This window comes from Pantoea phyllosphaerae (genome assembly GCF_051025595.1).
Lineage (GTDB): Bacteria > Pseudomonadota > Gammaproteobacteria > Enterobacterales > Enterobacteriaceae > Pantoea.
The window spans coordinates 56353-105420 of record NZ_JBPFDE010000015.1 but is presented as its reverse complement, the minus strand read 5'-3'; the positions used below and the strand labels follow the sequence as shown (position 1 = coordinate 105420).

Genomic DNA, 49068 nt, shown 5'->3' with positions numbered 1-49068 from the left:
AGCGCCGATGGTAGTGTGGGGTCTCCCCATGCGAGAGTAGGGAACTGCCAGGCATCCATTTGCGATAACCCTGACCTTACGGTCAGGGTTTTTTGCGTTTCAGGCCAGGAAAAATACGCTGAAAGATCTCTCCTTCAGCACATCGGATCGGGTTACGCTCTGCCTAACCATTCGACGATAAAGCCGGTAATCTCGTCGGGACGATTGAGATTCAGCAAGGGCACATTTGTATCAAAGCGGCTATCGCTGGCAACAGCAATAACGTGCTCGTCCAGCAGCGGTAAATCCTCGCCTTTTACGCCAGCCCGCCACAAAGCAATTTTCGGCACCGGCTCATCTTTGAATCCTTCTACCAGCACCAGATCCAGCAGCGTTGCATCCATGCGGCTGACCAGATAGCGTAAATCAAGCATGGCATCCGGCGTCTCGCACATCAGCGCCCAGCGCTGCGAACTGGCGACAATAACCTGATCGGCGCCTGCTTTTCGCAGCAGATAACTGTCTTTTCCCGGCGTATCGATCTCCATCTGATGATGAGTATGCTTTATCAGGCCGGGCCTAATGCCTCGCGCTTTCAGCTGCGGAATCACCTGTTGCAAAAGCGTGGTTTTTCCGGTTCCACTCCAGGCGGCGATAGCCAGTAACGGCAGCGTCATAGCGCGTTATCCTCAAGATCGTCAGGCGTGTTCACATTGCGAAACGCGGCGTCATCCTGGCTTATCGTCACTGCATGGCCCCCCTGTTCGCGTAAAAATTGCATCAGGCGCCGCTCTCCGCGCTGCAGATAATCAGCCAGCGGCTTCGCCAGGCTGCGATGTAACAGCGCCAGGGCGGGATGATCGCGTTCGGCCGAGCGCGCCCATACGGCAGGCGCCTCTGCTTTACGTCGTTGTAGCTGCTTTACGTAATCAACGGGCACGAAGGGTGTGTCGCAGGAACAGAAGGCCACCCATTCCGTTTGTGCGGTTTGCAAACCGCTCAGCATGCCCGCCAGCGGTCCCGGATAGTCAGGCAAGGTATCTGAGATCACCCTACAGCCGCTCGACTGATAACGATCAAGGTTACGGTTGGCGCTTATCATGACAATGTCGACTTGCGGCCTGAGCCGTTGAAGAACATGCTGATAAAGCGGGATGCCGCGAAACAGCACCAGCCCTTTATCCTGACCGCCCATGCGACGCCCCTGACCGCCGGCCAGAATAACGCCGGTTAATGCTGTCATGCCGATACTCCTGTTTGAAGGCTTATAACAACGCTGTTATGAGGACAAATAGATGAAATACCATCGCCTGAATGAATTGCTTGAGCTGCTGCGTCCTGCGTGGCAACAGGAGCCCGATCTTAACCTGACGCAGTTTTTACAAAAACTGGCGCAGGAATCGGGGTTCAGTGGCCCATTAAGTGAATTAACCGATGACGTATTGATTTACCATCTGAAAATGCGCAACGCCGATAAGTATGCGGAAATTCCCGGTCGACAAAAAGATTATGAAACCGATTTTAAAACTGCGCTGCTGCGCGCGCGTGGTGTGATTAAGGATGATAACTAATGCTATGCTTGGCGGCTTCGAGTAGAGACTGTAACGGATAATCCTATGGATGCCGCTTTTAATTTCGAGACGCTTGATCCTGACGCCATCCTTGATGCGCTATGGGAAACCGGACTTCGGGTTGAGTCTGGGTTAACCGCGCTTAACAGCTATGAAAACCGCGTCTATCAGTTCAGTGATGAAGACCGGCATCGCTACGTGGTGAAGTTTTATCGCCCGCAGCGCTGGAGCGCGGCGCAGATTGAAGAAGAGCATCGCTTCACGCGCGATCTGCAGGCAGATGAGGTGCCGGTTGCCGCGCCTTTGATGCTGCAGGGAAAAACGCTGCATACCCATGCTGGCTTTATGTTTACCGTGTTTCCTAGCCTTGGCGGTCGGCAGTATGAAACCGACAATGATGAGCATCTGGAGTGGGTCGGCCGCTTTCTGGGCCGCATACACCAGACCGGGCGCAAGCAGCGCTTTGAACACCGTCCCTCAATGGACCTGGAGGAGTATCTGCATCAGCCGCGCGCCGAACTGGCGAGCAATGTCCTGGTGCCGGCTTCCCTGAAGGCAGCGCTGTTGCAGGCTGTAGATAAGCTTGGTGTCGCCTTGCAGCAGCGCTGGCATCACAGCTGGCAGCCGCTGCGTCTTCATGGCGATTGTCATCCTGGCAATATTCTGTGGCGAGACGGGCCATTCTTCGTCGATCTTGACGATGCGCGTAACGGGCCAGCGGTTCAGGATCTCTGGATGCTGATCAACGGCGATCGGCAGGAGCAGCGCGTTCAGTGGGATATCCTGCTTGAGGCTTATACTGAGTTCAGCGATTTTGATATTAATGAATTGTCACTGATTGAGCCTTTACGCGCTATGCGCATGGTTTATTATCTGGCCTGGGTTGCGCGCCGCTGGCAGGATCCGGCCTTTCCCCGTGCGTTTACATGGATGACGGATGAGGATTTCTGGCGCAGACAGATTTCGCAATTTACCGAGCAGGAGAAGCTGTTGCAGGAACCACCGCTGCAGCTGACCCCGCAATTTTAAATAGAGAAGTCAGGAGAATTTTTCACAATGAAGAAAATTTGGTTTGCACTGGTTGGTTTAGTGCTGGCGTTCAGCGCCTCTGCTGCCCAGTTTACCGACGGTCAGCAATACGTCAGCCTGCCGAAACCCGTCGCTGGCGAACCGCAGGTGCTGGAGTTCTTCTCCTTCTTTTGCCCGCACTGCTATCAGTTTGAGCGTGTTTACCACGTCGGTGAGGCCGTAAGAAAGAATCTGCCCGCAGACACCAAAGTGGTTAAATATCACGTCGACTTTTTGGGCGGCGATTTTGGCCCGGTTGTGACGCATGCCTGGGCGGTAGCAATGGCGCTAGGCGTTGAGGATAAAGTTACGGCGCCCATCTTCGACGGTATTCAAAAAACCCAGACGATTACCGATCCTGACAGCCTGAAAGCAGCCTTTATTAAAGCGGCAGGCATCTCATCACAGGAATATGATGCTGCCTGGAACAGCTTTGCCGTAAAAGCGCTGGTTGCTCAACAGCAAAAAGCCGCTTCTGACGTCGATCTGCGCGGCGTGCCAGCGATGTTCGTCAACGGCAAATATATGGTCAATAACGGCGGTCTCGACACCAGTTCCATGGATAACTTTGTCGCGGAATATGCCAACGTGGTGAAATTCCTGGTCAGCCAGAAATAATAAGCGCGCATCACGTCTGAAAACGCCGGCTTTGTCGGCGTTTTTTTATGATTGAAATTATTTAGCTAAATAGTCCATCTGCCTCCTTTCCGATTAATATCCACATAAGCTACTGCCTGTGCAGAAAGGTATACCCTGTCACAGCAATAACATAATTTATTGATTTTTATGTTTTTTATAAATTAATGCGCCGTTTTATACCATTAGCCGTAATGCGTTATGATTTTTGCGCACAAAGTTATCCACAGAAAGATCCTTGCGATCCGCACCGTAAAGGCGCGAAAAAATCGCAGCATGGGCGGCCTGCGTTCAACATTCTGCTCAAGCTGTGGCATCCTTATAGTCCAACCCATGGCAACGAAGATTACACAGACTTATGGCGCAAATTGCAGAAAATCCCCTGATTCTGGTTGATGGCTCATCCTACCTTTACCGCGCTTATCATGCGTTTCCGCCGCTCACCAATAGCGCAGGCGAGCCTACCGGCGCGATGTATGGCGTGCTCAACATGTTGAAGAGTCTGCTGGCGCAATACAATCCAAGCCACGTTGCCGTGGTATTTGACGCCAAGGGCAAAACCTTCAGGGATGAGTTGTTCGAGCACTACAAGTCGCATCGCCCGCCGATGCCGGACGATCTGCGCGCACAAACCGCGCCGTTGCACGAGATGGTGAAGGCGATGGGCCTGCCGCTGCTGGCGGTAAGCGGCGTCGAAGCGGACGACGTGATCGGTACGCTGGCGCTGCAGGCGGAAAAAGAGGGCCGTCCTGTGCTGATTAGCACCGGCGATAAAGATATGGCGCAGCTGGTGACGCCCAATATCACCCTGATCAACACCATGACCAATACCATCCTCGGCCCTGAAGAGGTCGAGCAAAAGTATGGCGTGCCGCCGGGGCTGATCATCGACTTTCTGGCGATGATGGGCGACAGCTCGGATAACATCCCAGGCGTGCCGGGCGTTGGCGAAAAAACCGCGCAGGCGCTGCTGCAGGGATTAGGCGGCATGCGGTCGATTTATGACAATCTGGATAAGGTCGCGGAGCTCTCCTTCCGCGGCGCGAAAACCATGGCGGCCAAGCTGGAGCAGAACCGCGAGGTCGCCTTTCTCTCTTATCAGCTGGCCACTATCAAAACCGACGTCGAGCTTGAGCTCAGCTGTAGTGAGCTGACGGTCGCCGAGCCGGACGTCGCCGCTCTGCAGGCGTTGTTCAGTCGTTACGAATTCAAACGCTGGCTGGCCGATCTGCAGGACGGCAAATGGCTGCAGGGCAAAAAGAGCAACCTGAAAGCGCAGCAGGCACTGCCGGATGAAGCGCCGGTTAAGCCAGAAGCGACCAGCGTGCTCGCCTCCGACGGTTACGTCACCATTCTCGATCAGGCGACGCTCGACGCATGGCTGGAGAAGCTGAAACAGAGCGATCTGTTTGCATTTGATCTCGAAACTGATTCGCTTGATACGCTTAGCGCTAACATCGTCGGTATCGCGCTGGCCGTTGCGCCGGGCGAGGCCGCCTATCTGCCGGTAGGCCACGACTATCTTGATGCGCCGGATCAGCTCGATCGCCGCGAGGTGCTGGCGCAGCTTAAGCCGATTCTTGAAGATGGCAACGCGCTGAAGGTGGGTCAGAACCTGAAGTACGATCGCGGCGTCCTGAAAAACTACGATATTGAACTGGGCGGCATTAAGTTCGATACCATGCTGGAGTCCTATATCCTTAACAGCGTCGTGGGCAAACACGACATGGACAGCCTGTCAGCGCGCTGGCTGAACCATAAAACCGTGACTTTCGAAGAGATCGCCGGCAAAGGAAAAAATCAGCTGACGTTCAACCAAATCGCGCTAGAGCAGGCCGCGCACTACGCGGCGGAAGATGCCGACGTCACGCTCCAGCTGCACCTGAAAATGTGGGCGGAGCTGGAAAAAGAGGCGGGCCCGAAGCACGTCTTCGAAGAGATCGAAATGCCGCTGGTCACGGTGATCTCGCGCGTCGAGCGTAACGGCGTGCTGATCGACCAGGGCATTCTGGCGCAGCATTCTAAAGAGCTGACGCTCAGGCTGGCGGAGCTGGAGCAGAAGGCGCACGAGCTGGCGGGCGAGCCGTTTAACCTGTCGTCTACCAAGCAGCTGCAGACCATCCTGTTTGAAAAACAGGGCATTAAACCGACTAAGAAAACGCCGGGCGGGGCGCCTTCCACCAGTGAAGAGGTGCTGGCGGAGCTGGCGCTCGATTATCCGCTGCCGAAAGTTATTCTGGAACATCGCGGCCTGTCGAAGCTCAAGTCTACCTACACCGACAAGCTACCGCAGATGATCAATCCGCTCACTGGCCGCGTCCATACCTCCTATCACCAGGCGGTAACGGCGACAGGGCGTCTCTCCTCTACCGATCCTAACCTGCAGAACATCCCGGTACGCAATGACGAGGGCCGTCGCATCCGTCAGGCATTTATCGCCGGGAAAGGCAACCGCATCGTCGCGGCGGACTACTCGCAAATTGAGCTGCGCATCATGGCGCACCTCTCGCAGGATAAAGGTCTGCTGGACGCCTTCGCGCACGGTGAGGATATTCACCGCGCCACCGCGGCAGAGGTCTTCGGCGTTGCGCTGGATAAAGTGAGCGGCGAACAGCGCCGCAGCGCGAAGGCGATTAACTTCGGCCTGATTTACGGCATGAGCGCGTTTGGCCTGTCGCGTCAGCTCAATATCGGCGCGGGCGAAGCGAAGCGCTATATGGATCTCTACTTCGAACGCTATCCCGGCGTGCTGCGCTACATGGAAAATACGCGCCAGCTGGCGGCCAGCAAAGGCTACGTCGAAACCCTGGATGGACGTCGCCTGTGGCTGCCGGACATCAACTCCAGCAACGCTATTCGCCGTAAAGCGGCTGAACGAGCGGCTATCAACGCGCCGATGCAGGGCACGGCAGCCGATATCATTAAGCGAGCAATGATTGCGGTGGATGACTGGCTGCAGCAGCGCAACGACGGCGCGATCAGGATGATCATGCAGGTTCACGATGAACTGGTGTTCGAAGTGCAGGGCGATGAAGTTGAGTCCGCCAGCCAGCAGATCCGCGCACTCATGGAAGGCAGTATGAAGCTGGACGTGCCGCTGCAGGTTGAAGTCGGCGTCGGCGAAAACTGGGACGAGGCACACTGATTGAGATCGCTCAGGCTGGCGACGACGCTTCGTTGCCTGTCGCTTCAGGCATAAGAAAAAAGTCGGTTTAACCGATTCAGCCACAGCCAAAAGTACGCAGGTTCTAACTGCTTATCGGTTAAGCATTTTTCTGGTAATTAAACTACAGGCAGAGGCGAATTTTGTGACGAACACATGAAAAATCATGTCGTTTGATGAAAGCTAACTACAAAAAACCCTTTGTGCGTCAGAAAAAATCAGGTAAAGTTCGAGGCGTAGGGTACAGAGGTAAGATGTTCTATCTTTCAGACCTTTTACTTCACGTAATCGGATTTGGCTGAATATTAGCCGCCCCAGTCATTTATGACTGGGGCGTTTTTTATTGGGCTTTTGGTCAGCTTCGCAAGGCCATTACGCCTCGGCGGAGTCCTCCTGCGCGGGCGCCAGTTCGTTAAACCAGACGTCCAGTTTTTGACGCAGCTTGTCGACGCCCATCTTTTTCAGGGAAGAGAACATTTCCACCTGCACATCGCCCATAAAGGCCAGCGCCGCTTCGCGTACCATGTTGAGCTGCGCTTTGCGCGCGCCGGAAGCGAGTTTATCCGCCTTAGTCAGCAACACCATCACCGGGATGCCGCTCTCTACCGCCCACTGAATCATCTGCTGGTCGAGATCTTTTAACGGATGACGAATATCCATCAATACCACCAGGCCTTTCAGCGCTTCGCGCTTTTGCAGATATTCACCCAGTGCACGCTGCCATTTGCGCTTCATCTCTTCCGGGACTTCCGCATAGCCGTAGCCGGGCAAATCCACCAGACGTTTGCCCTCAGTAACTTCAAACAGGTTGATTAGCTGCGTGCGTCCGGGTGTTTTACTGGTGCGCGCCAGGCTTTTTTGATTGGTAAGCGTGTTCAGCGCGCTCGATTTCCCCGCGTTGGAACGTCCGGCGAAGGCGACCTCAATACCGGTGTCGGCTGGCAGGTGACGAATATCCGGGGCGCTGAGAATGAAATGGGTTACGTGATAATTCAGTGCAGACAAAGTTTAACTCCAGAGACGAATGCGGGCATTGGCGCTGATTATACGCGTTATGGCGCAAAAGTGCCCGAGCGCATCGATCGGTGGGCTTTTGTAAGATATCAGCTATAAAAGCTGCCAGCGATGACTGTTTTTACTAAAAATTTTAAAAATTAAAAACCTTTTTAATCATGAGGTTGGGAGTAATAAGACCTTTAAATGCACAAAAAAGCCTGATGTCAGGTTGTGGGTTCCGCAGGTTGGTCTACATTATTGGGCAGTGCGGGGCTGCACCCATCAGGATGATGTGCTCAGGAGCGTCAGGACGACCGCGAGCAATGGAAAGGAGACGGTCAGGGATAACAGGCCGGATAAGGACAGGGATTCGCTCAGGAGTTGAGCAGGCGCGGGATTGACCGGGACGTTGCGAGCCAAAAGGGAATAAAAATATGATTCCTTCTGCGGAAGGTGCGAAATAAGGCGACAGCATTAGGCTGTCGCCTTTTTTCTTTGTCCGCTTTCTGCTAGATTTCGCCGCAATTCTGTCCCCCTCTGTTGTCAGACGAGCTTGAGAAGCGGATACGTACGTTAAGGTGCGCATCGCCGACAAAAAAGCAGCGTCAGGAGTGAGAGGGTTATACTGATACTGATTAAAAACAGTGAGACCTGACATCATGAAGCAACCTGTACGCGGCGCACACGCTAAACCGGCAAGTAAAACAAAACGCAAATCGCGCGAAGAACTTAACGAGGCCGCACGCGATCGTAAGCGTGACAAAAAGCATCGCGGCAACGCCTCCGGCAGCCGTACCAATCCTGTTACCAGCGCGGGAAAATCTGCTCAGGGAAACAAAGCCAAAGATCCGCGCATCGGCAGCAAAAAGCCGATCCCGCTGGTGGCGGATGGTGCAGTTGCGAGCGCGCCGGTAAAAAAAGCGGCGAAGCCCGTGGCGAAAAAAGTGCGTCTCACCCCGGAAGAGGAGCTGGCGCAGCTGGAAAACAGCGAGCGTCTTGATGCGCTGCTGGATCGCATGGAAAACGGCGACACGCTGTCGGCGGAAGAGCAGGCCTGGCTGGATGAAACTCTGGACCGCATCGATGAACTGATGGAACAGCTCGGCATCGATATGGATGACGAAGCGGAAGATGAGCAGGCTGAAGAAGACATGTATCGTCTGCTGAAAGGCAACTGAGTTTTTGATCGGCATGCGCGCAGGCGCATGCCGCGCCAGACAGGTAAATCGTTATGTTTTGGCCTGGATCAATTTTAGCGCTGCTGCTGTCATGTTATCTCATCTGGTTATTGGCTAAACTACGCCGCCTGTCGCGTCTGAAGTCACGTTTACGTCGGGTTCCGTCCCGCCCACCTTTCCTCTCTTCTGCATCGCGACCCTCTCACAGACGTCACCGGAAGGAGTAAGCATGTCTTTGCAACCTGTCTCCTGGGACCAGCGGCTTATTGAAAAATACAATTACGCCGGTCCGCGCTATACCTCATACCCGACTGCGCTTGAATTCAGCGACAGCTACGGCGAGGCGGATTTTCTGCGTGCCGTGGCGCGCTATCCGGCGCGCCCGCTGTCGCTCTACGTTCATATCCCGTTCTGCCATAAGCTCTGCTATTTCTGCGGCTGCAATAAGGTCGTCACGCGGCAGCTGCATAAAGCTGACCGCTATCTTGACGCGCTGGCACAGGAGATTCGCCAGCGCGCGCCGCTGTTCCGCGACCGACGCGTCACGCAGCTGCACTGGGGCGGCGGCACGCCGACCTTTCTTAATCATGACCAGCTTTCACGGCTGGTGGCATTATTGAGGGATCACTTTAGCCTGGCGGACGATCTGGAGATGTCGATCGAGGTCGATCCGCGCGAAATCGATCCCGATACCATTTCGCACCTGCGCCAGCTCGGTTTTAACCGGCTGAGCATGGGCGTGCAGGATTTCAATAAAGCGGTGCAGGAGCGCGTAAATCGCGTTCAGGATGAAGAGGCGATCTTTGCCCTGATGGCGCGGGCACGCGAGCAGGGCTTTCACTCTACCAGCATCGATCTTATCTACGGCTTGCCGCTGCAAACGCCGGAGAGCTTCGCCTATACCCTACAGCGCGTGATTGCGCTTAATCCGGACCGCATGAGCGTGTTCAACTATGCGCATCTGCCGACGCTGTTTGCGGCGCAGCGTAAAATCAAAGAGCAGGAGTTGCCGTCGGCGCAGCAGAAGCTGCAAATCCTGCAGCAGACCATCGCGACGCTGACGCAACAGGGCTATGACTTTATCGGCATGGATCACTTTGCGAAACCGCAGGACGAGCTGGCGCAGGCGCAGCGCGCTGGCTTGCTGCATCGCAACTTCCAGGGCTATACCACTCAGGGCGACAGCGATCTGCTGGGGCTAGGCGTGTCCGCCATCAGCATGACTGGCGACAGTTACGCACAGAACGAGAAAGAGCTGAATCGCTGGTACGACGCGGTGGCGTCGCGCGGCGAGGCGCTGTGGCGCGGCGTAGCGCTAAGCGCGGACGATTGCCTGCGACGCGACGTCATCAAGCAGCTAATTTGCAACTTCTCGCTCGATTTTGGCGCCGTTGAAGCGCAGCATGCGATTCGCTTCTGCGACTATTTCGCCGAGGATTTAGCGCTGTTGCAGCCACTGATTGACGATGGTCTGGTGGCACGGCGCACGGATGGTTTGCAGGTCACCGGCGCAGGCCGTTTACTGATCCGCAACATCTGCATGTGCTTTGACGTGTATCTGCGCCAGAAGGCGCGCCAGCAGCAGTTTTCGCGCGTGATTTAAGGCAAAACGCGCTGGCGCGGAGTTTAGTTAAACAGATTGACCATGATGGCGCACAGCACGGTCGCGAAGGCAGCCTGCGGCGAGTGGCCGAGGGCACTGCCGATAACAGCGACATTGTGCGAAATCATGTGAAGAAAGGAATCTAACATCGTTCATCTCCCGATAGCCGCCCGTATGATACTGAACGGCATCGGCGTGTAAAGCGGGACAAGGCGAGGTTTTGTGTAAAAAGTCGCCTTGCCCTTCGCTCGTTACTCCATACCCAGCTCTTTCAGCTTGCGCGTGAGGGTATTACGTCCCCAGCCCAGCAGCCTTGCCGCTTCCTGCTTGTGTCCCTGCGTATGACGCAAAGCCGTGGTCAGCAGAGTGCGCTCCATCTCCGGCTGCGCCTCGGAGAGCAGGTTTTGATGACCGGAACGCAGCGCGCGGTCGGCCCACTGCGCCAGCAGAGTTGCCCAGCTGTCCGGCAGCGACTGCACCGGATTGTCCGGCGTGCTGGACTCAAACAGCTCAGGAGGCAGATCCTGAATCAGCACCTCCTGGCCGGCCGCCATCACCGTCAGCCAGCGGCAGGTGTTCTCCAGCTGACGCACGTTGCCGGACCAGTGCAGACGCGTCAGCGCCGCTTCGGTTTCCGGATGGAGGATTTTCGCTTCGACGCCCAGTTCGCGGGCCGCCACCTGCAGGAAATAGCGAGCCAGGCGAGGAATATCCTCACGGCGCTCGCGCAGCGGCGGCAGATGCACGCGGATCACGTTCAGGCGGTGGAACAGATCCTCGCGGAATTTGCCCTCCTGCACCCGCAGCTCGAGATTCTGGTGCGTGGCCGCAATAATGCGCACGTCAACTTTAACCGGCGCATAGCCGCCGACGCGATAAAACTGCCCGTCGGCCAGCACGCGCAGCAGACGCGTCTGCACGTCGAGCGGCATATCGCCGATCTCATCCAGAAACAGCGTGCCGCCATCCGCCTGCTCGAAACGGCCCTGACGAATCTGATTCGCGCCGGTAAACGCCCCTTTTTCATGACCGAACAGCTCTGACTCGATCAAATCCTTCGGGATGGCGGCCATATTAAGAGCGATAAAAGGGGCCTTGGCACGCGGGCTGTGACGATGCAGCGCATGCGCGACCAGCTCTTTCCCGGTTCCCGATTCGCCGTTGATCAGCACGCTGATCGACGAGCGCGACAAACGGCCGATAATGCGGAAGACATCCTGCATCGCCGGCGCTTCGCCGATGATATCGGTGGTGGGGCCGCTGACCGGCTGATTGCGCGGCTGCTGCTGCTCCTGATAATGACTAATGGCACGCTCCACCAGCGCTACCGCCTCATCAATATCGAAGGGTTTCGGCAGATAGTCGAAGGCCCCTTGCTGATAAGCGCTGACGGCCGCGTCGAGATCGGAGTGCGCCGTCATAATGATGACCGGCAGCATCGGATGACGCTGTTTAATCTGTTTCAGCAGCGCCAGTCCATCCATGCCCGGCATGCGAATATCTGACAGTAAAACGTCTGGGGTTTTGCTCGAGAGCGCGTCCAGCACCTCATTGCCGCTGTCGAAAGTGGCGCAGCTTAACCCGGCTCCAGTAAGCGCGCGTTCGAGCACCCAGCGGATGGAGCTATCGTCATCGACGATCCAGACTATCCCTCGTTGCATAGAAACCTCACTGGCGAATAGGCAGATAAACCGAAAATTCGGTGTGTCCAGGCCAACTGTTAAACTCAATTTTTCCTGAATGCTGATCAATCAGGCTACGGGCGATAGAGAGACCCAGGCCGGTGCCGCCTTCGCGTCCGCTCACCATCGGATAGAACAGGGTATCCTGCAGCTGAGCCGGAATGCCCGGGCCATTATCCTCAACGTCAATGCGTGCCACCAGACGATAGCGCGTACCGTGCAGGGTAAGCTGGAAGGCGGTGCGGGTGCGTAAAATAATGGTGCCGCCCTCGTTGCCCAGCGCCTGCAGCGCGTTACGCACCACGTTGAGCAACACCTGCTCAATCTGATCGGGATCGTGCGGCAGCTCCGGCAGGCTGGGATCGTAATCGCGCACCAGCGAGACATTCTCCGGCAGCTCCATCGACACCAGATTCACTACCCGCTCCGCCACCTGGTGAATGCTCTGCGTGATATGCATGCCAGGCTGCTGCGGACCGAGCAGACGATCCACCAGATTACGCAGGCGGTCCGCCTGCTCGATAATGACTTTGGTATATTCGTTCAGCGACGGGTCGGGCAGCGCGCGCGACAGCAGTTGCGCCGCGCCGCGAAGTCCGCCCAGCGGATTTTTAATTTCGTGTGCGAGTCCTCGCACCAGATCGCGCGCCGCCACCTGCTGCGCATGCTGAAGCTGCTCCTGGCTGAGACGGCGTTGATTATCCATCGGCGCCATCTCCAGCAGAATAAAACCGTCCGGCAGCCGTTGCGCCGTCAGCGCCATCACGTGCGCGCGGCCGTCGACCACCAGCGTCACTTCGCTGTCGGTAAAGCCCTGGCCAGCCTCCAGACTCTCGCGCATCACTTCAATATTCAGTGAAAAATAGCCGGTCAGATCGGGCAGCGGCGTGCCGAACAGTTTGCGTGAGCTTTGCGCCAGTAACTGCTGCGCCGCCGGATTGGCGTAGTGGATGACCAGATCGTCGTCCACCAGCAGAATACTGTTTATCAGGGAGTTGAGAATTTGCCCCGCGTCGGGCAGGGAGCCAGTTGCCATACAGCGTTCCTCTGCACTGATTTAGTGCATTATACTCTTCCGCGCCTGTTTTCAGACGGCTGAACGATGATTTCGCGGCGAAAAAAGCCCATCCGGAGATGGGCTAAAGTTTCCACGGCAACAAAAATCTTCTGCGCCCTGCGCGTCGCCGCTGCGTTAGCAGCCCCGGGGACTATCCTGTTGCCGCCTGAGGCGGCAACGCGACCGGTGCAGAATAAAGATTAAACGCTGTAGTAAAGTTCGAACTCAACCGGGTGCGGCGTCATGCGGATACGGTCATTTTCGACTTTACGCAGTTCGATGTAGGCATCGATGGCGTCGTCGGTGAACACGCCGCCGCGGGTCAGGAACTCGCGATCTTCGTTCAGTGCGTTCAGCGCTTCTTCCAGCGAACCCGCTACTTTTGGAATCTCCGCTTCTTCTTCCGGCGGCAGATCGTACAGGTTCTTGTCCATTGCATCGCCCGGGTGGATCTTATTGATCACGCCGTCCAGGCCAGCCATCAGCAGCGCGGTGAACGCCAGGTACGGGTTAGCGGCCGGATCCGGGAAGCGCGCTTCGATACGGCGGGCTTTCGGGCTGGCGACAACCGGAATACGGATAGAGGCGGAGCGGTTACGGGCAGAGTAAGCCAGCATAACCGGCGCTTCGTAGCCAGGCACCAGACGCTTGTAGGAGTTAGTGGTCGGGTTCGCCAGAGCATTGATCGCTTTCGCGTGCTTGATGATACCGCCGATGTAGAACAGCGCGGTTTCAGACAGGCCGCCGTACTTATCGCCAGCGAACAGGTTCACGCCGCCTTTAGAGAGCGACATATGGCAGTGCATACCTGAACCGTTGTCGCCAAACATTGGCTTCGGCATAAAGGTCGCGGTTTTGCCGTAGGCGTGCGCAACGTTGTGCACCACATATTTATAAATCTGAATTTCGTCCGCTTTCTTGGTCATGGTGTTGAAGCGGGTCGCCACTTCGTTCTGACCAGCCGTTGCCACTTCATGGTGATGTGCTTCAACCACCAGGCCCATCTGCTCCATGGTGAGACACATGGCGGAGCGGATATCCTGCGCGGAGTCAACCGGCGGAACCGGGAAATAGCCGCCTTTCAGGCCCGGACGGTGGCCTTTGTTGCCGCCTTCGTACTCTTTGCCGGTGTTCCAGGCCGCTTCGATATCGTCGATAGCGACGTGCGAGCCGGAAGTTGAAGAGCCGAAGCGAATGTCGTCGAACAGGAAGAATTCCGGCTCCGGTCCAAACAGCACGGTGTCGGCGATGCCTGATGAGCGCAGATACTCTTCAGCGCGTTTAGCGATAGAGCGCGGGTCGCGATCGTAGCCCTGCATGGTGCCTGGCTCGAGGATGTCACAACGGATGATCAGCGTCGGGTCTTCGAAGAACGGATCCAGAACGGCGGTGGTCGCGTCCGGCATCAGCACCATGTCTGATTCGTTAATGCCTTTCCAGCCGCCGATAGAGGAGCCATCAAACATTTTGCCTTCTTCGAAGAAGTCAGCGTTAACCTGGTGAGCAGGGATAGTAACGTGCTGTTCTTTACCTTTGGTATCGGTAAAACGCAGGTCAACAAACTTAACTTCGTGCTCGTTCATCATCGAGAGAACGTGTTCAGCGGACATACTCAACTCTCCTGGAAATGGTCATTGTCATCGTGGTGAGTGGCTGCGTCGTCTGAAACCTGAAGTGTCCGACCGCCATCCCCAACCAACCGATCTCGGCAAGCTCTGCAACCGTTGTGCAACTGCTGTTTTCGCTTATAAGAGATAAAGCGAATTCTGTGCCAACTTTCTTTTTTGCGGCTAAACCCTGCCTGTGCGCACCCTTTTGTTGCCAGCGCGCTGCACCAGCGTGGCAAATTTGCACCAAAGTTGTGCTTGCCCGCCTTTTAGTGGCACTAAAATGGTGCAAACCTCCAACTTAGTGCATTAAGTGCACCGCATCCAGCGCAAATTTCCGTCAGTGCAATAAACTTCAGGTGAAAAGTGTGATCGTGTTCAGTATCCCGCTTAATCCGTGTACAATAGCGCGCTATTTCTAATGCCTGAGGCAAAGTTGTGATCGAAAATTTGCGTAACATCGCCATCATCGCGCACGTCGACCATGGTAAGACCACCCTGGTTGATAAGCTGCTGCAACAGTCCGGTACCTTTGACGCGCGTACCGAAGCGACTGAGCGCGTGATGGACTCCAACGATTTGGAGAAAGAGCGTGGAATTACCATCCTCGCTAAAAACACCGCTATCAAATGGAATGACTACCGTATCAACATCGTTGATACCCCAGGACACGCCGACTTTGGCGGTGAGGTAGAGCGCGTCATGTCTATGGTTGATTCGGTGCTGCTGGTTGTCGATGCGATGGATGGCCCTATGCCGCAAACTCGCTTCGTGACCAAAAAAGCCTTTGCCCATGGTTTGAAGCCGATCGTCGTTATCAACAAGATTGACCGTCCGGGCGCGCGTCCTGACTGGGTTGTTGACCAGGTATTCGACCTGTTCGTCAATCTGGACGCTACCGACGAGCAGCTTGATTTCCCGATCATTTACGCATCTGCGCTGCAGGGCATCGCCGGTCTGGATCACACCGACATGGCTGAAGATATGACCCCGCTGTACCAGGCGATCGTTGAGCATGTTTCTCCGCCGAAGGTGGAAGTTGACGCGCCGCTGCAGATGCAGATCTCGCAGCTGGACTACAACAACTACCTGGGCGTGATCGGCATCGGCCGCATCAAGCGCGGTAAAATCAAGCCGAACCAGCAGGTTACCGTTATCGACAGCGAAGGCAAAACGCGCAACGGTAAAGTCGGTAAAGTGCTGGGCCACCTGGGCCTGGAGCGTATCGATACTGACCTGGCGGAAGCGGGCGACATCGTTGCAATCACCGGTCTGGGCGAGCTGAACATCTCCGATACCATTTGCGATCCGCAGAATGTAGAGGCGCTGCCGGCGCTGAGCGTCGACGAACCGACGGTGACCATGTTCTTCAACGTCAACACCTCGCCGTTCTGCGGTCAGGAAGGCAAGTATGTGACGTCGCGTCAGATCCTTGAGCGCCTGAACAAAGAGCTGGTGCACAACGTTGCGCTGCGCGTAGAAGAAACAGAAGATGCGGACGCGTTCCGCGTATCGGGCCGTGGCGAACTGCACCTGTCGGTGCTGATCGAAAACATGCGTCGCGAAGGCTTCGAACTGGCGGTTTCCCGTCCGAAAGTTATCTTCCGTGAAATCGACGGCCGTAAACAAGAGCCGTTCGAGAACGTCACGCTGGATATCGAAGAGAACAATCAGGGCGCGGTGATGCAAGCCATGGGCGAGCGTAAAGGCGATCTGAAAAATATGGATCCGGATGGCAAAGGCCGCGTGCGTCTTGACTACGTGATCCCGAGCCGTGGACTGATCGGTTTCCGTAACGAATTCATGACCATGACGTCAGGTACCGGTCTGCTCTATTCCACCTTCAGCCACTACGACGACATTCGTCCGGGCGAAGTGGGCCAGCGTCAGAACGGCGTGCTGATCTCTAACGGCCAGGGCAAAGCGGTTGCCTTCGCCCTGTTCGGTCTGCAGGACCGCGGCAAGCTGTTCCTGGGCCACGGCGCGGAAGTCTATGAAGGCCAGATCATCGGTATTCACAGCCGCTCCAACGACCTGACCGTTAACTGCCTGACCGGTAAGAAGCTGACCAACATGCGTGCTTCCGGTACGGATGAAGCAACCACGCTGGTGCCGCCGGTGAAGATGACCCTTGAGCAGGCCATCGAATTCATCGATGACGACGAGCTGGTTGAAGTTACCCCGCAGTCGGTGCGTATCCGTAAACGTCACCTGACCGAAAACGACCGCAAACGCGCGTCGCGCGGTCCGAAAGAGTAAGACGTTTCGCTCTGATAAAAAGCCCCGCTTAGCGGGGCTTTTTTTATTCCTGTCCTCTGTCTGATGCGCGTTATCCCGCTGCGACGGCGCCGTCCGTCAACCATGCGCCTGAAGCTGGCCTGCGCTAGCTTCAATAACGGATTTTCTCCTGCCTGTTACCTGTTCAGCCCCTAATTTTGCCGCTAGAGTGAATGATCCAGGGAATCAGAGGAGTAACGGCATGTTGTACATTTTTGATTTAGGCAATGTGATTGTTGATATCGACTTCAATCGCGTGCTGGGCGTCTGGAGTGACCTCGGCCGCGTTCCGCTGGCGCTGCTGCAAAGCCGCTTCCAGATGGATGAGGCGTTTGAGCAGCACGAGCGCGGCGAGATCAGCGACGAACATTTCGCCGCAGAGCTGTGCGAGCGGCTCGACATTGCGCTGAGCTATGAGCAGTTCGTGGCGGGCTGGCAGGCGGTATTTATGGGCGCGCGTGCCGATACGCTGGCGCTGATGAATCAGCTCCGCGCCGACGGGCATCGCGTGGTGATCCTCTCCAATACCAACAAGCTGCACACCGAATTCTGGCCGACACAGTATCCGGACGTGCGCGCCGCGGCGGACGCCATCTATCTGTCGCAGGAGCTGGGCATGCGTAAGCCTGAGGCACGTATCTTTGAGCACGTGCTGCAGCAGGAGGGTTATCGCGCCGATCAGGCGATCTTCTTTGATGATAACGCGGATAACATCGCAGGCGCGGAGGCGCTCGGCATCAGAAGCGTACTGGTCACCGACAGCAAAACCGTGCCGACCTGGCTGGCAAGCCATCGCTGAATGATGACGTCGCGCCCTTTTATTTCGACCTGCCACGCGCTCTGGCTGTGGCTCAGGCTGCTGTGGAAACGCATCGACCAGGACAACATGACGACGCAGGCCGGCAATCTGGCCTTTGTCTCGCTGCTGGCGCTGGTGCCGCTGATCGCCGTGGTCTTCGCGCTGTTCTCCGCGTTTCCGGTCTTTTCGGAAGTCAGCGTTCAGCTGAAAAATTTCATCTTTGCCAACTTTGTGCCAGCGACCGGCAACGTGGTGGAGCGCTATCTGGATCAGTTCGTGGCCAACGTGCACCGTATGACGGCGCTGGGCGCGATAGGATTGATTGTCACCGCGCTGCTGCTGATGCATTCGGTCGATACCGCGCTCAACACCATCTGGCGCAGCCATAAAAAGCGCCCGCTGGTTTACTCTTTCGCTGTCTACTGGATGATCCTGACGCTGGGGCCGCTGCTGGCCGGCGCCAGTCTGGCGATCAGCTCTTATCTGCTCTCGCTGCGCTGGATAAGCGCCAGCGGCGTCTACGGCGTGATCGATCAGGTGCTGAGAGTCTTCCCCTTGCTGCTCTCCTGGCTCACGTTCTGGCTGCTTTACAGCATCGTGCCGACGCGTAACGTGCCGTCGCGCGACGCCTTGATCGGCGCGCTGGTGGCGGGCGCGCTGTTCGAGCTGGGTAAAAAGGGCTTTGCCCTCTATGTTACGATGTTTCCTTCATACCAGCTGATTTATGGCGTGCTGGCAGTTATTCCAATCCTGTTTCTCTGGGTCTACTGGACCTGGTGTATTGTGTTGTTAGGCGCGGAAATTACCGCAACGCTGGACGATTATCGCCAGCTAAAACACCAGGAAGGCGAAAAAGAACGAGAGGTTGCATGATTGCGTTGATTCAACGAGTACTGAGCGCCAGCGTTAGCGTGGATCGCACGGTGGTAGGCGAAATCGGGCCTGGCCTGCTGGTGCTGTTAGGCGTAGAAAAAGAGGACGATGAGAAGCGCGCCGAACGGCTCGCTGAAAAAGTGCTGGGCTATCGCATTTTCAGCGACGAGCAGGGAAAAATGAACCTGAGCGTCCAGCAGGCGGGCGGCAGTGTGCTGGTGGTGTCGCAGTTTACGCTGGCGGCGGATACGCAAAAAGGCATGCGTCCCTCTTTTTCCGGCGGCGCGGCGCCCGCTGAAGCAAACCGCCTGTATGACTATTTCAGCGACTGCTGTCGTCGCCAGGGTGTAACCACCGCCAACGGCCGCTTCGCCGCCGATATGCAGGTCGCGCTGGTCAACGATGGCCCCGTTACCTTCTGGTTGCAGGTGTGAGTCTGGCAGCTGAGCGGCACGGGACTGGCCACGCAAGCTCTGAACGAGAGAACCACTTTATGTATCATCTTCGGGTACCGCAAACGGCGGAAGAGCTGGATATGTACTACCAGTTCCGCTGGGAAATGTTACGCAAGCCGCTGCGCCAGCCGCAGGGCTCCGAGCGGGACGGCTGGGACGCGCTGGCGCATCATCAGATGGTGGTGGACGAGCACGGTCAGCCGGTGGCCGCCGGACGTCTCTATATCAATGCCGACAACGAAGCCTCGATTCGCTTCCTTGCCGTGCATCCGTCGGTGCAGGGGAAAGGGCTGGGCACGCTGGTGGCGATGACGCTGGAATCGGTGGCGCGGCAGGAAGGCGTGAAGCGCGTAACCTGCGCCGCGCGCGAAGACGCGGTCGAGTTTTTCGCCAAGCTGGGCTACCTCAATCAGGGAGAGATCACCGCGCCGCAGACCACGCCGGTGCGCCACTTCCTGATGATTAAGCCGGTGGTAACGCTGGACGATATTCTGCATCGCGCTGACTGGTGCGGTCAGCTGCAGCAGGCCTGGTATGACAATATTCCGCTCAGCGAGAAGATGGGCGTGCGCATTTTGCAGTTCACCGGGCAAAAATTTATTACCACCATGCCGGAAACCGGCAACCAGAACCCGCACCACACCCTGTTTGCCGGCAGCCTCTTCTCGCTGGCGACCCTGACCGGCTGGGGGTTAATCTGGCTGCTGCTGCGCGAGCGCCATCTTGGCGGCACTATCATCCTGGCGGACGCCCATATTCGCTACAGTAAGCCGATCGCCGGCCGTCCCGGTGCGATTGCCGATATCGGTTCGATGAGCGGCGATCTGGATCGCCTGGCGCGCGGACGCAAAGCGCGCGTGCGCCTTGAAGTCGAGCTGTATGGCAATGAGGAGCCGGGCGCGGTATTTGAAGGGGTCTATATCGTGCTGCCCGCCGATCCCGACGAGCCGCTGGAAGAGGGCGGGTCCGGCGCGCGCATCAACTAAATCACCAGGGCTGATATGCGGCCCTGGTGCACTCTTTATCTGACTTCGCCCGCCTGCATCTGCTGCTCAACCTGCTGCGTGTCGGTACGCAGCGAGAGCGAGCCGCTCGCCGAGGATTTCAACGGCGCGTTCGCCTTGAGCGAGGCGTTGAGCTGAAGCTGAAAATTGCTCGGGCCGCCCGCGGGCAGCGCAGGCCAGCCCCAGTTTTGTAGTATCCCTGCGGGCACCGCCTGGCCTTTCAGCGTCAGCGCCACCGGCCGATCTGGCTGCTGGCCGACGCTGGCCGATCCTTCCAGCAGTCCATTACCGCTAAAAGCGCTCATCTCTGTCACCTGGATCTGCCGATCGTCGGCGATAAGAGTGAGCGACGGATGGCGCAAGTCGACGCGGTTAAATGTCGCCTCGGCGGCGTTAAGACTCAGCTTGCCTGACCAGATCCCCCACTGATGCTGACGCGCCAGCAGCAGATTTTCGCCGCTGCCCTCCAGCGAGGTCATCTGAAACGGAAACGCCGGATTGATATCGATGATCAGGTTGCGATTAGAGGTGAAGCGTCGCACCTCCAGCGAATCGAGCCAGGTCGGCAGCGCCGCCTGCCAGCGATCGCGCCACGTTTCCGGCAGCGTATATTCCAGTCCGGCGACCGCCAGATTATTCAGCGTCAGGCGCTTGTCGCTGCGGCTCCAGCGGCCGTCGGCGCGGATCACGCCATTGGCCCAGCGCGAGCTAAACTGGGTCAACGCGATACCCTGCGGCGACAGGTCGAGATTGAGGATCGGATCGTTAAGCTCAAAGCGTCCGTTGATAAAGTTGCTGGCGTTCAGCGCGATCGAACCGTCGTCGCTGCGCCAGTCATCGCCTTGCCAGGTCAGGTTTTTCAGCGTCAGATCGAGATCGGTAACCGCCCAGTCCGGACCCTGCAGGCGCGCATCGGTCATATCCAGACGATTAATGGTAACGGAAGGCAGCGCCTGAATTGGCCGCAGGAAGTCCGTCAGGCTCTGGGCGGTTTGCAGGCGAATATCGTTGAGGCGAAGCTGGTGGATCAGCCAGTTGCCCTGCGCGTCGCGCTCGGCGCTGCCGGTCATCGAACCGCGCGCCAGATCGGCGCCGACGTTGCTGAAGAGCATGCGACCCTGCGCTACGCTGCCCTGAATCAGGACGTTAGCGCCCGACACCTTGTTCAGCGTCAGGCCGCCAGCGCTCATCTGAAACTGCGCGTCGCTGCCCAGCATGCTCTTCGTCGTGGGTTTCCATGGCATAACGCCGCCGTTTACCCGCTGAGCCGTAAGCGGAAGCGGCGAGTCTGGACTGTCTATGCGCATATTATTCAGCTGCAGGCGTCCTGCCTGGAAAGGCAGCGCGTCGCCAGGCGTCAGGTTTGCCAGATTCACCGCGCCGTCGCGCAGCTCGATGCTGCCGAAGTGCAGCGGATCGCTGAACTGCAGCAGCGCGAATCCGAGATCGACGCGCTTCGCCACCACGGCGGCTGGCTGGCCGTCATGACCAAAGGTAACGTTGTCGAGAATGATGTGCGAAGGCGAGGAAAAGTTGTGCTCTATCTTACTGATGGAGAGATGCCAGGCCGTTTTATCGCTCACGTAGCGGCTGAACCAGCCTGCGCCCCACTGCGTCTGCAGCAGAACGTAGATCACCACCAGGGTCAGCACCAGCAGCAATAGTACCGTAAGAAAAAATTTTCCAAGAAATTTCATTGTATCCATCCCGCCATCTTTCCGGTCAGTGCTTGTTATGCCTGAATTACCGTTGTAGCTCAACAGCCTGGATGTAAATACGAATAAATAGCAGAGGCGGGCCGCCGCCCGCCGGAGAGGTTACTTTTCCTGCGGAAAGATCAGGTTCAGCACGATGGCGGTGATGCCGCCTGCGGCGATGCCGGAAGAGAGCAGGGTCTTCAGCCAGTCTGGCGCGAACTGCAGGATCAGCGGCTGCTGTGATACGCCCAGCCCGACCGCAAGCGACAGCGCGATAATCATAATCGCACGGCGGTTCAGCGGCTCGCGCGACACGATGCGTACGCCGGAGGCGGCGATGGTGCCGAACATGACGATGGTCGCGCCACCCAGCACCGGTTCCGGAATATGCTGCACAAAACCGCTCACCGCTGGAAACAGACCCAGCACGATCAGCATTAGCGCGACCACAAAGCCGACGTAGCGGCTGGCGACGCCGGTCAGCTGGATAACGCCGTTGTTCTGGCCAAAACAGGAGTTGGGAAAGGTATTAAACAGCGCGGAGACAAATGAGTTCAGCCCGTTCGCCAGCACACCGCCTTTCAGACGCTGCATATAGAGCGGACCGCTCACCGGCTGCTCTGAAACATCCGAGGTCGCGGTAATATCGCCGATCGTCTCCAGTGAGGTGACCATAAACACCAGCATCAGCGGCACCAGCAGGTTCCAGTCGAAGCCCAGCCCATAATAGAGGGGCGTCGGCACTGCGACCAGCGGCTGGCTGGTCGGCGCGGCGGTTGGCGGCAGCATATCCATCAGCCAGGCGGCGAGATAGCCGATCGCCATGGCGATAACCAGCGACGCGACGCGCAGATAAGGATTGCGCTGACGGTTGAGCAGGATGATCACCGCCAGCACCACGCCCGCCAGCAGCAGGTTTTTCGGCGCGCCGAAGCTGTGATCGTTCATCGCGGCGAAGCCGCCGCCAATAGAGGTCAGGCCGACCTGAATCAGCGACAGGCCGATAATCATCACTACAATGCCGGAGACCAGCGGAGTGATAATGCGGCGCGCCAGGTGCAGAACGCGCGACAGCACCATTTCAGTACAGGAGGCCACCATCAGCGTGCCGAACAGCGCCGCCATCATGGTCGGCACGTCGGCGCCGCCGTTTTTCAGCGCCATGCCGCCCATAATCAGGGGCGTGACAAAGTTGAAGCTGGTGCCCTGAATCGACAGCAGGCCCGAGCCAACCGGGCCCCAGGTTTTAATCTGCAGTAGCGAGGCGACGCCGGAGGCGAACAGCGACATGCTGATAATGTGCTGCGTATCCTGCGCAGGCAGGCCCAGCGCCTGACAAATCAGCAGCGCGGGCGTGATGACCGCCACAAACATCGCCAGCAGATGCTGACCGGCGGCAAACAGCGTTTGCGGCAGCGGCGGACGATCCTCAAGACGGTAAATCAGTTCGCTCTGGCGCGGCGGCGTCGATGTAGGGTGTGTGACGTCTGGTTGATTAACGGACATAAAGTGGCTTCCCGGTCTGTGAAGAGGGGGATTTTAAACCGCTGATGGCTGAAAGCAATCGTTTGCCAGCCTTTATCTTATGCGCGTCCAGGCGCAAGCGCAGTCAGATCAGAGAGGAGAGGGAATCAGACGTTGGTATAGCGTGCAGTTTCCGGCAGCCAGCGCTCGATCAGCGCCTTCGCCTGTTCAGGATAGTGCTGGTGGATATGGCGCGCCACGCGCTGTACATCCGGCACCATCGCCTGATCGCGCAGCAGATCCGCTACCTTAAACTCGGCGTTGCCGGTCTGGCGCGTGCCCAGCAGCTCGCCCGGACCGCGAATCTCCAGATCGTGCTGGGCGATGACGAAGCCGTCGTTGCTGTCGCGCAGCACCTGCAAACGACGCTGCGCGGTTTTGCTCAGCGGCGCTTTGTAGAGCAATACGCAGTGCGACGCCACTGCGCCGCGCCCGACGCGTCCGCGCAGCTGATGCAGCTGCGCCAGCCCCAGGCGTTCCGGGTTTTCGATAATCATCAGGCTGGCGTTAGGCACGTCGACCCCGACTTCAATCACCGTGGTCGCCACCAGCAGCTGCATCTCATTGGCCTTGAAGGCTGCCATGACCGCCTGCTTCTCTGCGGGCTTCATGCGGCCGTGTACCAGACCAATATTCAGGTCGGGCAGCGCGACTTTCAGGGCTTCCCAGCTCGCTTCCGCTGCCTGTGCCTCCAGCAGATCGGACTCTTCGATCAGCGTGCAGACCCAGTAAGCCTGGCGGCCATCCTGGCAGGCGTGCCGCACGCGGGCGATGATGTCATCGCGGCGGCTGTCGGGGATAGCGACGGTGGTGACCGGCGTACGGCCCGGCGGCAGCTCGTCAATGGTCGAGGTATCGAGATCGGCGTAGGCGGTCATCGCCAGGGTGCGCGGAATCGGCGTCGCGGTCATAATCAGCTGATGCGGATGGAAGCCCTGCTCTTCGCCTTTCTCCCACAGCGCCAGCCGCTGATGCACGCCGAAACGATGCTGCTCGTCGATAATCACCAGCGCCAGGCCGTTGAACTGCACCTGCTCCTGAAACAGCGCATGCGTGCCGACCACCATCGCCACCTGTCCGCTGGCGATCGCCTCCTGCTGCGCCTGTCGCGCTTTGCCTTTCTGTTTGCCAGCCAGCCAGCCGACTTCGATGCCCAGCGGCGCAAACCAGCTGCGGAAGTTACTGGCGTGCTGCTCTGCCAGCAGCTCGGTGGGCGCCATCAGTGCCACCTGTTTACCGTGGGCGATGACGTCGAGCGCCGCCAGCGCCGCGACCAGGGTTTTACCGGATCCCACGTCGCCCTGCACCAGGCGCATCATTGGGAAATCGTTGGTCAGATCGCGCTCAATCTCCTGCACCACGCGTTTTTGCGCGTTGGTCGGTGAGAAGGGCAATGCAGCCAGCAGTTTGTCGCTCAGCGTATGGCGCGGCGCCATCGGCAGCGCGTAATAGCGCTGCGCGCCGGCGCGTACCGCCAGCATGCTGAGGTTGTGCGCCAGCAGCTCTTCCAGGATCAGACGACGCTGCGCCGGATGGCGGCCATGCTCCAGCTCGCTCAGGCGCAGGTCCGGCGGCGGACGATGCAGCGTGCGCAGCGCCTCCGGCAGGCTAATCAATCCCTGCGCCAGCTCCTGCGGCAGCAGTTCGGCGATCGGCACGCTCTCCAGCAGCGTCAGCGCCTGATCGGTAAGGCTGCGCAGCGTGGCCTGACGGATACCTTCGGTGGTGGGATAGACCGGCGTCAGGGTCTCTTCCAGCGTAACCGGACTCTGCTCGCCCTGAACGCGATACTCGGGGTGAATGATTTCCGCGCCGCGCTGGCCGCGCTTGATCTCGCCATAGGCGGTTACGCGACGACCCGGCGCCAGGCTGTTCTTCATCCCGGCATTGAAGTTGAAGAAACGCATAGTGAGCACGCCGCTGCCATCGCTGATCTGACATACCAGCATGCGGCGTCGGCCAAAGGAGATGTCCGACTGCAAAACCTCGCCCTCTACCGTGGCCCAGATGCCGGGCAGCAGATCGTTAATGGCATAGAGTTGGGTGCGGTCTTCGTAGCGTAGCGGGAGATGGAGCAGCAGATCCTGAATGGTATGCAGGCCGAGCTTAGCCAGCTTCGCCGCCTGACTGGCGCCGACGCCGGTCAGGGTACTGAGCGGTATGGCATCCAGCAGGCGGCCTTTCATTTCTTTTTCCCCGTGGCCTGCATGCTGGCCCACCAGTCGGCGTCAGCTTCCACTTCACCCTGAGCGTTGATATGCGGATAGGGCAGACCTTTCTGCTTCGCCACGCGCGCCAGCACCGGATAGCCGCCTTCGAACAGCAGGCGCTGCTGCTCCTCTTCGTCCAGCAGGCTGTGCTGGCGCTGATAGAGTCCGGCGTTCTGCCGCTGGCGCTGCGCTTCGTAAAGGATCAGCGCAGAGGCCACGGAGACGTTCAGCGACTGCACCATGCCGACCATAGGAATAATGATGTCGCGATCGGCCAGCGCCAGCGCTTCGGCGGTGATGCCTGTTTTTTCCTGACCCATCAGAATGCAGGTCGGGCGGGTGTAATCTATGTCGCGAAAATCGACCGCTCTGGCCGACAGGTTGGTCGCCAGCACCTGCATGCCGCGATCTTTCAGGTGGGTAACTGCCTGGGCGATAGTGCGGTGAGTTTTAACTTTCACCCAGCTGTTGCTGCCGGCGGAAGCGGAAACCATGGTGCGCATCCGCTCGCTGGGCCAGACGGCGTGCACTTCGTGAATGCCCACCGCATCCGCCGTGCGGATCACCGCCGATACGTTGTGCGGTTTATGCACCTGTTCCATACAGACGGTGAGGTCGTGCTGGCGAAGCGCCAGCATCTCCTGAATACGAGCGAAGCGTTGGGCGTTCATGCGCTAGTTACGGTTTCGGTGGACTTTGATCACGTCCGGCATCACGCGAATTTTACGCATAATGTTCGCCAGATGGACGCGATCGTGCGCGGTCAGGCGGATAAACGCGCTGTAAACGCGGCCGTCGCGCTCTTCGGTATTAAGGCTCTGGATGTTCGAGCCTGCGGTATTGATCGCCGCTGTCAGGTTCGCCAGCGCGCCCTGATGGTTGAACATGTCGACTTTAATCTCCGCCACGAACTCCTGATCGGTGACCTTATCCCACTCTACCGGCATGAATTTTTCCGGCTCTTTCTGGTAGCCGCGAATATTTCGACAGGATTCGTGATGCACCACCAGTCCCTTGCCGGGGCTGACGTGGGCCACGATGGGATCGCCGGGAATCGGACGGCAGCACTTGGCGAAGGTGATCAGGACGCCGTCTGCGCCTTTGATCGGCAGCTTGCCGCGTTTGCTGCTGCTCGGCGGCGTCGCATTGCTCGACTGCAGCAGGTTCTTCGCCACCACCACGCTCATGGCATTACCGAGGCCGATCTCCGCCAGCAGATCGTCCAGCGACGTCAGCTTCATGCGATCCAGCTCTTGCTTAATGTTCGCGGGCGAAATCTCCGCCAGCTTGCGGCTGCCACCAAGCGCGTGGCTCAGCAGGCGACGGCCAAGATTGACGGAGTCTTCGCGCTTGAGGTTTTTCAGCAGCTGGCGAATTTTGGCGCGCGCTTTGGAACTGACGACGAAGTTGAGCCAGGCGGCGTTGGGACGTGCGCCCGGCGCCGTAATGATCTCTACCGTCTGGCCGCTGGTCAGCGGCTGTGAGAGCGGATAGGGCTGGCGATCGACGCGCGCACCGACGCAGGCATGGCCGATATCGGTATGCACCGCATAGGCGAAATCGACCGGCGTCGCACCGGCCGGCAGCTCGACGATGCGGCCTTCCGGCGTAAAGACGTAAATCTCGTCAGGGAAGAGATCGGATTTCACGCTCTCGATAAATTCAAATGAGCTGCCCGCGCTCTGCTGCAGCTCCAGCAGGCTTTGCAGCCAGCGCTGGGCGCGGATCTGCGCGGTCGTGCCGCTTTCGCCCGCCTGTTTATAAGCCCAGTGCGCGGCGACCCCCATCTCTGCCATCTGATCCATATCTTCGGTGCGGATCTGCACCTCGACCGGCACGCCGTGCGGACCGATCATTGAGGTATGCAGCGACTGATAGCCGTTGGCTTTGGGGATGGCGATGTAATCTTTCATCCGGCCTGGACGCGGTTTGTACAGGCTGTGCATCTGACCGAGCACGCGGTAGCAGGTGTCCACGTCCTTCACGATCACGCGGAAGGCGTAGATATCCATGATGGAGTGAAAACGCTGCTCTTTCAGCGTCATTTTGCGGTAGATCGAGTAGAGATGTTTTTCACGGCCGCTGACGCGGCAGGGAATGCCCGCTTCCTGCAGGCGTCCGTCGATTTCCGACAGGATCTTCTGGATCATCTCTTTGCGGTTGCCGCGCGCCGCTTTGACGACCTCTTTAATCACGCGATAGCGATTAGGGTAGAGCGCCTCAAAACCCAGCTCTTCCAGCTCGATTTTCAGGTGGTGGATACCCAGGCGATGCGCCAGCGGAGAGTAGATCTCCAGGGTTTCCAGCGCGATGCGACGACGCTTGTCTGGACGCAGCGAACCCAGCGTACGCATATTGTGCGTGCGGTCGGCCAGCTTGATGAGAATGACGCGGATATCCTGCACCATCGCCATGATCATCTTGCGGAAGTTCTCGGCCTGCGCCTCTTTCTTGTCGCGGAAGGTCAGCTTATCCAGCTTGGATACGCCTTCCACCAGCTCCGCCACGCTTTTGCCGAACAGCTGCTCCATATCCTGGTAGGTTGCTGGCGTGTCTTCAATCACATCATGCAGCAGCGCGGCCATGAGCGTTTCATGGTCGAGCTTCATCTCCGCCAGAATGCAGGCAACGGCAACAGGATGGGTAATGTAGGGCTCGCCGCTGGAGCGTGTCTGTCCCTCGTGAGCATCACGTGCGACAAGATACGCTTGCTGGAGGCGCTTGATTTGCTCCTCCGGCAGGTATTTTTCAATCAGCTGATTGAGGCTTTCAAACAGATACAAGGTTGGCCTGCAGGTTGCTGTTAACGACGACCTTCAGCGATAGCGGTAACGGCTTGCAATTCAGCGGCTTCCTGCTCTTGCTGCTCCTGACGATCGCGCACGTCGAGGATCTGGTTAGTGATCAGGCCTTCTTCGATTTCGCGCAGGGCGATAACGGTGGCTTTATCGTTCTCTTCCGGAACCAGCGGATCTTTGCCGCCTACCTGCATCTGACGTGCACGGCGTGCAGCGACCAACACCAGGTCAAAACGGTTACCAATTTTTTCTACTGCGTCCTGAACGGTTACGCGTGCCATAGGTGTGCTACTCCACAGATGAAGAAATGACTGGGCATAATACTGAAACTGTCTTCAGACTGCCAATAGTTTGCTGATTAAAGCATCATGACGCGCCTTCTGGCGCCCCATGCGCAGGCGTTCAGCGCGGATGATGGTCTTCAGATCCGACAGCGCCAGATCGAAATCATCATTGATAATTAAATAGTCGTATTCGGCGTAGTGGCTCATCTCGGAGACCGCCTGCGCCATGCGGCGGGCAATCACCTCTTCGCTGTCCTGACCGCGGCCGCGCAGACGGCGGTCCAGCTCGTCCTGCGAAGGCGGCAGCACGAAGATGCTGCGCGCGGCGGGCATTTTCGCACGGATCTGCTGCGCGCCCTGCCAGTCGATATCAAGAAACACATCGACGCCAGTGGAGAGCACCTGCTCGATCGCTTTACGCGACGTGCCGTAATAGTTGTCGAAGACTTTAGCATGCTCGAGGAAGGCGTCTTCCGCGATCATCGCTTCAAACTCATCTTTTGAGACGAAGTAATAGTGTTCGCCATGGGCTTCGCCGGGACGCATGCCGCGGGTGGTATGAGAGACAGACACCTGCGTATCGTACAGCGGTTGTGTCTTTAATAACGCCTGAATCAGGCTGGATTTACCCGCGCCGCTGGGGGCGGAAACAATAAAAAGCGTGCCTTGAGCCATGGTCTTCTTGAATTGAGTAAAGAGCGGAGTCGATTTCCTGCAAAGTATACACGGCTTAAGGCGGTCACGCAGCGTTTGCGCATGGCGCTGCGCTAAATCTTTTGCGGCCCGGCGCGTAAAACCGCGATTTCCAGCCTGCAAACGCCTCTGTTTTCTGCCTGTTCCCTTCCATTTCGCTGTTTTGGCCGTCGCTCCGCCGATTTCGCGCCGCTTCAATAGGCGAAACGTCGAGGAGGCGCATTATGAAAGAGAGATTATACCTGTTGCTGCTGGCTGCTGGCTCAGCGCAGGCGCTTTGTCCGGCATGGACGCCTGCGCGCGCCGGCGAGGAGATCGCCCGTCTGCAGCGGCAGCTGGAGCGCTGGGACCAGGCCTACTACCGCGATGGCCAAAGCCTGGTCCGCGATACGGACTATGACACGCTGCTGCAGCGGCTAAAAAGCTGGCAGCGCTGCTTCACACCCACCCACCCGACCTATGACTCGCAACTGCCTGCCAGCGGCAGGGTCGCGCATCCAGTGGCGCACACCGGCGTAAAAAAGCTGCGCGATAAGCTGGCGCTGGCGTACTGGATGCAGGATCGGCGCGACTTATGGGTGCAGCCGAAAATCGACGGCGTCGCGGTCACGCTGGTCTACGAGACGGGAAAGCTGGCAGCATTAATTAGCCGCGGTGACGGGCTGCACGGCGAATCCTGGTTAGCGAAAGCAGCTTATATTCCCGACATTCCGCTGAAGATTAAGAGCGATGCGCCGCGGGTGGTGCTGCAGGGCGAACTCTTCCTGAAGATGACCGATCACCGCCAGTCGCGCGACGGCGGTAAAAACGCGCGGGCGCAGGTAGCGGGCGCGCTGATGAGTCAGACGCCTGGGCCGCTGCTGGCCGATATCGGCTTGTTTATCTGGGGATGGCCAGATGGGCCCGCTGGGATGGGTGATCGTCTGCGGCAGCTTGCTGACTGGGGGCTGGATCTGGCGCAAGCGTGGAGTCAGCCGGTACGGGATGAAGAGGAGGTCGCGGTCTGGCGCGAACGCTGGTTCAACGCGCCGCTGCCTTTCGCAACGGACGGTGTGGTGGTGCATCAGGCGATGCGCCCGGCCGGACAAAGCTGGATGCCTGGTGAGGGCGACTGGGCGGTGGCGTGGAAGTTTGAGCCGCCGGACGCCACCAGCGAAGTACGTTCGGTTGATTTCACCACCGGTCGCACCGGCAATATCGCTGTGGTGCTCACCCTTCAGCCGGTCGCGCTCGACGACAAAATTGTCCGGCGCGTGAACCTCGGCTCACTGCGGCGCTGGCGGGCATGGGACGTTATTCCCGGCGATCAGGTGGCCATTAGCCTGGCGGGACAGGGCATTCCTCGTCTGGAAAGGGTGATCTGGCGAGTCGCAGAACGCGACTACCCGCAGCCACCGGATGCTGAAAGCTTTACGCCGCTCAGCTGCCTGAGCGCTACGCCCGCCTGCCGCCAGCAGCTGCTGGCGCGGCTAAGCTGGCTAAGCCAGAAATCGGTGCTGGATATCGCGGGTGTGCAGCGCAGCACCTGGCTGCGGCTGCTGGAGAACCGCGCCATGTCGCATCTTTTCTCCTGGCTGACGCTGACGCCGGAGCAAATCGCGCAGAGCTCAGGCATCAGCCCGACGCGCGCGCAGCAGCTCTGGCATCAGTTCAACCTGACCCGTCAGCAGCCACTGCGCCGCTGGATCGGCGCGCTCGGCATACCGCTGCCGCGCCGTGCGCTAAACGCCTTGCCGGACAGGAGCTGGGACGAGGTGCAGCAGCGCGACGTGCAGCAGTGGCAGGCGCTGCCAGGCGTCGGCGCGATCCTGGCGCAGCGTATTCACGCCATGCTGCAGGACGCGCAGATACAAAAGCTGATCGCTTTTCTGCGACAGCAGGGCATTCCGGGTGAGGTCAGTGCTCCGGATGAGGGTAGTTGAAAACCGGCAGGCCAAGCCGGAAGCGCAGCGCCAGCAGGCGCGCCAGAAAGCCAAACAGCAGCGTAATAATTACCACAGCCTCATGTGCCAGCGAGGTTTTCAGCAACAGGATATAAATCCAGCCGGAGGCAAAGGCGATACCGGCATAGAGCTCTTTCTGAAACACCAGCGGAATACGATTACAGAACATATCGCGCAGCACGCCGCCGAATACGCCGGTAATCACCGCGGCAATCGCGGCAATAATCATCGCATGGCCGCTGTCCAGCGCCACCTGCGCGCCAATAATCGAGAAGACCACCAAACCTAACGCATCCAGCACCAGGAAAACTTTGCGCAGGTGGGTCATCAGCGGTGCAAGCCAGGTCGTCAGCACGGCAGCAGCAGCAACAATCATGATGTATTCCGGATGCTTCACCCAGCCGAGCGGGTAATGGCCCAGTAAAATATCCCGCACCGATCCGCCGCCAATTGCCGTGACCGACGCGATGATAATCACGCCGAACAGATCCATTTTGCGTCGTCCGGCGGCAAGCGCGCCTGTCATGGCTTCCGCCGTAATGCCGATAATATAGAGGACGGTTAATAACATAGCTGGCTCCAGATGGTGGGCGGCAAGGCTACGGGGTGAGTGAAATCTCAGCAACTGAGAATTTCTCAGGCGATTGCTTCGCATCAGTTTAACTTATGACGGCCTGCGGAAAAACGCCGACGTAGCGGGAAGGTCAGTGTAGCGCGGCGGCGGCAGGATAAGAAAAACGAATTACCAACAGGGCAGGCAATGAAGCGAAGCGCTATTAAGGCGAGGCTATCGGGGAAAGCGTGAAAGAGGCCGCTTAGCCAGTCAGGAAAAGTTGGGGAAGAAATAAAAATATCGCGCGGATAAAAAGAAAAAAGCGTGCTGTCGCCAGCACGCGAATGCATCTTATCAGATGCCCAGAGCCCACCATACAGACTTGTTTTTATTATGCGATTCTTGCGCGAATGCGACTGTAATCTTTGAGATTAAAACGATATTCCGGCTGAAAGCTCGAGCGGCCATAATAGCAGTAGGTCAGCATGCGAACTGAGGCCAATGCCAGATAACCCCAGATGGCACACAGTACCGAGGGCGTCAGCCAGACGGTAAATAACGTCACGCCAAGGCCAAAAAGCACCGATAACGTTTCAGTAAAGGCGATGCGAGTAAATTGCTTTTCACGCTGTAGAACGGCGCGATAATGTTGCCCCTGCGGAATAATAATAAAAATAACAGAGACCATTTCCAGCATAATAGCCAGTTCAGGCTGCTGCAGGTAGTTACCGATAAGATCGCTACCGGTAAACAGCACGGCGAAAATAACCATGCTCAGCAGCATATTGCCCCAGTAAAGCATCGACTGATCGCGTACCGACAGCGTGCCGCTGCGGATCAGCGCGTTGGAAAAGCTGCGATCGGCCAGCGTATCGATGACCAGCAGCCCGATGATGGCGATCGCCAGCAGGTTAAGCTCGTTAGCCTGCAGTATTTGCGCCAGTAAAGAGAGCTGAAGTACCCCAATGCCGATGATTTTGATCGATGAGAGAATCGACCATTTTGCGCCGGTAAGGCTTCGTTCACGTATCGCCATGATATGCTCGTTAGGTACAGGTACCGAGTAAAATGTGACGTATAAAATAGCAGGCTATTTTATACTAATAATTAATGCCATTCGCCTGCGCGAAGTCCAGACGCAGTACGCCAGGCCTCACCCGTTATTATTGATTCAATGCGATGGATTTCTGAAACGTAAATAATGTCCCCATTATTATTATCCCGGGACAGGGCCGTCTTTTCTGTGGTTAACAGAAAAGTGGCCAGGTCCTGGGCAAATCCCTTTATATTTTTATATTCTCCAGCCAGCATCCTACTGGCAATCTCAACAAGTTCTTCTTCTGACAGCAGAGCCGTAGTTGAGCAGTCCATTTTTATTTCCTGGTGTTGTTATTATTAGTGTTGCTGTGTGTGTGGCTAATTTATACCTCGTTTTTTTTAATTTAACACCATAAGAAAAGTCCGATAAAGCCGCTGTAGAAATAAATGGATTCACTCTTTGCATGAAATTTTTTTACTTCCGTTCTAAAGGTTTATTAATCGTTGTGCAGTAAAAAGGGGAAGTGGCAGGTATAAAAAATGCGCATTCACAGGGAATGCATGTATTTCAGGCGTTACAGCGAAACGGCAGCGTGAGCTACCCAGGAATTTTCCCGGATAGCGGGCTTTAATGAAACTGTTGGGAACAGCGAAGATGACTTATGAAAAAGGTGAAAACGCTTATGCGTTTTTACTGAACTTTTTTCACTTTTCTGAGCCGTAAGGCCCAGCCATGACTAAAGATCGATGGCTTCTTCGCCGGTTTTACTGGGTGAGCAGAGCGTTGAGACGAGCAAGATCGCTTCTTACCCATTCAATATCCTGAGAAAATTTGCCGTCAGACATAAGCGGCTGGCGATAAACCACCATCACCACTTCCGCGCCCTGTTCGTTGGCGACCACGCGCATCGGCATATAAATCTCTTTACCAAAGCCGCTGTCAATCCAGTGATCCATTACGCCAAAGGGATTATGCGGGGTAAAGCGAAGCTTTACTGCACCGTCCGGCCCGCGCGCGCGCCAGTAACTGCCTTCCTGCTCCAGCGTACTGCTGCTCAGTCCAGAGGCCCATTTGGCGAAGTATTCCGGTTTCCAGATAGTTTCATACAAATCTAACCAGTTACGCGCAATGGTCTGACTGACAACCTGGGACAACAACATGCTACCTCCGGAACCGGGTTAAAAAGGCATTAAAACATGTTGTATGCAGGGGGAGAATCCTCCACAACCAGAAGTGTGGTGTAGGCAGGGTTTCGTCCGGCAGGCCGGGCGGCCTGCCGGAACCGATCAAAGGAAACGTCCGCGCGCGTCAATCAGCTGGAGCTCTGCACGACCGTCGGCGTGACGCAGCACATAGCTGTCCGACTGCGCCATAACCGCACAGCTGTGATTCGGGTAGATACGCAGCAGGGCGCCGACGCGGGGCGCATTATCCTGCCAGGCGATAAAGCCATGCTCCTCCGATAGCTTACTCACCTCATAGCAGGTGCCGCTCTCATCGACAGCGACGCCGAAGCCGCTGGCAAGGGTGCCGTGCGGACCTTTATCCGAACTCAACATTTTAGAACCGGCATCGATAATGGCGAAGTGGCGGTTTACCGCAACCACGCGCGCGATCACGCTCAGCGCCAGCGCGTCAACGCGGCTCAGGCCAAGGCGGCAGGCGGTCAGATCGAGCAGGGCGTAGTTTCCCGGCCGGATCTCGTCGGTTCCATCAGCCACCGGCGCGGCGAGCGCCGTGGGCGTCGCACCGACGGAAACAGGGCAGTGGGCGAACCCCGCGGCGCGCAGCTGGCCTTGCACCTGCTGCATCAGCCGCGCCTCTTGCTGCGCGATCTCCGCAATGGCGTCACGGTTCCCCGCGCCGTAGGCGTGCCCGGCGTGGGAGATCAGACCGGCAAAACGCAGCCGCGCTGCCTGCACTGCCTGTGCCAGCTTTACCGCGTCGTCGCGATGCGGATCGACGCCAATTCGATGGAGCCCAACATCGACTTTAATCGCCACCCTAACATCGGCATCAGGCTGCTGGCGCAGCGCCTCAGCAATCGCGGCTACGCCAGGTTGCGCATCGACAATCAGGGTCACCTTCGCCTGATGCTGCGCTGCCAGCTTCAGCAGCGGCGCAATGCTGTCAGCGCGAATTACCGGGTAGGCCAGCAGAACATCGCGCTCGCCGCCGCGAATAAAGACTTCGCCTTCGCTCGGCTTAGAGACGGTGATGCCGCAGGCGCCCAGCGAACGCTGGCGACGGGCGATATAGAGGCTTTTATGCGTTTTGATATGGGGGCGGAGCGCGACGCCTGCGCGGCTGGCTTTTTCCTGCATGCTCCGCAGATTGGTTTCCAGCCTGTCGGCATCGATTTCAATATAGGGCGTCAGGCGATCGTCAGGCAGAGGACGTTGCCAGCGTTGGTTCATATCCATACGAGGTTCCTGCACAAACAGAGAAAACCTCATCATTCAGCAATCTGCGGCGAGATACCAGCCGCAAAAAGCGAAAACCGCATCATGAAGGTTGTCATGATGCGGAACAGACTAAACGTAAAGCGAGGCTTCGCCTGGCGGACGGGTTTTGAAGCGGCGGTGCAGCCACAGATACTGCTCGGGCGCACGCAGAATCTGACTTTCGATCACCTTGTTCATATAGGCGGCGGCGGCAGCTTCATCGGTATGCGGGTAGTTTTCCAGCTCGGGATCGATAATCAGCTGATAGCCATAATTATCGGGATTGCGGATCAGCGAGATGGTCAGCATTGCCGGATTGGCCAGGCGCGACAGAACGAAGGTGCCGTTGGTGGTTGCGGCTTTCTCAACGGCGAACAGCGGAGCAAAGACGCTGCCTTTCGGGCCGTAATCCTGATCCGGCGCAAACCACACCGATTCGCCTTTTTTCAGCGCCTGCACCATGCCGCGCAGATCGCGCCGATCGATCATCGCTTTGTTAGAACGCATACGGCCTTTGGTCTGCGCCCACTCCATCGCCCGGTTATTGTGCGGGCGGTACATTGCCATCATCGGCTGGCACAAACCGCTGATGCGACCGCCCAGCTCCAGCGACATAAAGTGCACGCCGATAACCATTACGCCGCGCTTCTGCTCCATAGCGGAGCGCAGATGGTGCATGCCTGACACGTCGAACAGTTTTCTCACCGCGCGATCCGACCAGAACCATGCGATGCCGGTTTCCATCAGCGCCATGCCCAGCGAAGCGAAGTTGCCCGCGATCATGCGCTCTATGTCGTGTTCGGCAATGCCAGGAAAGCAGAGTTCGATATTGCGTCGCGTAATTCGTTCCCGACGCTTAAGGAAATGACGAGAAAGCGTGCCGGCGTTGGCGCCGAGACGCATCAGAACAGGATAAGGAAGCTGAACCAGCAGCCACAGGATGCCCAGACCTAGCCAGGTTAACCAGTAACGCGGATGCAGCATTGAACGGCAGAAAGCTCCGGTCTTTTTCATAGCGCACCTTTATGTGATGAGTGTATGTATCGCATAAAGAAGCACTTCCCTAAGTTCCCCAGCGTTACAGCTTGTAGTCAATCGGACCGGCACATTAGCAAAAAGTGCCACGAAAGAAAGTGAAACCGTAGAATCATATGGAGATGAATGTTTCATTGAGGGAGTGATTATCGTAGGCAGGAATGATGCTCCTGGATAAATAACCATTATAAACAGTGGCTTATTATATTTTCGGCGGAGTAGCCTATAGCAGGCGAGCTAACATTAAGAGTGGTCTGGAAATGAATGCTTATGTTTATTTACGCAGTGTTTACGCTAGGGGGGGAGAGAAAACAGCCAAAAGCTCGCCTGGAGGCGAGCCTTTCGTTCAGCAGGCGTCGACTGTTAAATCTGTTTATTGAGTAGGGCGCCCAGCGCCTTATTTTTTACTGGGTTTTCTGAAATACGTTTTCTCATTAGGTACACCCTTGTGTACACGGAAACCGTGAGTCCTTAACTAATGATGTATTTATTTACATCACAGACTTGTTGATGTTATCGTTTACATCAACAAGGAGATGTTTCTATGCCCGCTGTCGAGTTAATGAATCGGCGTATCCAGATAGCAGACAATGCTTTCGCCACTATCCGCATTTTACAGGTCGCCCCGGCAATACTGGGAAGCAAACACCAGTATAAATACAGCCTGGCTTACATCGTGGAAGGTGTCTGCGTGATGCGTTATGACAACGAGCGCGGCAAATGAGACCATAAGCATATTGGCGATCGAGAATATCCGGTTTTGTTCACCAGCATTGAGAACCTGATAGCCAGCTTTCAGAACGATATTAGCCTGCTGAGGAGGTAACACCATGCGAGTATTAACAGTCAGAGTGATGGCCGCTGACGATGCTTTCCGGGCGGCAATGTTTGATGCGTCACGCGCCATGAGCGGGGATTTTATAGGCTCAGAGCTGGTATTTCCCACTGTAGAACAACTGGCAAAAACGATGCTTGCACCTAATCGCTGGCAAATCATTAAGGCGATGGAGGGCAAAGAAGCCATATCTATCCGGAAACTTTCGCGGCTGGTAGGTCGTGACTTTCGCGGCGTTTATAACGATGTCCAGTCATTACTCAATGGTGGCGTGCTGGATAAGCAGGGCGATAAAATCGTGCTGCCCTATGACCGGATTCACATCGAGTTCAACTCAGACGATGCGGTAGCATAAGCACTGAATCCGGTACCGGCCAGAAAAGGATTTATTCTGGCCGGTGATGCATACACAACGGAAATATTTTCGTTCAGTTGGTTCACTGCCCGCCAGCCCGTAATCCTCCGGCAGATGGCTGAGGACGTATACATTAAACTGCCGTCCCTGAATGCGTGGAGACTTGCGCTGATAGCCGCGCCCGCTGTTAGGGGGTATCAGCATCCCAGCGTTTTTCAGCACTTCGGCAAACTGTTTAGGGTTAAGACCTGCGGCGATCTCTTTCCGGTAATCATGCGCTTTAGTACGACGTTATGATAGCTCCTGATAACAACAAAGCCCGTCATTATGCGGGCTTTGTTGGGTTTGTGCGTCCTGATGATACTTTCTAAATTCTTATTCGATGTTCTGAATCTGCTCGCGCATCTGTTCAATTAATACCTTCAGCTCAATCGCCGATGCGGTCACGTCCGCATTGATCGATTTCGACCCCAGCGTGTTCGATTCGCGGTTGAACTCCTGCATCATAAAGTCGAGGCGGCGGCCAACGGCCTCTTTTTTGCCGAGGATGTTATAGGTCTCTTTAACATGCGCCTCCAGACGATCCAGCTCTTCCGCAACGTCGATACGCTGCGCCATCATCACCAGCTCCTGCTCGAGACGGTTGTTTTCCAGCTGCACTTCCGCCTCTTCCAGCTTCGCCACCAGGCGCTCGCGCTGCCATTTCAGGATCTCTGGCATCTGGGCGCGCACTTTCGCCACTTCCTGCTTCACGCCGTCGAGTCGCTGCTCAATCATGGCTTTCAGCGCTGCGCCTTCGCTTTCGCGCGCGACGATGAAGTCATCCAGCGCGCCGTCCAGCGCGCTCAGCAGCTGGGCGTTAATCGCATCAAGGTCTTGTTCCTGCGCGGACATCACGCCGGGCCAGCGCAGAATGTCCATCGGATTGATGGCGCCTTCGTCGCTCTGCATCTTCACCCAGTTGGCGGCCTGCACCAGCTGCTTCGCCAGGGTTTCATTCAGCATCAGTTCGCCCTGCGCGCCGGGATCGGCGTCGAAACGCAGGTTGCACTCGATTTTGCCGCGCGTCAGGCGCTGACGAATGCGTTCGCGGATAACCGGCTCCAGACTGCGAAACTGCTCCGGCAGACGGATATAGGTTTCAAGGTAACGCTGGTTAACGGAGCGAAGCTCCCAGGCGGCGCTGCCCCAGGTGCCTTTGGCTTCGCGGCGGGCGTAAGCGGTCATACTGCGGATCATAATCGGCTACTCTTTGTCAGAAATTATGCAGCAAGTATAGCGACACCCGCCGCGCGCTAACAGGCATAAGCGCAGGCGTGGGCGAATAAGGAAACATTTCCGCTTTTGTGGACAGACACTTATGATGGCTGCTAACCGTTTTGATAAGGATACCGTCGATGTTCCGCTCTGTTGCCCTTTCCGTGGCGCTGGCCGCGCTGCTGGCCGGTTGCCAGGCGCCGCGCCCGCTCCCGCCGCCGACCAAACCGATTGCCGTGTGCGCCGGCGGTGAAATGATGATGCAGACCACGCTCTGGTTCGGTCTCAGCAAACCGCAGGGCGGAATGGTGAGCCGCGACGACTGGCAGCAGTTTCTGGACAAAGAGGTGACGCCGCGCTTTAAAGCGGGACTCAGCGTCTACGACGCCAGCGGTCAGTGGCTGGAGCAAAGCGGCAAGCTGGCGCGCGAGCCGAGCAAGGCGCTAATGCTTATTCACGGCACGGAGAAGGGCGTCAACGATGATATCGAGGCGCTGCGCACGCTTTACAAGCAACGCTTTGCCCAGGAGTCAGTGATGCGCGTTGATGCGCCGGTGTGTGTAGGATTTTGAATAAAAACGGCGGCTAGAAGGCCGCCGTGCAGAGATTAGATAAACAGACCGGCGAAGGCTGCCGACAGCAGGCTCACCAGCGTGGAGCCGTAAACCAGCTTCCAGCCGAACCGGGAAACCACATTGCCCTGCTGTTCGTTCAGTCCTTTGATCGCGCCGGCGACGATGCCGATCGAGGCGACGTTGGCGAACGACACCAGGAACACAGAGAGAATACCCAGCCCGCGCGGCGTCATGCCGGCCGCCACCTTCTGCAGCTCAATCATCGCCACAAACTCGTTCGCCACCAGTTTGGTCGCCATAATGCTGGCGGCCTGCAGCGCGTCGGCGGCGGGAATGCCGATCAGCCAGGCGAATGGATAGAAGAGATAGCCGAGGATCTGCTGGAAGCTGTAGCCAAACAGCGCGCTGAACAGCGCGTTGACCGCGGCAATCAGCGCGATAAAGCCGATCAGCATCGCCAGGATAATCATCGCGACCTTAAAGCCCGCCAGGATGTACTCGCCGAGCATCTCGAAAAAGCTTTGCTCTTCATGCAGCTTGTCGAGCGGGATCGCCACTTCATCCTGCGCTTTGCCGGGATTGATAATCGAGAGAATAATAAAGGTGCTGAACATATTGAGCAGCAGCGCGGCGACCACATATTTCGGCTCGATCATCGACATATAGGCGCCGACGATAGAGAGCGACACGGTGGACATCGCCGTGGCGGCCATGGTGTAAAGGCGTTTCGGCGGAATATCGGCCAGAATACCTTTATAGGCGATAAAGTTCTCCGACTGGCCGAGGACCAGCGTGCTGACGGCGTTGAACGACTCAAGTTTGCCCATGCCGTTAACTTTCGACAGCAGCGTGCCCACCAGCCGAATCAGCAGCGGCAGAATGCGCCAGTGCTGCAGAATGCCGATGAGCGCCGAGATAAACACGATAGGGCAGAGCACGCCAAGAAAAATAAAGGCCAGCCCTTGCTTGCTCATATTGCCAAACACGAAGTCGGTGCCCTGCGCGGCGAAGGTCAGCAGCTTTTCAAAAAAGCCGCTGAAGGCGCCGACCGCCGCCTGTCCGCTGGCGGCGTGCAGGAAAAACCAGCCCAGCGCGGCTTCCACCACGATCAGCTGCACGATATAACGCAGGCGTATCTGTTTGCGGTCATGACTGACCAGCAGCGCAAGGGCGAAAATCACCGCCAGCGCCAGCAGGAAATGCAGAATTGAGGTCATACTTTTATTTTCAGTGAGTGAGGAAGGCGCATTTAGCCACAGACCGCGCGGAAATTCATCCGCCAATGCGTCACCCCGTCAGCAAGACAGGCGGCGAGGAAGTCCGTATAATGCGCAGCCAATTCATTTCAGCCGGAGATTACCATGCGTCCAGCAGGCCGAAGCGCACAGCAGGTGCGTCCCGTCACCCTGACCCGAAACTACACCAAACATGCCGAGGGCTCAGTGCTGGTAGAGTTCGGTGAAACCAAAGTGCTCTGCACTGCTACCGTGGAAGAGAGTGTCCCGCGTTTCCTGAAAGGGCAGGGACAAGGCTGGGTAACCGCCGAATATGGCATGCTGCCGCGCTCCACCCATAGCCGTATGGCGCGTGAAGCGGCCAAAGGCAAACAGGGCGGACGGACGCTGGAAATCCAGCGCCTGATCGCGCGCTCGCTGCGCGCGGCGGTCGATCTTAAAGCGCTGGGCGAATTTACCATCACGCTGGACTGCGACGTGATTCAGGCTGACGGCGGCACCCGTACCGCGTCGATTACCGGCGCTTGCGTGGCGCTGGCCGATGCGCTGAACAAGCTGGTGGCCGACGGCAAGCTGAAAGCGAACCCGATGAAGGGCATGGTGGCGGCAATTTCTGTCGGCATCGTTGAAGGCGAAGCGCGCTGCGATCTGGAGTATGTAGAAGACTCCGCTGCCGAAACCGACATGAACGTGGTGATGCTGGAAGATGGCCGCATGATCGAAGTGCAGGGCACGGCGGAAGGCGAGCCGTTCAGCCATGAGGAGTTGCTCTCCCTGCTCGCGCTGGCGCGCGGCGGCATTGAGGAACTGATTCAGGCGCAGAAAGCAGCGCTGAACAACTGATTTACCAGGCGACCAGAGAGTCGCCTTTTTTTTGCGAGAGGAGTGAGAGATGAAAGCCTGGCAGCGTCAGTTTATTGAATTCGCCCTGAACAAGCAGGTGCTGAAGTTCGGCGAATTTACCCTGAAGTCTGGCCGTAAAAGCCCCTATTTTTTCAATGCCGGCCTGTTTAACAGCGGTCGCGATCTGGCGCTGCTGGGCCGTTTCTACGCGCAGGCGTTAGTGGACGGCGGCGTCGACTTCGATCTGCTGTTCGGGCCGGCCTATAAAGGCATTCCTATCGCCACGACCACCGCCGTGGCGCTGGCCGATCACCATGACCGCGACGTGCCTTACTGCTTCAACCGCAAAGAGGCAAAAGACCATGGCGAAGGCGGTCTGCTGGTAGGGAGCCCGCTGGCGGGCCGCGTTATGCTGGTAGATGACGTCATCACCGCCGGCACGGCGATACGCGAATCGATGGACATCATCAATGCGCATAACGCCACGCTGGCGGGCGTGCTGATTTCCCTGGATCGACAGGAGCGCGGACGCGGCGATATTTCAGCAATTCAGGAGGTGGAGCGCGACTATAAATGTCAGGTTACCGCCATCATTACCCTGAAGGAGCTGATTAGCTACCTGGAAGAGAAGCCGGAAATGGCGGATCATCTGGCGAAAGTGCGCGCCTATCAGAAAGAGTACGGCATCTGATGCCAATGGCTTCCTTTTCCCGCCAGGGAAAGGGAAGCCAGCCCGGCTGGCGTACGCGGGCTACACCAGCTGCGCGGCCAGCAGCGGCCAGCGAATATCAAAGTCGGCGGTCGGCCGAAAACGAAACTCCGAGCGCACGTAACGCGACAGGATGCCTTCGCAAAAGGCCAGCAGCTGACTCGCCAGCAGCGCCTCGTCCGTCTCAAAGCCTTCGCCTTCACGCATTCTGCGTTCGCGCATCACCTGGCGCAGCTGCACTTCAATACGCTCAAACAGCTGATTGATGCGTCCCTGCAGGCGATCCTGCTCGAACATCAGCGCGTGGCCGGTCAAAATACGGGTCAGCCCCGGATTACGCTCACCAAATCCCAGAATCAGCTGCACGATAAGACGCAGGCGCGCCATCGTCTCTTTTTCATCTTTCAGGATCAGATTGATGCGGGTAATCAGACTGTCTTCAATAAACTCAATCAGGCTGTCAAACATGCGCGTTTTGCTGGGAAAGTGGCGATAGAGCGCCGCTTCAGAAACGCCGACGCTGGCCGCCAGCTTGGCGGTGGTGATGCGCTGGCTACCGTCACTGGACTCCAGCATTTGCGCCAACGCCTGCAAAATTTCTTCGCGACGGTTCCGTTTGGCGAGTTTTTTTTCTGCCATGACCTTAAAAACCCCTGAAATTCACCTTAAACAGGCACACCTTCCTGTCAGCCCTAAGCGCGAGGCTTAAGGCTGAGTGGAAATAAACAGATGGTTAAGCAAAAATGGGCGTTACTGACGGCCTGAATGACCGAAGCCGCCTTCCCCACGGGCGCTGGCGTCGAAATCTTCCACCAGGTTGAACTCAGCCTGAACCACCGGTACGAAGACCAGCTGCGCAAGACGATCCCCTGGCTGCAGCGTAAAGCTCTGCTGGCCGCGGTTCCAGACCGATACCATCAGCTGGCCCTGATAGTCAGAGTCGATCAGGCCTACCAGATTGCCCAGCACGATGCCGTGCTTATGTCCCAGGCCAGAGCGCGGCAGGATAACCGCCGCCAGGCTGGGATCGCCGATGTGGATTGCCAGACCGGTCGGTACCAGCGTGGTCATACCGGGCGTGATTTCCAGCGCGCTCTCCAGGCAGGCACGTAAATCGAGCCCGGCGGAGCCAGAAGTTGCGTAGGTTGGCAGCGGAAACTCCGCGCCCACGCGCGCATCAAGAATCTTTACGTCGATTTTTTTCATCATAAAGGCGGACAATCTCGTCTAATAAATGTTGGCCAAGGAGCGTCTTATCGCTGAGCGGTAAGCGCTTTTCTCCCTCCTGCCAAAAAAGGTGAAGCGCATTGGTATCGCTGTTAAATCCCTGTCCGGCTTTCGCTACGTCGTTAGCGCAGATCAGGTCCAGATTTTTTCTTACCCGTTTTTGTCGTGCGTATTCTTCCACATTCTGGGTTTCTGCGGCAAATCCAACCACGTAGGGCCGGTTCTGCGGCATCGCGGCAACGCCCGCTACGATATCCGGATTTTTCACCAGCTGGAGCGTGACGGCATCATCTTCGCCGCCCTGCTTTTTCATTTTTTCCGCCGCGATGGTCGCGGCGCGATAGTCCGCTACCGCGGCGCTGGCGATAAAAATGTCTTGTTTCGCCGCGTCCGCCATGACGGCGGCCTCCATCTCCAGCGCGGAGGTCACGTCGATACGGCGAACCGCCGCCGGCGTTGGCAGGCTCACCGGACCACTCACCAGCGTCACGCTGGCACCGCGGCTGGCGGCGGCGGCGGCAATGGCGAAGCCCATCTTGCCGGAGCTGTGGTTGCTGATATAGCGCACCGGGTCGAGCGCCTCGCGCGTTGGACCGGCGGTGATCATAATGTTGAGATGTTGCAGATCGTTGACGGGCGACGCCCACTGCATGGCATGGTCGACAATCGCCAGCGGGTCGAGCATGCGGCCAGGGCCTACGTCGCCGCACGCCTGGCTGCCGCTGTCGGGCCCCCAAATCAGCAGGCCGCGCGCCGCAAGCTGCTGCAGGTTATGCTGCGTGACGGCGGCGCGATACATCTGCTGATTCATCGCCGGCACCACCGCCACGGGCGCGGCGGTGGCGAGACAGGCGGTGGTCACCAGATCGTTGGCCATGCCGGCATTCAAACGGGCGATAAGGTCGGCCGACGCCGGCGCCAGCACCACTAAATCGGCCCATTTCGCCAGTTCGATATGGCCCATCGCCGCTTCGGCCGCGGGATCGAGCAGGTCTTCGAATACCGGATGGCCGGAAACGGCCTGCAGGCTGAGCGGCGTAATAAAGGCTTTGGCGGCGGGCGTCATCATCACGCGCACCTCGGCGCCGCGATCGCGCAGGCGACGCACCAGCTCGGGCGCTTTGTATGCCGCGATGCCGCCGCTCACGCCAAGCAGAATTTTTTTTCCGGCTAATCCCATCATGCTGTAGGCCTCATTTCGCTGGATGCCGCGTCAGGCGCGGCCGGGTGGCAGGACTGTATCATAAAGCCGACCCCGCGCCTTTTCACCTCCTGCGTTTGCGAGCCGCCTCGTAAATCCGGCAGAGGTTACTGGTTAAGTATACAGTATTTGACCATGATGTCGTCAACGGCAGGAGGCATTTATGGACGATATAACACCACGGGAAAAATTGCGGTTGATGGGCGCAGAGGCGTTAAGCGACGTCGAGCTGCTGGCGATCTTTCTGCGCACCGGCACGGTCGGTGCGAATGTCATCACGCTGGCGCAGCAGATGCTGCAGCGGTTTGGCTCCCTTTACCACCTTATGACCGCGGCGCCAGCGGAGTTCGACGAGATAAAAGGCGTCGGTGCCGCCAAGCTGGCGCAGCTGCACGCCATCGCCGAACTGGCGCGGCGCTTTTTCGCCAGCCAGATGGCGCGGGAAGATGTGATGGCGAACCCGCAGGTCACGCGACACTATTTGCAGAGCGTACTGGCGCATCAGGAGCGGGAAATCTTTATGGCGCTGTTTCTTGATAACCAGCACCGCGTATTGCAGGCGCAGAAGATCTTTATGGGCTCTATTAGCAGCGTCGAGGTACATCCGCGCGAAATCGTGCGCGAGGCGCTGAAGCTTAACGCGGCGGCGCTTATTCTCGCGCACAATCACCCTTCCGGCATGGCGGAGCCGAGCCGCGCCGATCGCCATATTACGCATAAGGTCAGCGCGGCCTGCACCCTGCTGAATATACGCCTGCTCGATCATCTGGTGATCGGTCACGGCGAATATGTCTCTTTTGCGGAGCGTGGCTGGCTGTAAAAAGCCAGGGCCTGCAGGTGCAGATGGCGGGTTTTTGCACGATCTTCAGGGATCTTTATCTGTTCGGGACTTGAGCACTTGCGCTGAGCGGCGTATACTACGCCACCTTTGAGAATCTCGGGTTTGGCGTTTGGGCCAGCTTAGCGGGTTCACATGGAACTCGCCTGGCGGGCTATGAGCCTGACGAGGCGGCCAAGACCTAGTTTTTAAAGCTCGAGCTGATTTGATTTTTGGAGAATAGACATGTCACGAGTCTGCCAGGTAACTGGAAAGCGTCCGGTGACCGGTAACAACCGTTCCCACGCAATGAACGCGACGAAACGCCGTTTCCTTCCGAACCTGCACTCACACCGTTTTTGGGTTGAGAGCGAGAAGCGCTTCGTTACTCTTCGTGTATCTGCTAAAGGTATGCGTGTTATTGATAAAAAGGGCATCGATACGGTTCTGGCCGAAATCCGCGCCCGTGGTGAGAAGTACTAAGGAACTGAATCATGGCTAAAGGTATTCGTGAGAAGATCAAGCTGGTTTCCTCTGCTGGTACAGGTCACTTCTATACCACCACGAAGAACAAACGTACTAAACCTGAGAAGCTGGAACTGAAAAAGTTCGATCCGGTTGTACGTCAGCACGTGATCTACAAAGAAGCCAAAATTAAATAATTTTGGTGTTCTGTGAAAAACCCGGCTTCGGCCGGGTTTTTTGTTTTTGCCGCTTTATGAGGAGAGAACATGCCGGAATTACCCGAGGTTGAAACCAGCCGACGCGGCATAGAACCGCATCTGGTGGGCGAAAAAATTTTACATGCGGTGGTGCGCAATGGCCGCCTGCGCTGGCCGGTGTCGCAGGAGATCCATGCGCTCAGCGATCAGCCTGTGCTGAGCGTGCAGCGCCGCGCCAAATATCTGCTGCTGGAGCTGCCGCACGGCTGGATCATTATCCACCTCGGTATGTCCGGCAGCCTGCGCGTGCTGCCGGAAGAGCAGCCCGCCGCAAAGCACGATCATGTCGATTTAGTGATGAGCAATGGCAAAGTGCTGCGCTACACCGATCCGCGCCGCTTCGGCGCCTGGCTGTGGAGCACCGACCCCGAAGGAAGCAACGTGCTGGCGCACCTGGGGCCTGAGCCGCTCAGCGACGCCTTTAGCGGCAGCTATCTCTATGAGAAGTCGCGCGGCAAGCGTACGGCGGTTAAACAGTGGCTGATGGACAATAAGGTGGTGGTCGGCGTCGGCAATATCTACGCCAGCGAGTCGCTGTTCACGGCTGGGATCCTGCCCGATCGTCCGGCGATGAGCCTGAGCGATGAAGAGGCGCAGCGTCTGGCCGCGACCATCAAGGCGGTGCTGCTGCGCTCGATAGAGCAGGGCGGCACCACGCTGCGCGACTTTTTACAGAGCGACGGCAAGCCCGGCTATTTCGCTCAGGAGCTACAGGTTTACGGCCGCGCCGGCGAGCCGTGTCGCGCCTGCGGTACGCCGATCGTCAGCGGCAAGCATGGGCAGCGCAGCACCTTCTGGTGCCCCCACTGCCAGCGTTAATCAGGCCAGCTTCGCCAGCAACGCCTGCAGCACATGCGCCGGTAGAAAGGCGCTGACGTCGCCGCCGTGGCGCGCCACCTCTTTGACCAGCGAAGAGGAGACGAAAGAGAAGCCCTCGGTCGGCATCAGAAACACGCTCTCCAGCGTCGGCAGCAGATGGCGGTTCATATGGGCGAGCTGCATCTCATACTCGAAGTCGGAAACCGCGCGCAGGCCGCGCACCAGCACGTTGGCCTGCTGCGCCCGGGCGAAGTTCGCCATCAGATCGCTAAATCCCGCCACCTCGACGTTCGGCAGATGCGCCACCATGTTTCGCGCCAGCTCGACGCGCTCGTCCAGGCTAAACATCGGCTTCTTGCTCGGGCTGGCGGCGACCGCCAGCACCACCCGATCAAACATCTGCGCGGCGCGCGTCACGATATCGAGATGGCCAAGCGTAACGGGATCGAAAGTGCCGGGATAAATCGCTTTAGTGCTCATAGACGGCCTTTGTCTGCGGCATGATTCAGCGCCCACAGCGCGGAATATTTGTTGAAGGTGTACTGGGCGTTAACCACGGCCAGAATCCAGCCCTGTTTGCCGTCGAGAAAGCCTGCGCGCAGCAGAAGCGTTTTCAGAAAGGCGCCCAGCGTATGGGAAAAGATCGAGAAGAGGCCGCAGCGCTTGCCGCGCTCATGGCGCTCCTGCGCCCAGGCGGCGGCGTAGGCCAGCTGCTTCTGCTGGAAAACGATCAGGTCGCGGCAGGTGAGATGTTGCAGGTCGCCCTGCAGCCGCAACACCGGGGCGCCCTGCGTCTCCAGCGATTCGTGTACCAGATTGTCGTTATAGCTCAGCGCGCGCGGATAGAGACGCATAACGCGATCCGGGTACCAGCCGCTGTGGCGCATAAAGCGGCCGAGAAAGAGGTTGCTGCGGTTCAGGCTGTAGACGGTGCTGGAAGGCGGCTGCGTCAGTACCGCTTCAATGCTGGCGCGCAGCGTCGGCGTCACGCGCTCGTCGGCATCGATCATCAGAATCATCTCGCCGGTGGCGTAGCGCTGCGCGCGCTGGCGCTGTTTGCCGAATCCGGCCCACGCCTCGGCGCGATAGACTTTAGCGCCAGCCTGGCGCGCAATCTCGGCGGTCTCGTCGCTGCTGCCAGCGTCCAGCAGGATAATCTCGTCCGCCCAGCTGACGGAGGCGAGACAGTCGGGCAGCAGCGCCGCTTCGTTTTTGGCGATCATCACCACGGAAAGGCGTTGGCGAGCGCTCATCAGTGGGCCCGCGGCGGTAAATGGGGTTCAAGCAGCTGCAGCAAACGCTGCAGCGCGCCCTGATTCTGGTGCAGCACCTCGACCGCGTGACGGCCGTAATACAGACGGTAATCCTCATCCTGCAACAGATTGGTCACCTCTTTCTCCAGCGAGATTACGTCGGTGACGGTAATCAGCCCCTGCGCCTGTTGCAGCCTGGCGCAGATATCCTTGAAGTTCCAGATATGGGGGCCCATCAGCACCGGAAGGGCATGGGCGGCCGGCTCGAGGGGATTGTGTCCGCCGCGCTCGACCAGGCTGCCGCCAACGAAAGCGAGGTCGGCGATGCCGTAAAGCAGCATCAGCTCACCCATGGTGTCGCCAATTACCACCTGAGTCGAACCGGAAGGAATTTCGCCGCTGCTGCGCAGGATAAAGCTGAAGTTGCGTTTCTGCGTCAGGTTGCGCGCATCGGTAAAGCGCTCTGGATGGCGCGGCACCAGAATCAACAGCAGATCGGGAAAGGTTTGCAGCAGGCGGCGATGGGCGTCCAGCACGATCGCCTCTTCGCCTTCGTGGGTGCTGGTGGCGATCCAGACCGGACGGCGCGGCGCCCACTGACGACGCAGCGTTATCGCTCTGGCGGCCAGTTCAGGCGTAACGGAAATGTCGAATTTCAGGCTGCCGGTCACCGCCAGCTGCGAGCGTTTCAGCCCCAGCGCAAGAAAGCGGTCGGCATCTTCCGTATTTTGCGCGGCAATCAGGGTAATGCGCTGCAGCAGGTCGCGCATAAAGCCGCCCAGCTTGCGATAGCCTTTCGCAGAACGCTCCGACAGGCGCGCGTTGGCGATGACCAGCGGGATCTGCCGCTGATGCAGGATGCGGATAATATTGGGCCACAGCTCGGTTTCCATGATGATCACCAGCCGCGGATTGACCGTATCGAGGAAGCGGTTGATGGCGCCAGGCAGATCGTAAGGCAGATAAACGTGATGTACATCTTTACCAAACGCCGACTGCGCGCGCTCCGAGCCGGTCGGCGTCATAGTGGTCACGGTGATCGGCAGGGTCGG

At 57.7% G+C, this 49068-nt stretch carries 49 protein-coding genes and 1 pseudogene (1 of these 50 only partly in view); 22 read left to right on the top strand and 28 right to left on the bottom strand.

What is annotated here, in order from left to right:
* Positions 1 to 152: 152 nt before the first annotated feature.
* Both mobB and mobA read right to left on the bottom strand, forming a co-directional pair.
* Positions 153 to 656, bottom strand: a complete 504-nt coding sequence (gene mobB, locus ACR6A7_RS17935; RefSeq protein WP_434126507.1) for a molybdopterin-guanine dinucleotide biosynthesis protein MobB — start codon at positions 654 to 656, stop codon at positions 153 to 155.
* Complete coding sequence (gene mobA / locus ACR6A7_RS17930) at positions 653 to 1222, bottom strand: molybdenum cofactor guanylyltransferase MobA (protein WP_434126505.1); 570 nt, start codon at positions 1220 to 1222, stop codon at positions 653 to 655. Before mobA ends, mobB begins: the two co-directional genes overlap by 4 nt.
* Before the next feature lie 52 nt (positions 1223 to 1274).
* On the opposite strand from mobA, the gene ACR6A7_RS17925 reads away from it, so the two are divergent.
* From ACR6A7_RS17925 to spfP, 5 genes are all read left to right on the top strand, one after another.
* A complete protein-coding gene (locus ACR6A7_RS17925; RefSeq protein ID WP_033754214.1) occupies positions 1275 to 1550 on the top strand; it encodes a YihD family protein in 276 nt (91 codons plus the stop codon).
* A gap of 45 nt (positions 1551 to 1595) precedes the next feature.
* Positions 1596 to 2579 carry a serine/threonine protein kinase gene (locus ACR6A7_RS17920; RefSeq protein WP_434126502.1) on the top strand — a complete coding sequence of 328 codons (984 nt, stop codon included), beginning with the start codon at positions 1596 to 1598 and terminating at the stop codon, positions 2577 to 2579.
* Positions 2580 to 2606: 27 nt separating this feature from the next.
* Complete coding sequence (gene dsbA / locus ACR6A7_RS17915) at positions 2607 to 3236, top strand: thiol:disulfide interchange protein DsbA (protein ID WP_434126500.1); 630 nt, start codon at positions 2607 to 2609, stop codon at positions 3234 to 3236.
* 376 nt (positions 3237 to 3612) lie between these two features.
* A complete protein-coding gene (polA, locus tag ACR6A7_RS17910) occupies positions 3613 to 6399 on the top strand; it encodes a DNA polymerase I (RefSeq protein WP_434126498.1) in 2787 nt (928 codons plus the stop codon).
* 272 nt (positions 6400 to 6671) lie between these two features.
* On the top strand, positions 6672 to 6719 hold the full coding sequence (gene spfP / locus ACR6A7_RS21145; RefSeq protein WP_071892919.1) for a small protein SpfP: 48 nt from the start codon (positions 6672 to 6674) through the stop codon (positions 6717 to 6719).
* Between the two features lie 70 nt (positions 6720 to 6789).
* Here spfP and yihA read toward each other — a convergent pair whose 3' ends face one another.
* On the bottom strand, positions 6790 to 7422 hold the full coding sequence (gene yihA, locus ACR6A7_RS17905; protein ID WP_434126496.1) for a ribosome biogenesis GTP-binding protein YihA/YsxC: 633 nt from the start codon (positions 7420 to 7422) through the stop codon (positions 6790 to 6792).
* Between the two features lie 650 nt (positions 7423 to 8072).
* On the opposite strand from yihA, the gene yihI reads away from it, so the two are divergent.
* Together yihI and hemN are read left to right on the top strand one after the other, a co-directional pair.
* Entirely contained in the window at positions 8073 to 8591 is a 519-nt protein-coding gene (yihI, locus tag ACR6A7_RS17900; RefSeq protein ID WP_434126494.1) for a Der GTPase-activating protein YihI, read from the top strand.
* A 229-nt stretch (positions 8592 to 8820) separates the two neighbouring features.
* Positions 8821 to 10194, top strand: a complete 1374-nt coding sequence (gene hemN / locus ACR6A7_RS17895; protein WP_434126492.1) for an oxygen-independent coproporphyrinogen III oxidase — start codon at positions 8821 to 8823, stop codon at positions 10192 to 10194.
* A gap of 23 nt (positions 10195 to 10217) precedes the next feature.
* Here hemN and ACR6A7_RS17890 read toward each other — a convergent pair whose 3' ends face one another.
* The 4 genes from ACR6A7_RS17890 to glnA all read right to left on the bottom strand — a co-directional run bounded on the left by ACR6A7_RS17890 (position 10218) and on the right by glnA (position 14543).
* Entirely contained in the window at positions 10218 to 10343 is a 126-nt protein-coding gene (locus ACR6A7_RS17890; RefSeq protein WP_143807603.1) for a YshB family small membrane protein, read from the bottom strand.
* Between the two features lie 102 nt (positions 10344 to 10445).
* Positions 10446 to 11855, bottom strand: a complete 1410-nt coding sequence (gene glnG / locus ACR6A7_RS17885; protein ID WP_033792920.1) for a nitrogen regulation protein NR(I) — start codon at positions 11853 to 11855, stop codon at positions 10446 to 10448.
* A 7-nt stretch (positions 11856 to 11862) separates the two neighbouring features.
* Positions 11863 to 12912, bottom strand: a complete 1050-nt coding sequence (glnL, locus tag ACR6A7_RS17880) for a nitrogen regulation protein NR(II) (protein WP_434126489.1) — start codon at positions 12910 to 12912, stop codon at positions 11863 to 11865.
* Positions 12913 to 13133: 221 nt separating this feature from the next.
* Positions 13134 to 14543, bottom strand: coding sequence for a glutamate--ammonia ligase (glnA, locus tag ACR6A7_RS17875; protein WP_434126487.1), 1410 nt, complete (start codon positions 14541 to 14543; stop codon positions 13134 to 13136).
* A 435-nt stretch (positions 14544 to 14978) separates the two neighbouring features.
* Between glnA and typA the strand changes: the two genes are divergently transcribed.
* The 5 genes from typA (at position 14979) to fabY (ending at position 19930) form a co-directional block, all read left to right on the top strand.
* Complete coding sequence (gene typA / locus ACR6A7_RS17870; RefSeq protein ID WP_434126485.1) at positions 14979 to 16799, top strand: ribosome-dependent GTPase TypA; 1821 nt, start codon at positions 14979 to 14981, stop codon at positions 16797 to 16799.
* A gap of 220 nt (positions 16800 to 17019) precedes the next feature.
* On the top strand, positions 17020 to 17616 hold the full coding sequence (gene yihX, locus ACR6A7_RS17865) for a glucose-1-phosphatase (protein WP_434126483.1): 597 nt from the start codon (positions 17020 to 17022) through the stop codon (positions 17614 to 17616).
* A 3-nt stretch (positions 17617 to 17619) separates the two neighbouring features.
* The gene (locus tag ACR6A7_RS17860; RefSeq protein ID WP_434126511.1) at positions 17620 to 18489 is read left to right on the top strand and encodes a virulence factor BrkB family protein; all 870 of its coding nucleotides are present in this window, start codon (positions 17620 to 17622) and stop codon (positions 18487 to 18489) included.
* On the top strand, positions 18486 to 18923 hold the full coding sequence (dtd, locus tag ACR6A7_RS17855) for a D-aminoacyl-tRNA deacylase (RefSeq protein ID WP_434126481.1): 438 nt from the start codon (positions 18486 to 18488) through the stop codon (positions 18921 to 18923). The genes ACR6A7_RS17860 and dtd overlap by 4 nt, the downstream gene beginning before the upstream one ends.
* Before the next feature lie 59 nt (positions 18924 to 18982).
* Entirely contained in the window at positions 18983 to 19930 is a 948-nt protein-coding gene (fabY, locus tag ACR6A7_RS17850; RefSeq protein ID WP_033754253.1) for a fatty acid biosynthesis protein FabY, read from the top strand.
* A gap of 35 nt (positions 19931 to 19965) precedes the next feature.
* On the opposite strand, the gene ACR6A7_RS17845 is transcribed toward fabY, so the two are convergent.
* The 7 genes from ACR6A7_RS17845 to gmk all read right to left on the bottom strand — a co-directional run bounded on the left by ACR6A7_RS17845 (position 19966) and on the right by gmk (position 29136).
* Entirely contained in the window at positions 19966 to 21645 is a 1680-nt protein-coding gene (locus ACR6A7_RS17845; protein ID WP_434126479.1) for an AsmA family protein, read from the bottom strand.
* A gap of 120 nt (positions 21646 to 21765) precedes the next feature.
* Positions 21766 to 23151 (bottom strand): nucleobase:cation symporter-2 family protein, encoded by a 1386-nt coding sequence (locus tag ACR6A7_RS17840; protein WP_434126477.1) that lies wholly within the window; start codon positions 23149 to 23151, stop codon positions 21766 to 21768.
* 125 nt (positions 23152 to 23276) lie between these two features.
* Positions 23277 to 25355: an ATP-dependent DNA helicase RecG gene (recG, locus tag ACR6A7_RS17835; RefSeq protein WP_434126475.1), complete on the bottom strand. Its 2079-nt coding sequence runs from the start codon at positions 25353 to 25355 to the stop codon at positions 23277 to 23279.
* Positions 25352 to 26050 (bottom strand): tRNA (guanosine(18)-2'-O)-methyltransferase TrmH, encoded by a 699-nt coding sequence (trmH, locus tag ACR6A7_RS17830; protein WP_434126473.1) that lies wholly within the window; start codon positions 26048 to 26050, stop codon positions 25352 to 25354. Before trmH ends, recG begins: the two co-directional genes overlap by 4 nt.
* Positions 26051 to 26053: 3 nt before the next feature.
* A complete protein-coding gene (gene spoT / locus ACR6A7_RS17825; RefSeq protein WP_434126471.1) occupies positions 26054 to 28162 on the bottom strand; it encodes a bifunctional GTP diphosphokinase/guanosine-3',5'-bis pyrophosphate 3'-pyrophosphohydrolase in 2109 nt (702 codons plus the stop codon).
* A 20-nt stretch (positions 28163 to 28182) separates the two neighbouring features.
* Complete coding sequence (rpoZ, locus tag ACR6A7_RS17820) at positions 28183 to 28458, bottom strand: DNA-directed RNA polymerase subunit omega (protein ID WP_013511051.1); 276 nt, start codon at positions 28456 to 28458, stop codon at positions 28183 to 28185.
* A 54-nt stretch (positions 28459 to 28512) separates the two neighbouring features.
* Positions 28513 to 29136, bottom strand: a complete 624-nt coding sequence (gene gmk, locus ACR6A7_RS17815; protein ID WP_033754269.1) for a guanylate kinase — start codon at positions 29134 to 29136, stop codon at positions 28513 to 28515.
* A gap of 242 nt (positions 29137 to 29378) precedes the next feature.
* Here gmk and ligB point away from each other — a divergent pair.
* Positions 29379 to 31110 (top strand): annotated as a pseudogene (gene ligB / locus ACR6A7_RS17810) (NAD-dependent DNA ligase LigB); the annotation flags it as partial.
* On the opposite strand, the gene ACR6A7_RS17805 reads toward ligB, so the two are convergent.
* The 6 genes from ACR6A7_RS17805 to lpxP all read right to left on the bottom strand — a co-directional run bounded on the left by ACR6A7_RS17805 (position 31051) and on the right by lpxP (position 36147).
* Entirely contained in the window at positions 31051 to 31668 is a 618-nt protein-coding gene (locus ACR6A7_RS17805; protein ID WP_033754272.1) for a trimeric intracellular cation channel family protein, read from the bottom strand. The pseudogene ligB and the gene ACR6A7_RS17805 overlap by 60 nt on opposite strands.
* 373 nt (positions 31669 to 32041) lie before the next feature.
* Entirely contained in the window at positions 32042 to 32686 is a 645-nt protein-coding gene (locus tag ACR6A7_RS17800; protein ID WP_434126468.1) for an oligosaccharide flippase family protein, read from the bottom strand.
* A 71-nt stretch (positions 32687 to 32757) separates the two neighbouring features.
* Complete coding sequence (locus ACR6A7_RS17795; protein WP_434126467.1) at positions 32758 to 33021, bottom strand: hypothetical protein; 264 nt, start codon at positions 33019 to 33021, stop codon at positions 32758 to 32760.
* Positions 33022 to 33453: 432 nt separating this feature from the next.
* Complete coding sequence (locus ACR6A7_RS17790) at positions 33454 to 33849, bottom strand: polyketide cyclase (protein WP_434126466.1); 396 nt, start codon at positions 33847 to 33849, stop codon at positions 33454 to 33456.
* 126 nt (positions 33850 to 33975) lie between these two features.
* Positions 33976 to 35112, bottom strand: a complete 1137-nt coding sequence (locus ACR6A7_RS17785) for an alanine racemase (RefSeq protein WP_434126465.1) — start codon at positions 35110 to 35112, stop codon at positions 33976 to 33978.
* 111 nt (positions 35113 to 35223) lie between these two features.
* Complete coding sequence (gene lpxP, locus ACR6A7_RS17780) at positions 35224 to 36147, bottom strand: kdo(2)-lipid IV(A) palmitoleoyltransferase (RefSeq protein ID WP_434126464.1); 924 nt, start codon at positions 36145 to 36147, stop codon at positions 35224 to 35226.
* A gap of 565 nt (positions 36148 to 36712) precedes the next feature.
* Here lpxP and ACR6A7_RS17775 point away from each other — a divergent pair.
* Together ACR6A7_RS17775 and ACR6A7_RS17770 are read left to right on the top strand one after the other, a co-directional pair.
* Positions 36713 to 36892 (top strand): toxin-antitoxin system TumE family protein, encoded by a 180-nt coding sequence (locus ACR6A7_RS17775; protein ID WP_434126463.1) that lies wholly within the window; start codon positions 36713 to 36715, stop codon positions 36890 to 36892.
* Positions 36893 to 36998: 106 nt separating this feature from the next.
* Positions 36999 to 37358, top strand: a complete 360-nt coding sequence (locus ACR6A7_RS17770; protein ID WP_434126462.1) for an HVO_A0114 family putative DNA-binding protein — start codon at positions 36999 to 37001, stop codon at positions 37356 to 37358.
* A gap of 375 nt (positions 37359 to 37733) precedes the next feature.
* On the opposite strand, the gene ACR6A7_RS17765 is transcribed toward ACR6A7_RS17770, so the two are convergent.
* Entirely contained in the window at positions 37734 to 38597 is an 864-nt protein-coding gene (locus tag ACR6A7_RS17765) for a YicC/YloC family endoribonuclease (RefSeq protein ID WP_434126461.1), read from the bottom strand.
* Between the two features lie 158 nt (positions 38598 to 38755).
* On the opposite strand from ACR6A7_RS17765, the gene ACR6A7_RS17760 reads away from it, so the two are divergent.
* Positions 38756 to 39187 (top strand): DUF3574 domain-containing protein, encoded by a 432-nt coding sequence (locus tag ACR6A7_RS17760; RefSeq protein ID WP_434126459.1) that lies wholly within the window; start codon positions 38756 to 38758, stop codon positions 39185 to 39187.
* A 35-nt stretch (positions 39188 to 39222) separates the two neighbouring features.
* Here ACR6A7_RS17760 and ACR6A7_RS17755 read toward each other — a convergent pair whose 3' ends face one another.
* A complete protein-coding gene (locus ACR6A7_RS17755; protein ID WP_434126458.1) occupies positions 39223 to 40407 on the bottom strand; it encodes a NupC/NupG family nucleoside CNT transporter in 1185 nt (394 codons plus the stop codon).
* A gap of 144 nt (positions 40408 to 40551) precedes the next feature.
* On the opposite strand from ACR6A7_RS17755, the gene rph reads away from it, so the two are divergent.
* Both rph and pyrE read left to right on the top strand, forming a co-directional pair.
* Entirely contained in the window at positions 40552 to 41268 is a 717-nt protein-coding gene (gene rph / locus ACR6A7_RS17750; protein WP_033754298.1) for a ribonuclease PH, read from the top strand.
* A gap of 49 nt (positions 41269 to 41317) precedes the next feature.
* On the top strand, positions 41318 to 41959 hold the full coding sequence (pyrE, locus tag ACR6A7_RS17745) for an orotate phosphoribosyltransferase (RefSeq protein WP_434126457.1): 642 nt from the start codon (positions 41318 to 41320) through the stop codon (positions 41957 to 41959).
* A 60-nt stretch (positions 41960 to 42019) separates the two neighbouring features.
* Here the strand turns inward: pyrE and slmA are convergent, their stop codons facing one another.
* The 3 genes from slmA to coaBC all read right to left on the bottom strand — a co-directional run bounded on the left by slmA (position 42020) and on the right by coaBC (position 44384).
* Positions 42020 to 42616, bottom strand: coding sequence for a nucleoid occlusion factor SlmA (gene slmA, locus ACR6A7_RS17740; RefSeq protein ID WP_434126455.1), 597 nt, complete (start codon positions 42614 to 42616; stop codon positions 42020 to 42022).
* A 111-nt stretch (positions 42617 to 42727) separates the two neighbouring features.
* Positions 42728 to 43186, bottom strand: a complete 459-nt coding sequence (gene dut, locus ACR6A7_RS17735; protein ID WP_434126454.1) for a dUTP diphosphatase — start codon at positions 43184 to 43186, stop codon at positions 42728 to 42730.
* Entirely contained in the window at positions 43155 to 44384 is a 1230-nt protein-coding gene (gene coaBC, locus ACR6A7_RS17730) for a bifunctional phosphopantothenoylcysteine decarboxylase/phosphopantothenate--cysteine ligase CoaBC (protein WP_434126509.1), read from the bottom strand. Before coaBC ends, dut begins: the two co-directional genes overlap by 32 nt.
* A 184-nt stretch (positions 44385 to 44568) precedes the next feature.
* Here coaBC and radC point away from each other — a divergent pair, with 184 nt between their 5' ends.
* The 4 genes from radC to mutM all read left to right on the top strand — a co-directional run bounded on the left by radC (position 44569) and on the right by mutM (position 46763).
* On the top strand, positions 44569 to 45225 hold the full coding sequence (gene radC / locus ACR6A7_RS17725; protein ID WP_434126453.1) for a RadC family protein: 657 nt from the start codon (positions 44569 to 44571) through the stop codon (positions 45223 to 45225).
* Between the two features lie 243 nt (positions 45226 to 45468).
* Positions 45469 to 45705, top strand: coding sequence for a 50S ribosomal protein L28 (gene rpmB / locus ACR6A7_RS17720; protein ID WP_010616494.1), 237 nt, complete (start codon positions 45469 to 45471; stop codon positions 45703 to 45705).
* Between the two features lie 11 nt (positions 45706 to 45716).
* On the top strand, positions 45717 to 45884 hold the full coding sequence (rpmG, locus tag ACR6A7_RS17715) for a 50S ribosomal protein L33 (protein WP_001051798.1): 168 nt from the start codon (positions 45717 to 45719) through the stop codon (positions 45882 to 45884).
* Between the two features lie 69 nt (positions 45885 to 45953).
* Positions 45954 to 46763 (top strand): bifunctional DNA-formamidopyrimidine glycosylase/DNA-(apurinic or apyrimidinic site) lyase, encoded by an 810-nt coding sequence (mutM, locus tag ACR6A7_RS17710; RefSeq protein ID WP_434126452.1) that lies wholly within the window; start codon positions 45954 to 45956, stop codon positions 46761 to 46763.
* Here mutM and coaD read toward each other — a convergent pair whose 3' ends face one another.
* The 3 genes in view from coaD to waaA are tightly spaced (each overlapping or abutting the next) and all read right to left on the bottom strand, a layout consistent with a single transcriptional unit that may run on beyond the window.
* Positions 46764 to 47243 carry a pantetheine-phosphate adenylyltransferase gene (gene coaD, locus ACR6A7_RS17705; RefSeq protein ID WP_434126450.1) on the bottom strand — a complete coding sequence of 160 codons (480 nt, stop codon included), beginning with the start codon at positions 47241 to 47243 and terminating at the stop codon, positions 46764 to 46766.
* A complete protein-coding gene (locus tag ACR6A7_RS17700; protein WP_434126448.1) occupies positions 47240 to 48016 on the bottom strand; it encodes a glycosyltransferase family 2 protein in 777 nt (258 codons plus the stop codon). Before ACR6A7_RS17700 ends, coaD begins: the two co-directional genes overlap by 4 nt.
* Positions 48016 to 49068, bottom strand: the 3' portion of a protein-coding gene (waaA, locus tag ACR6A7_RS17695; RefSeq protein WP_434126447.1) for a lipid IV(A) 3-deoxy-D-manno-octulosonic acid transferase. 222 nt of this gene lie beyond the right edge of the window; only the last 1053 of its 1275 coding nucleotides appear in the window; its start codon lies beyond the right edge, outside the window — the gene reads right to left on this strand; it ends in the stop codon at positions 48016 to 48018. The genes ACR6A7_RS17700 and waaA overlap by 1 nt, the downstream gene beginning before the upstream one ends.

What these genes read in the sequence shown, in the direction of transcription:
- dut (WP_434126454.1), bottom strand. Translation starts at nt 43,186, where the DNA reads ATGATGAAAAAAATCGACGTAAAGATTCTTGATGCGCGCGTGGGCGCG.
- ACR6A7_RS17785 (WP_434126465.1), bottom strand. Translation starts at nt 35,112, where the DNA reads ATGGATATGAACCAACGCTGGCAACGTCCTCTGCCTGACGATCGCCTG.
- mobA (WP_434126505.1), bottom strand. Translation starts at nt 1,222, where the DNA reads ATGACAGCATTAACCGGCGTTATTCTGGCCGGCGGTCAGGGGCGTCGC.
- trmH (WP_434126473.1), bottom strand. Translation starts at nt 26,050, where the DNA reads ATGAACGCCCAACGCTTCGCTCGTATTCAGGAGATGCTGGCGCTTCGC.
- recG (WP_434126475.1), bottom strand. Translation starts at nt 25,355, where the DNA reads ATGAAAGGCCGCCTGCTGGATGCCATACCGCTCAGTACCCTGACCGGC.
- ACR6A7_RS17920 (WP_434126502.1), top strand. Translation starts at nt 1,596, where the DNA reads ATGGATGCCGCTTTTAATTTCGAGACGCTTGATCCTGACGCCATCCTT.
- lpxP (WP_434126464.1), bottom strand. Translation starts at nt 36,147, where the DNA reads ATGAAAAAGACCGGAGCTTTCTGCCGTTCAATGCTGCATCCGCGTTAC.
- ACR6A7_RS17860 (WP_434126511.1), top strand. Translation starts at nt 17,620, where the DNA reads ATGACGTCGCGCCCTTTTATTTCGACCTGCCACGCGCTCTGGCTGTGG.
- ACR6A7_RS17755 (WP_434126458.1), bottom strand. Translation starts at nt 40,407, where the DNA reads ATGACCTCAATTCTGCATTTCCTGCTGGCGCTGGCGGTGATTTTCGCC.
- ACR6A7_RS17770 (WP_434126462.1), top strand. Translation starts at nt 36,999, where the DNA reads ATGCGAGTATTAACAGTCAGAGTGATGGCCGCTGACGATGCTTTCCGG.
- rpmG (WP_001051798.1), top strand. Translation starts at nt 45,717, where the DNA reads ATGGCTAAAGGTATTCGTGAGAAGATCAAGCTGGTTTCCTCTGCTGGT.
- ACR6A7_RS17840 (WP_434126477.1), bottom strand. Translation starts at nt 23,151, where the DNA reads ATGTCCGTTAATCAACCAGACGTCACACACCCTACATCGACGCCGCCG.
- dsbA (WP_434126500.1), top strand. Translation starts at nt 2,607, where the DNA reads ATGAAGAAAATTTGGTTTGCACTGGTTGGTTTAGTGCTGGCGTTCAGC.
- dtd (WP_434126481.1), top strand. Translation starts at nt 18,486, where the DNA reads ATGATTGCGTTGATTCAACGAGTACTGAGCGCCAGCGTTAGCGTGGAT.
- ACR6A7_RS17890 (WP_143807603.1), bottom strand. Translation starts at nt 10,343, where the DNA reads ATGTTAGATTCCTTTCTTCACATGATTTCGCACAATGTCGCTGTTATC.
- radC (WP_434126453.1), top strand. Translation starts at nt 44,569, where the DNA reads ATGGACGATATAACACCACGGGAAAAATTGCGGTTGATGGGCGCAGAG.
- glnG (WP_033792920.1), bottom strand. Translation starts at nt 11,855, where the DNA reads ATGCAACGAGGGATAGTCTGGATCGTCGATGACGATAGCTCCATCCGC.
- hemN (WP_434126492.1), top strand. Translation starts at nt 8,821, where the DNA reads ATGTCTTTGCAACCTGTCTCCTGGGACCAGCGGCTTATTGAAAAATAC.
- ACR6A7_RS17800 (WP_434126468.1), bottom strand. Translation starts at nt 32,686, where the DNA reads ATGGCGATACGTGAACGAAGCCTTACCGGCGCAAAATGGTCGATTCTC.
- fabY (WP_033754253.1), top strand. Translation starts at nt 18,983, where the DNA reads ATGTATCATCTTCGGGTACCGCAAACGGCGGAAGAGCTGGATATGTAC.
- glnA (WP_434126487.1), bottom strand. Translation starts at nt 14,543, where the DNA reads ATGTCCGCTGAACACGTTCTCTCGATGATGAACGAGCACGAAGTTAAG.
- ACR6A7_RS17775 (WP_434126463.1), top strand. Translation starts at nt 36,713, where the DNA reads ATGCCCGCTGTCGAGTTAATGAATCGGCGTATCCAGATAGCAGACAAT.
- rpmB (WP_010616494.1), top strand. Translation starts at nt 45,469, where the DNA reads ATGTCACGAGTCTGCCAGGTAACTGGAAAGCGTCCGGTGACCGGTAAC.
- pyrE (WP_434126457.1), top strand. Translation starts at nt 41,318, where the DNA reads ATGAAAGCCTGGCAGCGTCAGTTTATTGAATTCGCCCTGAACAAGCAG.
- ACR6A7_RS17845 (WP_434126479.1), bottom strand. Translation starts at nt 21,645, where the DNA reads ATGAAATTTCTTGGAAAATTTTTTCTTACGGTACTATTGCTGCTGGTG.
- rpoZ (WP_013511051.1), bottom strand. Translation starts at nt 28,458, where the DNA reads ATGGCACGCGTAACCGTTCAGGACGCAGTAGAAAAAATTGGTAACCGT.
- ACR6A7_RS17795 (WP_434126467.1), bottom strand. Translation starts at nt 33,021, where the DNA reads ATGGACTGCTCAACTACGGCTCTGCTGTCAGAAGAAGAACTTGTTGAG.
- slmA (WP_434126455.1), bottom strand. Translation starts at nt 42,616, where the DNA reads ATGGCAGAAAAAAAACTCGCCAAACGGAACCGTCGCGAAGAAATTTTG.
- ACR6A7_RS17925 (WP_033754214.1), top strand. Translation starts at nt 1,275, where the DNA reads ATGAAATACCATCGCCTGAATGAATTGCTTGAGCTGCTGCGTCCTGCG.
- mutM (WP_434126452.1), top strand. Translation starts at nt 45,954, where the DNA reads ATGCCGGAATTACCCGAGGTTGAAACCAGCCGACGCGGCATAGAACCG.
- ACR6A7_RS17805 (WP_033754272.1), bottom strand. Translation starts at nt 31,668, where the DNA reads ATGTTATTAACCGTCCTCTATATTATCGGCATTACGGCGGAAGCCATG.
- yihX (WP_434126483.1), top strand. Translation starts at nt 17,020, where the DNA reads ATGTTGTACATTTTTGATTTAGGCAATGTGATTGTTGATATCGACTTC.
- rph (WP_033754298.1), top strand. Translation starts at nt 40,552, where the DNA reads ATGCGTCCAGCAGGCCGAAGCGCACAGCAGGTGCGTCCCGTCACCCTG.
- coaBC (WP_434126509.1), bottom strand. Translation starts at nt 44,384, where the DNA reads ATGGGATTAGCCGGAAAAAAAATTCTGCTTGGCGTGAGCGGCGGCATC.
- ACR6A7_RS17700 (WP_434126448.1), bottom strand. Translation starts at nt 48,016, where the DNA reads ATGAGCGCTCGCCAACGCCTTTCCGTGGTGATGATCGCCAAAAACGAA.
- ACR6A7_RS17760 (WP_434126459.1), top strand. Translation starts at nt 38,756, where the DNA reads ATGTTCCGCTCTGTTGCCCTTTCCGTGGCGCTGGCCGCGCTGCTGGCC.
- ACR6A7_RS17765 (WP_434126461.1), bottom strand. Translation starts at nt 38,597, where the DNA reads ATGATCCGCAGTATGACCGCTTACGCCCGCCGCGAAGCCAAAGGCACC.
- coaD (WP_434126450.1), bottom strand. Translation starts at nt 47,243, where the DNA reads ATGAGCACTAAAGCGATTTATCCCGGCACTTTCGATCCCGTTACGCTT.
- polA (WP_434126498.1), top strand. Translation starts at nt 3,613, where the DNA reads ATGGCGCAAATTGCAGAAAATCCCCTGATTCTGGTTGATGGCTCATCC.
- ACR6A7_RS17790 (WP_434126466.1), bottom strand. Translation starts at nt 33,849, where the DNA reads ATGTTGTTGTCCCAGGTTGTCAGTCAGACCATTGCGCGTAACTGGTTA.
- yihI (WP_434126494.1), top strand. Translation starts at nt 8,073, where the DNA reads ATGAAGCAACCTGTACGCGGCGCACACGCTAAACCGGCAAGTAAAACA.
- glnL (WP_434126489.1), bottom strand. Translation starts at nt 12,912, where the DNA reads ATGGCAACTGGCTCCCTGCCCGACGCGGGGCAAATTCTCAACTCCCTG.
- mobB (WP_434126507.1), bottom strand. Translation starts at nt 656, where the DNA reads ATGACGCTGCCGTTACTGGCTATCGCCGCCTGGAGTGGAACCGGAAAA.
- gmk (WP_033754269.1), bottom strand. Translation starts at nt 29,136, where the DNA reads ATGGCTCAAGGCACGCTTTTTATTGTTTCCGCCCCCAGCGGCGCGGGT.